Origin of the sequence: Micromonospora sp. NRRL B-16802 (genome assembly GCF_001279555.1) — a bacterium.
GTDB lineage: Bacteria > Actinomycetota > Actinomycetes > Mycobacteriales > Micromonosporaceae > Micromonospora > Micromonospora profundi.
In genome coordinates this window covers 1-56,729 of record NZ_LGEB01000059.1, presented here as the reverse complement: position 1 = coordinate 56,729, position 56,729 = coordinate 1, and the positions used below count along the sequence as shown (strand labels likewise).

The following is a 56,729-nucleotide window of genomic DNA, read 5'->3' as shown; positions in this document are numbered from 1 at the left end:
GCAGCACGTCGGTCACCCCGATGAGTTCGACATCGTCGAACCCGGACAGCACGCGGGCATGGCGCTGTGCCACTCCGCCAGCGCCGATCAGACCCACCCGGCATTTCCGCATTCAACAACCTCTTTCGAGAACGTTTCTCCTTCGATGGGAGCAGTCCCCTGGGGTGTGCGCAATCAAACGTTCATGCACCGGGAACGCGACAATGTCACCACCGTGATCAAGCTGTTGCTCCGGAAACGGTTAGCGCGTGGTGGCGAGTGGGAAGAAGCACTGTCGCTATTCCACGCACGAACAAAGGGGGTGCCCGTGCGGGATACGACCGTGTCACCGGTGGTGGAGGCGTGGGCCACGTACCGGACGACCTCGGCAGCGGACTGGCCGGCGCGCCGGCTGCTGCGCGCCAAGGGGGAGAGCCGGGTCAGCGTGGTGCTGCCGGCGCGCAACGAGGAGGCCACGGTCGGAGCGATCGTGTCCACCATCCGCGAGCACCTGATGGACCGGGTCGCCCTGGTCGACGAACTGATCGTTGTGGATTCGCGGTCGACCGACCGCACCGCTCAGGTGGCCCGGGCCGCCGGCGCGGAGGTGGTCAGCCAGGACGTGATGACCCGCGGGCTGCCCCGGCTCACCGGCAAGGGCGACGCCCTCTGGGCCGGGCTCGCCGCCGCCGAAGGGGACGTGGTGGCGTTCATCGACGCCGACCTACGGGAGTTCCGACCGCACTTCGTGAGCGGGCTGCTCGGCCCGTTGCTCACCGACCCGTCGGTCGATTTCGTGAAGGGCTTCTACCACCGGCCCCTGGTGGGCACGGCAAGCGTGGAGCCCGACGGCGGGGGCCGGGTGACCGAGTTGATGGCCCGCCCGCTGCTCAACCTCTTCTGGCCCGAGCTGGCCGGCTTCGTGCAGCCGCTCGCCGGTGAGTACGCCGGCCGCCGCGACGTGCTGGCCCGGGTGCCGTTCGTCTCCGGGTACGGGGTGGAGACGGCCATGCTGATCGACCTGCTGGACCTTGTCGGCCTGGACGCGTTGGCGCAGGTCGACCTGGGCGAACGCAAGCACCGCCACCAGGACACGGCAGCCCTCGGCCGAATGTCCGCCCAGATCATGCTGACCGCCTGGTCGCGGTTGCAGCGGCGCGGCTGGGCGGCGCCCGACACGGTGCCGGAGGCCCTGTTGACGCAGTTCCGTCGGGGCGGATCGGACACCCTGCCGAACCTGGACCGCGAGATCGTGGTCAGCGACGTGTCCATCGAGGAGCGCCCGCCGCTGGCGGAGCTGCGTCACCGGGTGCCGCGTCGACGGGTGGCCGCCGCGTGAGCGCGAAAAGTGAGCCGATCTTGCGAGCCCCGCAGGCGCGAACCAACGGCACCGTGAGCACGACCGCGCGGCGTGGGAGCGCCGCCTTACCGAAGGGCGGAATCCGATGAGCCTCACCGTGCTGATGAACGCCGGCCCGTGGCTGTCGGTGCCCCCACCGGGCTACGGCGGCATCGAGAACGTGATCGCCACCCTGGTGCCCGAGCTGCGCCGACTCGGCGTACGCGTGGTCCTCGCCTCGGTGCAGAGCAGCACCCTGCCGGTGGACGAGAAGGTGTCGGTCTTCGCCGACGGGCAGTTCGCGTCGTTGCAACGGCCGTACAACCAGGTTTGCGGGATCGCCCAGGCGCACCTTGCCGGGGTGGTCCGGGAGCTGCACGCACGCGACGACATCGACCTGGTGCACGACCACGTGGAGGCGGTGGGGCTGGCCACCCTCGCGGCGATGGGGCCGTCCGGGCCGCCGACCCTGCACACACTGCACTGGGATCTCGCCAAGCACCCCGACCTGTACGGAAGCCTGGACGGCGGCGACCGGGTCCGGGTCAACGGCGTCTCCGCCTCCCAGCTGGCCCGCGCCCCACTGGCGCTGCGCGAGCACTCGGTGGGTCACGTGCACCTGTCCACCCCGCTGGCCGTGGACGCCGACCGCCGGCAGCGACCCGACAAGGGCGAGCACCTGCTCATCCTGGGCCGGATCAATCCGGGCAAGGGGCAGGACGTGGGCGCCCGGCTCGCGCAGCGGGTCGGTTTCCCGCTGGTGCTGGCGGGGCCGGTCGGCCCGTACCATCGCCCGGCCGATCTGGCGGCGGCCGGCGACGAGGCCCGACAGAACCCGGACGTGCGGTTCTTCCTCGACGAGGTGGCCCCGCACGTCGACGGTGATCTGGTCCGCTGGGTCGGCACGGTGGCCGGTCAGGAACGCGACGACCTGCTCGCCAGCGCCCGTGCGTCGCTGTTTCCGCTGCGCTGGGAGGAGCCGGGCGGTACGGCGGTGGTCGAGTCGCTCGCCCTGGGCACACCCGTGGTGGCGACCGCGCGGGGCTGCCTGCCGGAACTGATCGAGCACGGCCGCACCGGGCTGCTCACCGCCGACGAGGAGGAGTTGGCCGATCTCGTCCTGGCCGCCGACCTTCTCGACGCCGACGAGTGCCGCCGGGTTGCCGCGCAGCGGTTCACGCCTGCGGTGATGGCCCAGCGCTACGTCGAGCTGTACGAGCGGGTCCGGGAGCTGGCCAGCGCGCCGCGCCTGCAACCCGTCTGACCTGCCCGCACCAGTCGCTGCCGCCGAGGGCGTGTCCGCCGTCGGCGGCAGCGGCGCGTGGCGGGCCGGTTTGGTGCGGCTCGACGTCGGGTAGTTCGCAGATCCCGACACACCAGCCGAAGCGAGGTTCCATGTCCGACCGGATCGTCTGCGAGGTGCGTGACGCGGCGCCGGTGGCGGTGGTTCGGCTCAGCGGTCCGCTGGATCTGGGCACGATGCGCACCGTTCACCAGGCGCTGGGCGATGCGCTGGCCACCCAGCCGGAGGCGCTGGTGGTCGACCTCACCGACGTCGCCGTACGGGATCGGTTGGCGCTGTCGGTCTTCGCGGCGACGGCCCGGCGGGCCGAGGAGTGGCCTGCCGTGCCTGTGGTGCTCTGCGCTCCGCCGCCGGTCGCCGCCCGCTGGCTGGCGGAGTCGACGACGTGCCGTGTCGTGCCGGTGTCAGCGGACTGCGCGGAGGCCACCCGGATCGCGGGCGCGGCCACGCCGTTCCGGGTCCGGGCCCGGTTCGAGCCGGTGGCCGAGGCCTGCCGGCGGGCCCGGGAGCTGGTGGGCGACGCGTGCACCCGGTGGAACCTGCCGAACGCCGCCGGTCCGGCCGCCCTGGTGCTCAGCGAGCTTGTCGGCAACGTCGTGCGGCACGCGGGCACGCCCATGCAGGTGACGGTGACCCTGCGCCGGCAGTACCTGCATCTGGCAGTGGTGGACGGCAGCGGCGCGCCGGCCCGGCCCGCCGAGGCCAACCTGCGGGCCGAGGGTGGTCGTGGGCTGATGCTGGTCCGGGAGCTGGCGCAGCGGTGGGGCAGCGTGCCGGCGGGCCAGGGCAAGGCCGTCTGGGCGATGCTGCCCGCGACCTGACGGTTCGGGGTGCTTCCACCGGTACCGGCGATCTGACCGAAATTACCGCTCTCGCCTGGTTTTATGGTGGGAGGGTCGGGTAGGTACGCCCGTCCTTTCTGCCGTCACGACGGGGTGAGAATGCCATGCCCAAGCGGGTAACCACGGAACCCGGTCGAGATCGGGGCCCGGCGATCCTTGCACCGGCCCGCTTCGGGGGCTTCCCCGGAGCGGTACGGGCACCGGTCCCCGGCAACTCTCTGATCAGGTTTCTCGGCACCACCGACCACAAGCAGATCGGCATCCTGTACCTGCTGACCTCGTTTGCGTTCTTCCTGGTGGCCGGGCTGGAGGCGATGTTGATCCGGGCCGAGCTGGCCCGCCCGGGGATGCAGATCCTCTCGGCCGAGCAGTACAACCAGCTCTTCACCTCGCACGGCGCGGTGATGCTGCTGCTGTTCGCCACCCCGGCGGCCTTCGGGTTCGCCAACTACATCGTGCCGATCCAGATCGGCGCGCCCGACGTGTCGTTCCCCCGACTCAACGCGCTGGCGTACTGGTTGTACCTGTTCGGCGGCCTCATGGTCATCGGCGGGTTCCTCACGCCGCAGGGTTCGGCGGACTTCGGCTGGACGGCGTACACCCCGCTCAGCGACGCCTCGAACAGCCCCGGCGTGGGCGCGAACATGTGGGTCCTCGGCCTTGTCGTCTCCGGCCTGGGCACCATCCTCGGCGCGGTCAACCTGATCACCACGATCCTGACCCTGCGCGCGCCCGGGATGACGATGTTCCGGATGCCGATCTTCACCTGGAACATGCTGTTCACCAGCCTGCTGGTGATCCTGGTCTTCCCCCTGCTGGCCGCCGCGCTGCTGGGGCTATCGGCCGACCGGCTGCTCAACGCGCACGTCTACGACGCGGCCACCGGCGGCCCGATGCTCTGGCAACACCTGTTCTGGTTCTTCGGCCATCCCGAGGTGTACATCATCGCGTTGCCGTTCTTCGGCATCATCACCGAGATCATCCCGGTGTTCTCGCGCAAGCCGATCTTCGGCTACACCGGGCTGGTGCTGGCGACCGCCGCGATCACCGTGCTGTCCATGACGGTGTGGGCGCACCACATGTTCGCCACCGGCCAGGTGCTGCTGCCGTTCTTCAGCATCCTCAGTTATCTGATCGCGGTGCCCACCGGCGTGAAGTTCTTCAACTGGATCGGCACCATGTGGAAGGGCCAGCTCACCTTCGAGACACCGATGCTGTTCGCAGTCGGCTTCCTTGTCACGTTCCTGCTCGGCGGGCTCACCGGGGTGCTGCTGGCCAGCCCGCCTGCCGACTGGCACACCCACGACAGCTACTTCGTCGTGGCGCACTTCCACTACGTGCTCTTCGGCACCGTGGTGTTCGCCCTGTTCGGCGGCTACTACTTCTGGTGGCCGAAGATGACCGGCCGGCTGCTCGACGAGCGACTCGGCAAGGCGCACTTCTGGACGATGTTCATCGGCTTCCACGGCACCTTCCTGGTGCAACACTGGCTGGGCAACGAGGGGATGCCCCGCCGGTACGCCGACTACCTGCCCACCGACGGCTTCACCACGCTCAACACGATCTCCAGCATCTTCGCCTTCGTCCTCGGCCTGTCCACGCTGTTCTTCATCTACAACGCGTGGAAGTCCTGGCGCTACGGGGCGATGGTGACGGTTGACGACCCGTGGGGGTTCGGCAACTCCCTGGAATGGGCCACCACCTGCCCGCCGCCGCTGCGCAACTTCGACCGGATGCCCCGGATCCGCTCCGAGCGGCCGGCGTTCGACCTGAAGTACGGCCCGTTCGTCTCCGACCTGGGCCGCGACCTGCCCCAGCGCACCACCAAACCGCCGCAGCACCTGGCCGACGAGATGCACCTCGAACACCACGCGCCGGAGTCGCCCGCCTCCGAAGGCGCGCACGGTGCCGCCGAGGCAGCCGCGTACCAGCCGGCGCGGGAGTCGGGCGCCCGGCCGGTGGACGTCCCGGAGCCCGAGGACGTCCGCCGCCCGAGCTTCGAGAACAGCGACGCGCCGGAGGATCCCGACGCGGCGCCGAAGCCGCACGAGCGGTGGCGGCACCCGCACAGCGACGGCGAGACCGGGGAACGCTGACACAGGTACGCGAACGAGGGCCGACACCACGCTGGTGTCGGCCCTCGTCGTGTTGCATACGGTCGCGACCGCCGCCCGGTCAGTCCCGGGCGGGTGCCATACCGGCGGCGGTCAGCGAGCGGCGTACCGCCGGCTGCACCCGGGTCAGCCGCAGCGGCACGCCGGTGCGCTCCGCGGCGTCCCGCCCGGCCATCAGCGCGGCGATCCCGCCGGCGTCGAAGCCACCCGCGCCGACCAGATCGACGACGACCTCGCTCGGCTGGCCGGTGACAGCCTCCAGCATCGCGCGGCGCAACTGGTCGGCGCCGTCCCGATCGATCTCGCCGCCGACCTCCACGACCACCCGGTCGCCGTTCTGTTTCACCGAGATGCGGGTCTTGCCCGGGTCCGGCTCGGCCACGCCGTTCTGCCAGGGCGGCGGCGCGTCGGCGAGCATCGCCTGCCGCAGCCAGGTCAGCGCCCGCGACAGCAGCCGGGAGACGTGCATCTGCGAGATGCCGAACCGGGCGGCGATCTCCGCCTGGGTCTGGTTGCCGTAGAAACGCATGGCCAGGATGCGGCGCTCCCGCCAGGGCAGCCGGTGCAGCAGCCCGCTGACGGTCACCCGGTCGTCGACCGATTCCAGCGCGTTGTCCGACTCGCCGACCAGGTCACCGAATTCAGCGGAGCTCTCCCCGCCCACCGGCGCGTTCAACGACGCCGGGCTGTAGCCGGCCGCCGACTCCAGCGCGGCGAGGATCTCCGCCTCCGGCGTCTCCAGCCGGGCCGACAGCTCGGCCACAGACGGCGCCCGGGACAGTTCGCTTGTCAGCGCCGCCGTCGCCTGCCCCACCTCCAGGATCAGGTCACGCAACCGCCGGGGTACGTGCACACCCCACGTGCGGTCCCGGAAGTGCCGCTTGATCTCCCCGACGATGGTGATCGCCGCGTACGCGGTGAACGAGCCCCGTTCCGGGTCATACCTGTCGACGGCGTTGACAAGCCCCAGGCGAGCCACCTGCTCCAGGTCCTCCAGCGGCTCTCCCCGCCCCCGGTACCGGCGGGCCAGCCGACCGGCGAACGGCAGCGCGAAGCGGACCAGGTCGTCCCGTGCCTCCTGCCGCCGCTCCGGCGGCAGCCCTTCGATCCGGGCCGCGTACGCCAGTGCCGCCGAGTCGAGGTCCTCCAGACCACGCTCGGTAGGCGGTGGTGTGGTCGTGGTGGTAGTGGTGCTGGTCGTGCCCGTGCTCGTCTGTCCGAACATCCGCGCCTCCCTCAGGAAGGTCCCCCGCCCGGATCGGGAAACCGGTCGTGCGCGTGGTCGAGCCACGCACCGGGCCGGAAAGTGGGTCAGTGACTGGGATGCCAGCGGGCGACAACGCCTCTGCGCAGCGCAATCAGGCCGTCGCAGTCAGCGATGTTCCCGCTCCGTAGGTACTCAATCACGGGACCCCGGGTTCGCGAGGAAGTTTCGGCGTGCTCCGCCTCAGGAGACCAGCAACCCCTGGTGGCCGCCGCAGTCGCGGAGCACGGAGAGCGCCTCAGCGGCCCCCAGCGGGGGCGGAACGGGCAGGTCGTACGGCTGGGCGCGCAGCACCTCTGTCGCCCGGCGGGTGGGCACCGAGGTCACCGGGTACCCCCGGGCGGCGGTCCGGTCCAGGGCACGACGCCGCCGGCCGAAGCCCGCCACCGCCAGCCACTGCGGCAGCCCGGCAAGGGCGGGTGAGCGGACCCCGGGCGGCTCGGGCAGCACGTCCACCGAGCTGAACGCCTCGCTGCCGGCCAACCACCACTCCGCCTCGTCCACGCTGCGCCGGGTGGCGTTCTCGCACCAGTACGGCACCAGCCCCGCCCGCACCACCTGCCACGGGTCGAGCAACCGGCCGCACTCCACCACAAGCCGGTCACCGGTCTTGCCGGCGCCGCGCAGCCACCGCCGGTACAGGTCGGCAACCGCCGCGCTCAGCGCCGCCGGTCGTGGCACCAGCACCCGGTGCAGCGGATGCTGGTGGCGGGCGGCCCAGTCCCTGCTGGCCAGCTCAAAACCCGAGTCCGTGCCGTGCTCGGCGTCACCGGACGGCACTGACACCTCCGGCGGCTCCCACCGGGCGGCATCCCCGCCCACGGACCGCAGCACCTGCCGCAGGGCGTGACTGTCCCTGTGGAAGTCCACCGGGTCCAGTCCGCTGGCCGGGCATCCGACCTGGAAGCTGTGGCCGGGACCGCGCTCCAGCACCGGCCAGCTCCGCGCGTCGCGGACCAGCACGACGGGGGCCCCCGCGCTCAACCGGTCGGTGAGGAACTGCGTGTACGCGGCCGGCAGCGTCCGCCAGCGCGCCGCCAGCGACACCGTCACCCCGCTCAACGATCCTCGGCTGGCCGGGCAGTGCACCTGGCGCAGGTGCAGGTCCGGGTTGCCGGCGTGCAGCCGGGCAGCGAGCGCCCCACCGTGCTCCAGTGCCTCGGCCGGGCGGTCCACGGCGCCGCCGGGCCACTGCGCTGTCATCTCGAAGCCCGTCGGCAGCCACGGCACACCGAGGGCCACCGCGAGATGCGCCGCAGCGCCGTGCGGGCCGCCGAGAAGCACGCCCGGGTACTGCCCCCTCGGGTACTGGTCGACGAACCAGCGCGCCACCCGCGCCCCGTCCACCTCGTCGACCTGGCCGTCGGTGAGCACGACCCGGCCGGCGGCCCGGGTGGCCACCGCGCGGCGTACCGGCTCGGGGGCGCCCGGGAAGCGGGACATCGGCCCGGCCTGCCCGAGATCCGCGCAGTCCGCGCCGCGCAGCGCCCGTGCGGTGGCGGCGACCAGGACCCGGGCGGCGCTGCCCACGGCCACCACCCGGTCGCCGGCCAGACCGGCACCATTGGCCGTGAGCCCCTTGCGCACCGTGTGCACCGGCTCCACCTTGCCTCGTTCGCTCACCACGCGGCCCGGCTTCCCGTCCCGATGGGGTTCAAACGGCACATCACCCACCCGGCGGCACGAATCCACAGGTCGGCGGGCTGCGCCGCTCATCGGTGGCGTTGCCCGACGATCACCCCCACGGCGGCAGCGCGGGCTTGCGAGGGCCATCGGGTCCCGGGCCGCCGCACCGGTTTCGACGCGGCCGGGGCGGGCACTTCCGGGCCCATGAGCACCGACGACGCCAGCGAGTTGCCCGCCGCCACGATCACCCCGTACCAGGACGGACCGCTGCTGGTCCGTGGCGACTTCGCGCTCGTCACCCCGGACGGCGAGCGGATCGACGCCCGCCGGGGCACTGTGGCGCTGTGCCGGTGCGGCAAGTCGGCGCTCAAGCCGTTCTGCGACGGCACCCACAAGATGATCAACTTCCGTGCCGGCACCGCCCGCGAGAGCTGACCGTCGAGGGTCGCGTCCCGCCGCCGGAGCGCCGGGAGGAAGGTGATGTCCGCAGGGAGGTGCCGGGACGGCCCGCGACACCGGCTGGGCGCTGTCAGGCGACGACGGGCTCGGCCGGCAGTGCCCGCGCACCGGAGACCGCCCCGGCGAGCGAGATGGACGCCGGCGCGGCCAGGGCGGCAGGCGGCGGGGCGGGTGAGCGCAGCGAACTGCGGCCGGCAGCCCAACTGTCGAGCAGGTGCCCGGCGAACAGCCGGTCCACCGCGAGGGCCGCCGCCGCTCCGAAGAGCACATCGCCGGACAGCGCCGGCTCCGCCCGGACGAGACCGCCGCACAGGTCGTGCGCGGCGATCTGCTCGTGCACCGCGTCGGCCTCCACGTGCTCGTCGTAGAAGCGGGTGGCCACCTCGTCCAGACCGAGGCGGCGCAGCCCGTTGCCGTACCGGCGGTTGGGCAGCGACGACGTCATCTCGAAGGCCGCGAGGTGCCCGAGCAGCGCCCCCCGCAGCCGCCGGTGCAACCCGAACAGCGACATCAGGTTGTTCGTCGCCAGCGTCACGGCGGGCACCGCGTCCAGGTGGGCGCCGTAGTCGGTGTCCATTCCGAGCCGTCCCAGGGTGCGCCGGAACAACTCGGCGTGCATCCGCTCCAGCCGGCCGTTGCCGTACTCGTCGGTCTGGATCTCGACGAGGGCGGCCTTGGCCGGCCCTCCGAGGCGGGGCAGCGCCCAGCTGTGCGGGTCCGCCTCGCGCAGGTGGTACACCGAGCGGTGGGCGACGAACTCACGGAACTGGGCGAGGTCGGCGTGCCGTTGCAAGGTACGGGCCAACGGCGGCCCGTCGTCGGCCTCAACCAGCTCGGTCAGCCCTGCCGCCACCCCGCCGGGCGGCACCGGCGGTGAGCCCACCAGCCGGCGCAGCGCCGCCTCGAAGGGACGCTCGGCGCGGGCCCGCAGGGCCAACAGCGTCGGCTGCCACTCCCAGCCCTCGTCCACACCGCGCCAGCCGCGGTAATGCAGCTCGTAGCAGAGGAACAGCGTCAGTTGCAGGTCCTCGTCGGTGAGCGCGTCGGCCGGGTCCAGGTCGGCGCCCAGGGTGGGCGGCAGGTCGTGCGGCGTACTCCGCAGAGCGCCGGTCACCGCGGCGGACAGCGGGCCGCGCGGCTGCGGCAGAGACGCAGGACCGTAACGGCGGTCGGCGGGCTCCGACATGGGACCTCCAGCATCATCAGGGCCGCTACTGATGCCCTGGCCGGATGCGCCTAAACGACATCCTGCACGGCCACAGCCTGCTCCACCTGCTCGCGTATCCGCCGGGCCGGCTCCCCCTCGGCGTACAGGCCACGCAGGTCGGCGAAGGCCGGCTCCGGCGGGGCCAGCGCCACAGCGGGGTCGACCACCGCTTCGAGTACGCACGGACGGTCCGCGGCCAACGCCTCGTCCCAGGCCGCGCCGACCAACTCCGGTCGGTCCACCCGCACGCCGTGCAACCCCAACAGCCGGGCCCATCCGGCGTACGGCACGTCGGGGCGGCGGGTCGTCGTGTCGGGTGACGCCGGTCGACCACCGCCCATGCCTGACTGGTCACGGTTGTTGAGCACCAGCACCACAAGCCGTGGATCGGCCCACTTCTGCCAGTGGTGTGACACCGTGATCAGCTCGGCGAGGCCGTTGAGCTGCATGGCGCCGTCACCCACAAGCGCGATGACGGGCTTGTCGGGCGTGGCGAGTTTGGCGGCCACCGCGTACGGCAGGGCGCAGCCCATCGAGCCGAGCGTGCCGCACAACTGCGCGTTCACCCCCGGCGGCAGGACGAGGTGCCGGGCGTACCAGAACAGGACCGACCCGACGTCGACAGCGACCGACCCGACGTGCGGGATCCGGTTGGACAGCTCCTGGAGCACCAGTTGCGGATTGATCGGTTCGGCGGGCTGGGCGGCCCGGTCGGCGGCATCGGCCCGCCATCTGTCGACAGCGCTCTGCACCGTCGCTCGCCACTGCTGGTTCGGCTGGCCCTGTACCCGGGCCAGCAGCGCGCGCAACGTCTCGGCGGCGTCGCCGACCAGCGGCACATCCGCCGGATAGCGGCTGCCGATCCGGGTGCCGTCGATGTCGATCTGCACGGCGCGGACCTGGTCGGGCATCGGGAAGTAGTCGGTCCACGGGTCGTTCGTGCCGACGAGCAGCAGCGTGTCGCAGCCACCCATCAGCTCCGCCGCGGCCGGGGTGCCGACCTCACCGAGCACCCCGGCGTGGAAGGGCAGACGCTCGTCGAGGACCGGCTTGCCCAGCAGCGACGTGGCCACACCCGCGCCCAGCCGGTCGGCCAGCTCGATGATCTCCTCTGCCGCGCCCCGGCCACCCTGACCCACAAGGATCGCTGTGCGCTGACCGCTGCCCAGCACCTGCGCGGCGGCGTCCAGGTCCACCTCGTGCGGCAGCACCCGGGCCAGCGGCTCCCCCGGCGTCGCGGTGATCACGCCGGCGCCCAGCGACTGCAGCTTGGGCACCACCGCCTCCTGCAGATGCCGGGGCAGCACCACACAGGTGGGGCTGCGGGTCGCCGCCGCCGTACGGAACGCCTGGTCCAGCAGGGACGCCACAGCCTCCGGGCTGCGGGCGTACCGCACGAACTGGTTGCACACGTCACCGAACAGTCGACTCAACCCGATCTGCTGGTGCGCGCCGCCGAGCGGACCGGTGATGTCCTCACCGACGATCGCCACCACCGGCTTGCTGTCCAGCTTGGCGTCGTACAGGCCGTTGAGCAGCTGCACAGCGCTCGGCCCCTGGGTGGCCAGGCAGACCCCGATGCCGCCGGTGAACTTGGCGTGCCCGGTGGCCATGAACGAGGCCGTCTCCTCGTGCCGGGCCGGGACGAACGCCGGGTCGCCGCCGGAGTTGTCGAGCGCGTCGACGAGCGGGGCTATCGCCGCGCCGGGATAGCCGAACACCCGTGGCACCCGCCAGGCGCGCAGTCGCTCCACAAGGAGGTCGGCGACAAGGCGCTCAGCCATTGCCCCGCCCCGGCGTGCTCGCGTCGACGTACCGCAGGACCGCGCCGACGCCGTCGGTCAGGTCGGGCGCCTCGTCCGGGCCCAGCACGGTCAACGCCGCGTCGGTGCCGACAAGCGCCCGCACCAGCGCCGCGTCGGCGCGTACCCGCTGCGGGTCGTCCACGCTCATGGCGGCGAGCTGGCCCCTGTCGACGGCGATCTCGGTCGGCTCGGAGCCGATCCACAGCTCACCGTTTGCCGACGGGTCGTCCACGATGAGCATCGTGTCGACCTGGTTGCGTTGCAGGGCCGAGACGACGGCGTCGAGGCCGGCGCCGACGTCCTCCTGCACGCCGAACCGGTCCAGCGCGGCGGTGATCCGCTGGTCGGCGACCTCGGCGATGGTCTGCACCGTGAGGTCGTCCAGCAGCGTCTGGTCCGCCCCGCCGGCCCGCGAGCCGGCATCGGTACGCACCATCGCGTCCTGCCAGCGCTCAGGCATCTGGGCGGCGATCATCCCGGTGGCGCGGACGTCACCGGCGACGACCACCACCTCCGCGCCGACCTTCTCGGCGAGTTCGACTGTCGCCGCCGTGACGTCGCCAGCGTTGTGGTGCCACGCCTCCATGGCGGCCCTCTGGTGGTGCGACTGGGACCAGCCGCCAGGCTGCACGCGGCGCAGCGGGAAGCTGTCCCGCCCGGAGACGTGCGCCCGTCGGGGCACCCCTCCGGCGCTGATCGCTATCGCGTCGGCGCCGGTGCGATCGGCCAGGACCCGTACCCAGGCCACCTGCTCGCCGCGCTGCGCGAGCAGCGGCATCACGTGCGGCAACGGCCCGAAGTTCGCCAGGTCGCGCAGCGGCGGCGCGGAGAGGTACTCGGAGAGCACCACCCGGCCGTGGCTGGCGAAGACCGCGAGGCCGTAGTCCCCGACCATCGGGTCGTGACCCCGGATCACCCGGTCCAGCGCGGCGATGCTCGCCTCGTCGGCGCCCTGTTCGGCAAGGCTGCGTTCGAGAGCACGCCAGCGCAGGTCCAGCGCGGGATGGGCGTCCTCCGTGTCGGCGGAGGCGTCCAGGTACACCGAGCACCACGGCCCGGGTCGGTCGTAGAGCGGGCGCAGGAAGGACAGCTGCATGCTCGACCCCTTTCCAGCTCGACCCCCCGCTTACCCGGGTCGCCAGGGATGTCACCTCGCGGCCGTGACCCCGTGACCAGGTTTCATTCACGTCGTTCAACCGGCGAAATCGATACGATCAGTGAACACACGCGGACTCTCGGTGGTGGAAATGGACAGCGGCCTCGATACACGTCGGATCGTTCACCCGACGGAGCGCATCGTCACCGGGCGGCTGGTCCGCCTCCTGGAGGGCTACACCCGCGAGGTACGCATCGGTCAACCGGTGCTCGTCGCGGTGCTCACAGCCGCGGCGTTCGCCCGACTGCCCGCCCTGCTGCTGCGCGCGCTCTTCTCCTTCGGTGGTGGCGGCACCAGGCGCCGCTGGAAGGAGCTGAAGAAGGGCCCGGAATACCTCGTCACGCCGGTACGGCTGCGCAACACCGCAGGCCAGCTCTGCGAGGTGGAGCTACACGGTCATCTGCCGCAGAGCGCTCTGCACCCCGCCGACCACGTCCAGCTCACACTGCGCCCGCAACGCGACCCGGACCTGCCGCCCCGGATCGAGCGGATCGTCAACCTCACCACCGGGCAGTTGCTCACCCCGCGTACCGCCACGCTCTGGTCCCACCTCGGCCCGCCGCTGCTGTTGCAGGCCCTTGTGGGCGTACTCCTGCTCGCCGGTGTGACGGCCTGCTCCGCGCTGACCTGACCAGCCGGGCGGCGCGCTCGTGCCGGGCCCGCCGCCTGGGCCGGGCGCGGCTTGCGTGTGTACGGGCGGGTCAGCCGACCGGGGTGGGCTCGCGGGTGGATCGGTCGGCGCTGCCGAGCATGCCCCGGCGCTGCGCCCAGCGCTCGAAGACGATCGTCGCGAACGGCGGCACGGCGCAGGCAAGTGCCACGACGGTAGCCGGGATGCTCCACCGGTGCAGGCGGGCCATGGCGAGGACAAGCAGGCCGTACGCGACGAAGAGGCCGCCGTGGATCGGGCCGAAGATCTTCACGCCCAGCTCGTTGTCCGGCGGGCCGTACTTGACAGCCATACCGACCAGCAGGGCCAGCCAGGAACAGGCCTCGGCGATCGCCGCCGCGACGAACAGCCGGGTCACCTTTTTGCGCATCCGCACGCCACCACCTCTCGGGCGGCAATGGTAGCGGCGCCGGTAGGCCACATCCGCACGGACCACGCGAGCGCGACAGGGATCACCAGGCCCGTCAGTGGGTAGGAAAGGTGCGTCGGGTCTTCCCCCGCCCGTGCAGCCGTGCAAGGTTAGGGGAACCAGCGGTGACAGGGTGGTGACCATGGGCGAAGATGTCGGCGTACGCACCTTCAGTCGGGAGGACCGGGCCCGCTACCGCGAGAAGGTCCGCAACTGCCTCGACGTCTTCGCCGAGATGCTGCGCGAGTCGCGGTTCGACATCGACCGGCCCATGTCGGGGCTGGAGATCGAGCTGAACCTCGTCGACGAGGCCTCGGACCCGGCGATGCGCAACGCCGACGTGTTGGCGGCCATCGCCGACCCGCACTTCCAGACGGAGCTGGGCCAGTTCAACATCGAGATCAACGTGCCGCCGCGTCGGCTGACCGGCACCGGCACCGCCGGTTTCGAGGAGCACGTGCGGGCCAGCCTCAACGCCGCGGAGGAGAAGGCCCGGGCCATCGGCGCGCACATGGTCATGATCGGCATTCTGCCGACGTTGCGGCCCGAACACCTGACCGCCGACACCCTCTCGGCGAATCCTCGCTACAAGCTGCTCAACGAGCAGATCTTCGCCGCCCGTGGCGAGGACCTGCCCATCTCCATCAGCGGGGTGGAGCGGTTGTCGGTCACCGCCGACACGATCACCCCGGAGGCGGCCTGCACCAGCACACAGTTCCACCTCCAGGTCAGCCCGGCGCAGTTCGCCGACTACTGGAACGCCGCGCAGGCAATCGCCGGCATCCAGGTGGCGTTGGGCGCGAACTCGCCGCTGCTGTTCGGTCGGGAGCTGTGGCGCGAGACCCGCATCCCGCTGTTCCAGCAGGCCACCGACACACGGCCGGAGGAGATCAAAGCCCAGGGGGTACGACCCCGGGTCTGGTTCGGCGAACGCTGGATCACCACTGTCTTCGACCTGTTCGAGGAGAACGTGCGCTACTTCCCGGCGCTGCTGCCGGTCTGCGACGCTCAGGATCCGGCGCAGACCCTCGCGGCCGGCGAGGTGCCCAACCTGGCCGAGCTGCGGCTGCACAACGGCACGATCTACCGCTGGAACCGCCCCGTGTACGACGTGTCGCGTGGCCGCCCGCACCTGCGTGTGGAGAACCGGGTGCTGCCCGCCGGCCCCACAGTGCTGGACACGATCGCCAACGGCGCCTTCTACTTCGGACTGGTCCGCGCCCTGGCTGAATCGGACCGGCCGCTGTGGTCGCAGATGTCGTTCAGCGCCGCCGAGGAGAACTTCAACAGCTGCGCCCGGTACGGCATCGACGCCCAGGTCTTCTGGCCGGGCCTCGGCTACCTTCCGGTCACCGAACTGGTGCTGCGCCGACTGCTGCCGTTGGCGCACCACGGCCTGGACCGCTGGGGCCTCGACCCGGAAGAGCGCGACCGGCTGCTGAACATCATCGAGCAGCGCTGCCTCACCGGCCGCAACGGCGCGAGCTGGCAGGTGGAGACACTGCACCGACTGGAGTCCGCTGACCATCTGGACCGGCCGGAGGCGCTACGCGAGGTGGTCCGGCACTACGTGACGCTGATGCACAGCAACCGCCCGGTCCATGAGTGGCCAATCCCCTAACCCTCCGTCCCACGAACCCACCCACCACTCCCCCAGCCACTCCCCACCGCAGGGGCGGAGCGCGCGGCGCGGACAGCGCACGGCGCGGACAAGCGCACGGCGCGCGGCGCGGCGCGGCGCAGCACGACGAGCGGGCGACACGACACGACGGGCGACACGACGGGCGACGCTTCTCTCGACTGGAGGCGTCCGGGCACTGGTCAGACTTTGAGCAGCACCTTCGTACACTCGTCTTGCTTCTTTTGGAAGATCTTGTAGCCCTTCGGGGCGTCGCGCAGCGGCATGCGGTGGCTGACGACGAAGCTCGGATCGATCTCGCCTCGCTGGATGCGTTCCAGCAGCGGACGGGTGTAGCGCTGGACGTGGCACTGGCCGGTACGCATGGTCAGCGAGCGGTTCATGAACGCGCCCATCGGGAACTTGTCGACGACGCCACCGTAGGCGCCGATGACCGATACCACTCCGCCGGAGCGGCATGCGAGGATCGCCTCGCGCAGTGCGAACGGGCGTTCCGTCTCGGTACGGGTGGCCTGCTTGGCCCTGTCGTACGCGTAGATCGCGGCGTTTCCGTGGTGGCCTTCCAGTCCGACGGCGTCGATGCACGCATCGGGTCCCCGGCCGGCGGTCAGCTCGTTGAGGGTGTCGAGCACGTCGGTGTGCTCGTAGTTGATCGTTTCGGCGCCGGCGTGCTGTTCGGCGAGGCGCAGCCGGTACGGGAAGCGGTCGATGACGATCACTCGTTCGGCGCCGAGGAGGCGGGCGCTGGCCGCGGCGAGGAGTCCCACCGGCCCGGCGCCCCAGACGGCGATGACCTGCCCGGGTTTGATGTCGCACATCTCGGCGCCCATGTAGCCGGTCGGGAACACGTCGGCGAGCGTCACCGCCTGGTCGTCGGGGATCTCGTCGGGCACTTTGAGCGGGCCGATGTCGGCGAACGGCACCCGGGCGTACTCGGCCTGGCCGCCTGCGTACCCGCCGAGCAGGTGGGAATAGCCGAAGATGCCGGCCGGCGAGTGGCCCATGACCTTCTCGGCTATGCCGGCGTTGGGGTTGGAGTTCTCGCAGACCGAGTAGAGGCCACGTTGGCAGGACGAGCAGTGTCCGCAGGCGATGGGGAAGGGCACCACGACGCGGTCGCCCGGTTTGAGGTTGCGCACCTGCGGCCCGACCTCGACGACCTCGCCCATGAACTCGTGTCCGAGGATGTCGCCCTTGCGCATCGCCGGTATGTAGCCGTGGTAGAGGTGCAGGTCGGACCCGCAGATCGCGGTGGTACTGATCTTCACGATCGCGTCGCGGGCGTTCATCAACTTCGGGTCGGGTACGTCGATCACCTTGACGTGGTCGGTGCCCATCCAGGCGGTGGCCTTCATGCGGAATCCTCCGAAGCGTGTCGCGGTCAGCGGCGGGTGTCGGGCAGCGGTTGGGCCGGGCGCTGCATGACCTGTTGGCGCACGGAGATGCCGTTGGGGCTGCCGTCGGAGCGGACCACCTCGCCCGCCTCCAGCATCTGCTTGAACCGGCGTAGGTCGTCGCGGACCTGCTGCTCGGGTTCCTCGCCGAACAGCTTCGCCACGGCCCGACCCAGCGACCCGGCGGGAGGCGCGTAGGCGAGTTGCACGCGTACCTCGGTGCCCCTGTCGCCCGGCGCGGGCAGGAAGCGGACGCGACCGGCGTTGGGCACCTGGGCGCCGGGCAGCGACCGCCAGGCCACGGACCTGTTCGGCTGGTCGTCGATGATTTCGGCGTCCCACTCGATGTGCCGGCCGGCGGGCCCGCGGGCGATCCAGTGCGAGCGGCGCAGGTCGTCGGCCCGCACGGACTCGAGGTGGGCCATGAAGCGGGGCAGGTTCTCCAGGTCGCGCCAGAAGCGGTACGCGTCGGCGGGCGAGCGGTTGACGGTGACGCCGAGACTGATCCGGATCATGCGGTCGCGGGCGCGGCGGGCACGTGTCGCGGCGACGGCGACGGCGAGGTCGACGGCGGTGATGCCGGCGATCACGGCGGTGGTCAGCGCGAGCCGCCTGCGTCGCTCGCCGCGTCGGTGCGCCAGTGCCCGGCCGAGCAGCGTGAGGTCCATGGCGTCGCCGAGCACCCGGGTCCACACCCAGCCGCCGGGGTGGCGGCCGGCGACGAGGGCCGCGCCGTGCGAGAGTTCCCGCGCGCCGACGGCCCGGATGACCGCCACCGCCGCCGGGGAGTCGTCGACCCCGGTGAGGCGGGCAAGCGGCGTGGGTTCGGCCAGCGCGCCGACGCCGAGGGCGAGGCTCAGCCAGCCGAGGGTACGCGGCAGGGCATTCTTCGGTGGGGCCCCGTCCAGCTCCGGTAGGCGTACCCCGTCGACATGGTCCACGTCCGGTCCTCTCCGCTCGGCGTGCCCGCCGTCGGCGCGGCGGCGCGGCGGTGGTTCCGCCACCGTGACGCTATGCCGTAGTCCCACCTTCGGTGTCCGTTTCTGCCCAGAACGTCTCCCGGCATGGGCGTCTTGACGTCACCTTGGCGACACGACACGCACGTATCGGGGCTGGGTCGCTACGGTCGGGCTGCCGCCACGCTCCGGAAGGGACTCCGTCATGAGCCGTGCCTCGGTCCGTCTGATCGCCATCGCCTCCACCCTCGCCCTCCTCGCCGTCGAGGCCATCGCACCGCCCGGCGCCCACGCCGTTCCCCCGCTGCCGGCGGCGTCCGCCACAGCGGCCACGACGTCGAAAACCGCCGCGCTCGGCGGTGTACGGAGCGTGGTCCGGGACGCCCGCACCGGAGCGCCGGTCCCCCGGGCCTGTGCCGCACTCGTTCCCGTCGACCTGGTGGCGCTGACGTCGGTCATGCTCGACGAGGAACAGTCCGGCCGCCACGCCGGCTGCACCGACGAGCAGGGCAATCTGAGCGTCGACGGGGTGACGCCCGGCCGCTACCGCCTCCTGGTGCGGCCGTCCGACACCGCCCGGCACGGCTCGCAGTGGGTGGGGCGACACGGCGGCACCGGCGAGCGGGAGCGCGCCCAGGTGATCCGGGTGCGCGGAGGCGCGGTGACCAGGGCGCCAGAGGTACGCCTCGACCCGCCGGGCACGATCGTCGGCGTGGTGACCGACGCGGCCACCGGCCAGCCGATCCGCGGTGCCAGCGTGCTTGTGGTGCCATTTCTTCCGCACCCCAAGTACGGCGAGAACGGCGTCCTCACCGACGAGCAGGGCCGCTACACAATGACCGGTCTCGGGCCGTACCACTGGCCGTTGCAGTTCGCCGCGACCGGGCGGGCCATCCAGTGGTCCGGCGGCGTGGCCAACCGCCTGCAGGCCCGGCCGGTGCGGGTGCGCAGCGACCGGACGGTGACGGCGGATCAGGCGCTCACCGCCGGGACTGTGGTCAGCGGAGTCGTCCTGGTCGACGAGTTGGCCACCTACGCCCAGGTGGTGGCCTTCAACACGGTCACCGGTGACCTGGTCGGTGTGGCGGACGCCGGTAGCCCGTACATGCTGCGTCTGCTTCCGGGGCAGCGGGTGAAGCTGCGGTGCGACTGCTCGTACCGGCTGCCGGAGTGGCACCGCGACGCCGCCGGCTTCGACGCCGCGACCCCCGTGCGTGTCGGACGGGCACCCGTCGTGGTCGACTTCGACCTGGGCTGATCCGAAAGGTCCCGCGGCCGAGCGCGTCAACGTCGACCTGCCGACCGGCATGGAGATCCGCGTTCAGGTGGCCGTCCGGGCGGGGTGGCGGGACGCCCGAGGTTAGTGGGCGCGCACAGCGGGTAGCCGACGGGTGCTCCTACCAGCGCCCGCGGAGGTCGGATGTCGGCGACCAGTGCCTTCTTCGAACGCTTGGCGGCTACCGACCATGATCCACGGTTCGACAAGGTCCGGGGTAGCGTCCGGTTCGACATCCGCGACGGTGACCAGGTGCAGCGGTGGCTGCTGGCCATCGACCACGGCCGTCTGCGGGTGACGCGGGACGACGGCCCCGCCGGGACTGTCATCCGGGTGTCCGCGCAGGTGGCGGAGTCGATGGCGCTGGGCCAGATGAACGGCTTGGCGGCGATCACCCGTGGCGAGATCCTGGTCGACGGTGATCTGGCTCTGGCGTTGCGGGTCGGTCGGCTGTTTCCGTCGCAGACCGAGGTACGGCGAGGTGCCGCCGCCGAGCCGACGAGCGGAACCGGATGAGGGACATCCCGGGCACCGTGTCATGCCTCGACGGCAGCACCTTCATCGTCTCGGACGCCAGCGGTGACGTGGAGTCGTCGTCGAGCGCGCCGGTGGGGCTGTTCACCGCCGACACGCGCTTCCTGTCCCGCTGGGTGCTGACCGTCAATGGGGAACGCCTGAACGCGTTGTCGGTGGACGACAGCAAGTACTACGAGGCCACGTTCTTCGTGGTGCCGGGTGGGGCTGTCGACTACGTGCAGGCCGACGTGTCGGCGATCCGGCGGCGCTGGATCGGCCCGGACCTGATCGAGTCGCTGACGATCTTCAATTACGGCGATGAGGACCTCGACCTGGACGTACGACTTGAGGTGGCTGCCGACTTCGCCGACATCTTCGAGATCAAGTTCGACACGCACGACAAGGTCGGCAGTCACTACACCGAGATCGAGCCGACCGAGTTGCGGCTGGGCTACCGCCGTGGCACGTTCCGCCGCGAGGTTTCGGTGACGGCCAGTGAGCCGGCCACGTTCGACCCGCAGGGGCTGCGGTTCACGTCGCGGCTGCGGCCCGGGGAGCAGTGGTCGACCCGGTTGCAGGTGGTGATGCGGGCGCTCCGCCCGGACGGTGTCGATCTGCGGGACGCCGTGCGGGCGCTCCGACCTCACGAGTCCACACTGCCCGAGAGCGTGCGGGAGTGGGTTGCGCAGGCCCCGACACTGGACACCGACAACGTCCCGCTCCAACAGGTGTACGAGCGCAGCCTCGTGGACCTGGCGGCGCTGCGCTTCGCGCCGCTCTCGCTCAGCGGCGCCGCCGTACCCGCGGCCGGGTTGCCCTGGTTCATGACCCTGTTCGGGCGCGACAGCCTGCTGACCTGTCTTCAGACACTGGCCGTCACGCCGTCGTTGACCCCGCCGACGCTGCGGATCCTCGCCTCGCTACAGGGCGCCCGCACCGACGACGTCCTGGAGGAGGATCCCGGTCGGATCCTGCACGAGTTGCGCTACGGGGAGTCGGCGGCGTTCGAGGAGCAGCCGCACTCCCCCTACTACGGCACCGTGGACGCCTCACCGCTGTTCGTGGTTCTGCTCGACGAGTACGAGATGTGGAGCGGCGACCGGGCTCTGGTGATCGAGTTGGAGCAGGAGGCCCGCGCGGCTCTGGAGTGGATCGACACGTATGCGGACCTGAACGGGACCGGCTACATCTGGTACGAGCGGCGCAACCGTGCCACCGGTTTGGAGAACCAGTGCTGGAAGGACTCCTGGGACAGCATCTCCTTCGCCGACGGGAGGCTGCCGGGTTTCCCGAGGGCGACATGCGAAACCCAGGGGTACGCCTACGACGCCAAGATCCGCGGCGCGCGGCTGGCGCGTACCGTCTGGGGTGATCCTGACTTCGCCGACCGGTTGGAGCGCGAGGCGGCGGCCCTGTACGACCGCTTCAACAGGGACTTCTGGCTCGACGACCGGGGTTACTACGCGCTGGCGCTCGACGGTGACGGGACGCCGGTGGACAGCCTGTCGTCGAACATCGGGCATCTGCTGTGGAGTGGCATCGTGCCGCCGGAGCGCGCTCCGAAGGTGGTCGAGCACCTGATGGGTCCCGCGCTGTTCTCCGGCTGGGGCGTGCGCACCTTCGCCGAGGGGCAGGGCCGCTACAACCCGTTGGGCTACCACAACGGCACTGTGTGGCCGTTCGACAATTCGTTCATCGCGTGGGGCCTGCGCCGGTACGGGTTCCGCAGCGAGGCGGGGCGCATCGCCGAGGGGATCCTGTCGGCAGCGACCTACTTTCAGGGGCGGCTGCCGGAGGCGTTCAGCGGGTTCGACCGTTGCACCACCCGCTACCCGGTCCGGTACCCGACGGCCGGCAGCCCGCAGGCGTGGTCCAGTGGCGCGTCCATGCTGCTCATCCGAACGATGCTCGGCATCGAACCGCACGAGAACCATCTCGCCGTCGATCCGGCGCTGCCGTCGGCGTTCGGCCGGATCGCGCTGCTGGATATCCCGGGCCGTTGGGGCAGGGTGGACGCCTTCGCCCGCCAGCGTCCCGAACGGTCCAGCTGAGGGCGCGTGGTGCCTCTGGCGACGGGGACGCCGGCCAGCGTGGGCAGGTGCGCCACGCCGGCCGGCGTCAGAGCTGCGACTGGTCAGAGAACGAATGTGACGCCGGCGGCCTTGCACGCGGTGGTGATGTCCGTGCCGGCCTTCTCGAAGGCCGGGTTGTCGGCGGCGGTGGCCGGGTCCGCTGCCGCCGCGGCCTTTGCCGCCTCGGCGCCGAACGTCTTCAGGGCAGTGGCCAGCTTGCTGTCGCCGCCGGCCGTGGCCAGGCTGGTCACCCTCTCCTCCAGCCCCGCGAGGATCTTCTTGTAGTCGGCCGCCGACGGCTCACCGGCCGAGACGATCTTCAGCAGTTCCGCCTTCATCTCGTCGCTGGCCTTCTGCGCCGACTCGCAGATCTCCTTGTCGCTCATGGCGGGTGCGGCGGGCGAGGGGGCGGTGGAGGTAGCTGCCGCGCTCGGGGCTGCGGACGTGGGGGCGGTGGACGCGGCGTTCGTCGCCGCATCTCCGTCACCACAGGCGGCGAGAGCCGTTGCGGCGGCGAGGATCAACACGGCGGAGGCAAATCGAGAGGACTTCACGGACGGGCACGATAACCGATGTTCCGATGATGATCAATTTGGTTGCAGGGGCACCGCCCAATCACGACGGACGTGCCGTTCTCGTACGGCTGAGGATGGCGAGCGGCCCTCCTCTGTCGGTGCGCGGGTCTACGCTCCGGACCGAGGAGACCAACCGAGCGGGGGCAGGGCATGGGCCACATCCACATCGAGCTGTTCGCAACTCTCGACCTCGTCGGGCAGGCGCCCGGCGGCCCAGAGGAGGACCCGGAGGGGTTCCCGTTCGGCGGCTGGCAGGCGCCCCTGCTGGACGACGTCGCCGGTGCGCAGGTCTACGACGCGTACGAGGGCACCGACGCCCTCCTGCTCGGCCGACGCACGTACGACATCTTCGCCGCGTACTGGCCCCACCAGGAGGGTGGGCAGGACAACGCCATCGCCACGCTCTTCAACAGTGTCCCGAAATATGTGGCGTCCCGTGGCGAGCCGGATCTGTCCTGGGCGGGGTCCACGCAGCTGGGCCCGGACCTGGCCGGCGCGGTGCGCGAGATCCGGGACCGGCACGAGCACGTGAAGGTCGTCGGGAGCCTCAACCTGGTACAGACCCTCCTGCGCGAGAAGCTCTTCGACAGGCTCGACCTCTGGGTGCACCCGATCGTGCTGGGCGTCGGCAAGAAGGTGTTCGACGGTGGCGAGGTGCCCACAAACCTCACCCTCCTCGACCCGCCGGTGGCCAGCCCGACGGGCACCGTCTACCTGCGCTACGGGCTCGCCGAAGGCGCTCCCGGCACCGGCGACATGAGCGCACCCGACCGTGGTCGGAGCTGATCGCAGCCAGCGCTGAGCCGCGGTCAGCGCTGACGCCTGGTCAGCGCCGAGCCGCGGTCAGGACTGCAGGGACGGTCAGGACTGCAGGGACCAGTCGGCGTCGCCGTCGGTGACGGTGGCGTCGCTGAAGTGCCCCGGGGCGGCGTCCGGCCAGTTGCCGCCGGGGAAGGCGCTGGCGTCGATCGCTTCCCCGTGCAGCGCCACCATCTGGCTGGCCTGCGCGCCCAGCACCGCCGTCAGAGTGCTGACCGCCGCGATGATCATGCCGGTGTTGACTGCGGCTTCCTCGACGATGAGGGCGGCACCGGCCCAGGAGAAGACCACGCTGCCGAGGGCTGCCAGCGCGGCGATTGTCGCGATGATGAACTTGGTCAGGATTACGGCGAGCGCCACGTAGAAGGCAAGGCCCGCCACCGCGCAGGTGTTCAGGGCGGTGGCGGTCTTGTCGGCGATGACCCCGATCCGGGCTGCGGCGTCCGACTGGGGCTTGATCTGCTTGATGTAGGCGTCGGCGGCCTGGCCGTGCCACACGCGCGCCACGCCGAGTTGTTCCGGCTTGAGTTCGCCGGACACGTCGGTGGCAAGACCGCGCACACCCTGCCACTCCGATGCGGTGAAGAAGAACGTCACCGGGGCGGCAGCGCCCTTGAGCAGTTCAGCGATCTTGTCCAGGATCGCCGAGCCGAGTTCGAGGAGCTTGTTGCCCACCCAGATCAGGCGATCGGCGATGCCCTGGGTGATGAACCACCTATCGACGGCCCGGCGGACCGTCGGATCGACCTTGTCGAGCTTGTCCGAGAGGTCCGTCATCTTGGACGAGAGCTTGTCCATTGTGGCTTCGTACTGGGCAAGGGTGAATGACATCCGGATCGATCCCCAGGTCAGTAAAGGTTGTTGAGCTCGTGGGCGTTGCTGGCGTCTTCGGCGTCGTAGGTGTCGGCGACCTTGCGCAGCGTGGTGGCGATCTCGGTCATCCGCTGCCGGCCCTCCCGGCAACGGGAGGTGATTTGATCGGCCGCCTCGTCATACGGCTTCACGAGGAGCTGGAAGAGGCCCGCCTCCAGTGTGGTCATCCGCAGCCCTTCGGCCCTGCTGGTGATGGCAGCCATCGTGTCGCTGTGCCGCAGCCACATGCCCGCCTCGGTGCGCAGCGTGTCGGTGGCGACCTCGACGTCCTTCTTGCTGGGGGGCGGAGTCATGTCTGGTCCTTCGCGGATTGCGCCGATCGTTGCAGGTCATTGAGGGTTGCCAGGGTTTCGGCGAACAGCTGATCCAGTTCGTTGGCGCCGGCTGCCTGGCGGGTCGCGTCCGCCAGATCGGCGCGAGCAGCTGCGACGGCCTCGGTCAGCGCGGCGGTCAGGTCGGCGCCGCCCTGCGTTTCCAGCCAGTACGGCTCCGCATCGCACGACAGCAGACCGGCCGCTGAGACGGTGACGACTATCTGGCCCGATGCGTCGGTGCCGGTGCCGGTGGCGGCGATCGGCGACAGGGCAGCGTACTCGTCGATGTTGTCGGCAGCACGCAGCACGTCCTCGACAAGTTCGTCGAGCGGGCGGGGCTGCGCGCGGTCCACCTGCGCCCGCATTGCGGCGGGCAGTGGATCGGCGGTCTCGGCAGGACGCTCCCCCGGTTGGTCGGCTCGTGGGTCTGCCGCGTCGTCGGGCAGCGCCTCGGAGACCGCGGCCATCCGCTCGACGGCAGCAGCCTCACAGGCCTCCAGCACCGCCGCCGTCAACTGCTCTGCGGCAAGTCGCCGCCGCCAGCCCGACTCCACGGCGATGGATTCCGGCGATCCGTCGGGGCCCAGCACCACCTGAACGGCGCCGGTGGCATCGGTTGCCACCACCTGCTCCGGCATGCTCGCCTGAGCTTCGCTCAGGATGCCCTGGAGGCCGAGGGCGTAGCTTCGCAGTTCCTGCAAAGACCGGACGATGTCGTCGGTCACGAACGATCCTCCCGTAGCTGCTCGAACCGCTCCCGCAACCGGTCACCGCCGGCGGTGGCGCGGACCCGGACCACCTGCCGGGCCACCGCCGCCATGGCCACCGCACCCACCACCAGCAGTACGCCCAGGAGAACGTCGGTGCTCGCCTCCGACGTTGCCAGGCAGCCGATCCCGAGCACGACGACGAGGAGCGCGAATGCGAGAAGCGGCCCGGCGATGGCCCACCGGCGACCGCGCGACCACTGCCGCGCCCCGTACCAGACGACCACCGACACCACCGCGCCGACCGCCGTCAGCGCCAGCGCGATGAGCAGCACCGTCACTGACGCCGCCCGGCCGAACACCGCCTGGTCCGCCGCGTCGGCCGACCCGAGCCACACGACGAGGGCGGGCGCGACGCAGAACGCGGCGACGATCCCCCACACCGGACCCGTGTCCCGCCCGCGAGGGCCGGTCAGTCCTTCACTCATGGTCAGCGAGCGTATCGGCTCGCGTCGCAACCGTCAGGCCCAGCCAAGGTCACCGATGGACAACAAGTAGCCGCCGCAGGTGAAACACGGCCTTCGACAGCGCGTCCAGCCTGCAGGATCGACGGCGGACAAGCGGGATGCACGTCCTACGAGAGGGCGCCGCCGGCCAGCGCGAAGGTCACCAGGATCGCGGCGGCCAGTGGTATGGCCACCGCGACGGCGAGCGCCCGCTGACGATGGGACCGGCCGGTGAGCACGACGATCAGCACGCCCAGCGCGAGGTCGATGGCGACGTTCCACCAGGCGCCGGAGGAGTAGCCGGGGTCGGTCGCCTTGCCGGCGAACCGGGCCGCCTCCTCGAAGAAGACGGCTGCCGGCAGCGCGACACCGACGATCTGCCGCCAGCCCGTGCCCCGCGCCCAGGTGCCCGCGGTACCGAAGACCACCCCGGCGAGCACGCCGAAGAACATCCAGACCAGCGACGTCGGCGCCCAGAGCACCGCGAGGTCGTCGCCTTGCAGAAGGGCCGCCGCGAGGTAGTAGCTGGGTACGGCGACGACGAGCAGGACGGTGGCGCCGAGGGCGGCGCGGAGCCACCCGGACCGCACCCAGTAACCGAAGAGGAAGGCGGCAACCGCCCAGGTCGCTGTTGAGTTGCCGAGTTCGGCGATGGGGAACGGCAGCCACTTGATCCAGCAGAAGTCCAGGAAGCCGAGCAGCAGTCCGCCCACCACGGAGGCGAGCGCCACCGTCCGATCACCAGGTCGCATAGCGGCAGAGCATACCGAGTATGCCCGGACCGGTTCGGCGCCCCCTCGCCCCGGCCGCCGGATCGTCAGCCGGTCCGGGCGCGGAGGCTCCGCGCCAGGGTGGGGATCATCACCGCCGCAGGGACGAGGTGCAGCGCGAGCAGGGCGGCGACGGTGGCGGCGTCGGCCCCGGAGAGCAGGGGCGGAACCATCGAGATAGCGGTCAGCGCCACCGTCGTCCACACGAACCGGCCGGCTGGGCGGGCGCTCCAGCGGAGAAACGCGACGGCGATGACGACGCCCACGACCGAGAAGACGCCGGTCACGAAGGCGAACCCGCCCAACGGGATCTTCTCGCCACCGTCGGGGATCTCGAAGTCGACACCGGCGGCCCGGGCGAGAGCGGCGGCGAGGGTGGTGGCGACCACCGCGACGAGCGCGGCAAGGAGGCCAACGCCGACCAGGCTGCGATATCGATGGGTACGCCCGGTCCGGCCCGATGTCCGATCCGCGACGATCCCGGTGCCATTGGTGCTGCTCATGTCGTTCCTCCACTCGGTGTCGGGGCGTACGCCGGGACTACTGCGCGCTGCCCGCCGGCAGGCGCTCGGGCAGCCCGAGGCGGGGGAACTGGTCGTCGTGGAAGATGGTGATCTCGGTGATCTCGCCGCCGGTGACGCGCAGAACGTCGATCGTCAGGGGCAGGTACGCGTTCTCCTGCTGCTGCCAGTGGTAGAAGGCGACGGCGGGTTGCCGGTTCACTGTGGTGGGGATGCCGCGCAGGCCCGTCATGCCGTCGAAGCCGTCCTCGATCCAGCTGGCCACGACCGCGTCGCGTCCCACGTACACGCCGGGGGTTGGAGGCATCGAGGAGCGGACGTCGTCGCGCAGCATCGCAGCGAGCGCCGGCACGTCGGTGGCCACGCTGGCGTCGGTGAAGCGGCGTACCAGCTCGCGGGTCCGGGCGTCCTGCTGGTCGCCGGTCCAGTCCTGCCGCTCGGCGGGCAGGTGCTCCCGCATGCCGACGCGGGCGCGCTGCAAGGCGCTGTTGACGGAGTTGACGGAGTCCCCGAGCAGCTCCGCGACGTCCTTCGCCGGCCAGCCGAGGACGTCGCGCAGGATCAGCACGGCGCGCGGGCGCGGCGCGAGGTGCTGGACGGCGACCAGGTACGCCAGCTCGATCGTCTCCCGCGCGACGGCAATGGTTTCCGGCGCGTCCGCGTCGCCTGCGGGCAGCTCGTCGAGCAGCCGGTCCGGGTAGGGCTGCAACCACAGCACCTCACCGCCGATGGCGGGCTTCGGGCGGCACTTGGCGAGCAGGTCCAGGCAGGCGTTGGTGGCGATGCGATACAGCCAGGCCCGGAACGTGGACCGCCCCTGGAAGGTCTCCCGCCGCCGCCAGGCGCGCAGGAACGTCTCCTGCACGGCGTCCTCGGCGTCCTCGAAGGACCCGAGCATCCGGTAGCAGTGCACGTGCAGCTCCCGCCGGTGCCGCTGCGCCAGCCCCGTGAACGTCGACTCGTCGACCTCGCTCAGATCGCCCACGCCCCGCTCCTTCAGCCGCGTGTCCGTACTCATCGCGTCATCCTTCCGCCTCGTCGTGTCCTGACATAGGTATGACGGGTGCGGGCGGGACAACTCATCACCGTGCCGGCCGGCCCGGGGTGGCGGACGCGGTCCTGCCGCGTCCGCTCGGTGGAGCGAGCGGACGCGGCAACCAGGGATCCGTGCTGTCAGGCGGTGAGTTGCCGAAGCATCTCGGCCGAATCGTGCAGGGCCGTCATCTGGACGAACCGTCCGTCGCTGACCTTGTAGATGGCGTACTCGACGATCTCGAACGACTTGCCGGACGGCGGCACACCGAGCCACTCCTTCACCGGGGTGCCGGTGTTGATCGCGCGTACGGCGATGCGGTCGCGGTCGAACAGCAGTTCCTTGACCTCCCAGCGCAGGTCCGGAACGGCGTCGACGTCGTGCTTCTGTACGGCGAGGACGTCGTCCCGGGTGCCGGGCTCGCCGTTGAGCATCACCGTGTCGTTGATGAACTCGTCCATGCCGTCGAACTTGTGGGCGTTGAGGTCGGCGACGTAGCGCAGGTACCAGTCACGCAGGTTGTTGTCAGTCATCAGATTTTCTCCTGTTTCTCCGTGTCACCAGTTCAAGGGGCCGAACTCGTCGGTGAAGGTTCCGCTCGGGCCGTCGGGGCCGAGGGTGGCCAGGCGTACGACGGTCCTGGCGCTCTCCGCTGGCGGGCGTCCGATTCCGAGGGCGGCGGTCATGTCGGTGGCGGTGGGGCCGGGCTCGATCGCGTTGAACGTGATGCCCGGGTTGGCCTTGGCGTACTGGATCGTCAGCATGGTGGCCGCCGACTTGGACGCCGCGTAGAGCGCCGCCGGAAGGTTGTACTCGGGCCGTTCGGGGTTGGTGACCGCCCAGAAGGACCCCATGCTGCTGGAAACGGTGACCACCGTCGGGTTGGACGACTGTCGCAGCAGGGGCAGCGCCGCCTCGGTGACGCGGACGATCCCCACCGCGTTGGTGTCGAACACCCGCAGGGCTTTCGGACCGTCGATGGGACCGTCGCCGAGGATGCCCGCGTTGTTCACGAGGACGTCGAGCCGACCCTCCGCCGAGCCGATGGTCGCCAACGCGCTGTTCACCGACTCGTCGTCGGTGACGTCGAGTTGCACGAACCGTGCGCCCAACTCGGCTGCGGCCTTCTCGCCCCGCTCGACGTCCCGTGCGCCGATGTAGACGGTGTGGCCCAGGTCGAGAAGCTGTCTGGCGGTCTCGAACCCGATGCCCTTGTTGCCACCGGTGATGAGCGTGACGGTCATTCGAATCTCCTACGTGTCGTTGCCCCGGTTTTGTACCGCTCGGTTGCTGAGAACCATAACAGGGTTTTGTACTGATCGGTTGGTGACCCCGGTCACGATCTGTACCGAGCGGTAGACTGGTGCCATGACCACTGCGACACCGACGGGCGGACGTCCCCGGGGCTTCGACGAGGAGACCGTCCTCGACCGGGCGACCGAGGTCTTCTGGCGGCACGGCTACGAGGGCGCGTCGCTGAGCGACCTCACCAAGGCCATGGGCATCAACCGACCCAGCCTGTACGCCACGTTCGGCAACAAGGAGCAACTGTTCGAGCGCGCCTTCACCCGCTACCGCGACACCCAGGCGGCAAACGCCCGCGCCGCGCTCGACGAGCCCACCGCGTACGCCTCGATCGAAGCGTTCCTGCGCGCCAGCGCCGACGGCCTCACCGACCGTGACCACCCGGCGGGCTGCCTCTCCATCCAGGGCGGCCTGGCCTGCTCGCCGGAGAACGCCCGCATCTCCGAGCTCCTGGCCGCCGGCCGCGCCGCCACCGAAGCCGCGCTGCACGAGCGATTGGCTCGCGCCGCGAAGGAGGGAGACCTCCCCGACGGCGTGGACCCCCGCGCCCTGGCCCGGTTCGTGATGGCCCTCAGCGAAGGGCACGCCGTCCACGCCGCGGCCGGCGCGACCCGCGAGGACCTCCAGGCCTCGGTCGACATCGCCCTACGGGCCCTGGCGTTGCACCCCTGAGCCCCGCCCCGGCACGGTCTGCGCCTGAGCCCCGGCACGCTCCGCCCCCGGCACCAGCGCCGCGTATGCACGCCCGGTCACCCTCGGTCGACGCGCGCGTCGTTCGCCTAGCCGGGCGGCGGGCCGGTCCTCGGCTGGGCCAGGGCGCTCCGCTACTCGCCAAGATCCGAGCAAGTTCCCGGATGCTGCTGTCTCCGACGGGACGACCATCCGGCCGATGGATCAGATCGGCGGGCGCTGCGCGCCGTCCAGCCGCGCCCTGAACCACCTGGCCGACCGGCGCGCCGAACGCGCCCGGCACGAAGGTCGGTGATGGCGCCTCGACGCCGGCCGACAGGCCCTGCTCGCCCTGGCCCAGCTTTGCAACGGTGACACCATCGCCCGTCTGGCCTGCGGCCTCGCCGTCAGCGACACGACGGCCTGGCAGGACGTCCTCCGGGAAGCGGTCGACCTGCTCGCGGCACACGCCGAGGACCTGAACGCGGCGATGCGGCGCATCGGCCGGCTTGCCTCGGCCAGCGGCTCCGGCCAGACGCCCAACCGGCCTCGGCGCGGACTCCGGAGCACTGTCACCCGTACGCCCCGTTCGGCGAGCACCGCCACCGCCTCGACCTCACAAGGCACCCGGGACGAGTCGCCGCCCCGGCCGGGAGACGAGCGTTTACCGCTTGTCGCGCCCCGGCCGGGACGGCGGGAGAGCTGATGTTCCGCGTCGGCGGCGAAGCCCTGCCGCGGTGCGCTAGCCGACTACGCGGGTCGGTCCGGCCGAGGGCACTCCCTCCCCGGCCACGTTCACCGAGCACACGGCCACGGTGTAGGAATGGCCGCTGACCAGGCCGGTCAGCCGGATCGAGCGGCCGGTGGTGGAGATCGACGAGACGACGGAGCCCGGCTGGGAGTTGTCCAGGTAGTACACGGTGTACGCGCGCACGGTGTCGCTGTACGGCCCGGTCGCGGCGTCCCAGCTCACGTCGATGTAGCCCGGCCCGGCCGTGGTGTTGACGTTCGGCGGGCCGGCCGCGGTCTGCAGGTTGGCGACCGTCACGGAGGCGATCGGTGATTCCGTGGGTGCGGTCGTGTTGCCGCGGATGGCCACGACCCGGAACTCGTAGCGGTGGCCCGGCACCACCCAGTTGACCTTCCACGAGTCGGCGGGGATCGGCAACGGCAGTCGTTGGAAGCCTTCACCGGCGGTCGCGTCACGTTGATAGAGCCAGTAGCCACTGGCGCCGAAGGAGTGCTGCCATTGCAGTTCGATGCCGTTGGCGGTGGCGGTGGCCCGCATCGAGGTGGGCGAGTAGGGCACCATCTGCGGGATGCTTTCGGAGGGGATGGTGTAAGCGGCACCGAGCTGGAACTGGTTCCACAGCACGTTGGCGAACCCCTTGGCGATCTTGTGTTCGCCCTGCGGGTTCGGGTGCAGACCGTCGTAGGCATCGGTGTACGCGTCGTAGCCGGCGGCGATGTCCACCAACCGCACCGGAGAGGTCGCCGTGTTCAACGCCTGCAGAGCGGGGCCCAGCTTGGCGTTGTACGCGCTGATCTTGCTGCCCAGATCCGGTTGCGCGTCCAGCGGTGTGCGTTGCGGGACTGTGGCGACCAGGATGCGGACGTCGGGCCTGCCGGCTCGGGCTTTGGCGATCAGGCTACGCATGTCGGCGATCAGCCCATCCGGGTTGGACACACCCCAGCCCAGGTCGTTGAAGCCCAGCTCGACGAGGAGGTATTTCGGCTGGTACTGGCTTACCCGAGCCTGGATGTCGTTTTTGGTTTGGTGGGCCTGGCGTCCCCATTGGGCGAAGTGGTCGCTATCGAAGGTGAGCCCGTTGCGGTAGACGCCGTTGAAGTAGGGCGGTGCCGACTCGTCCGGGAAGTTCGCCGGGAGGGTCGACGGCAGCCGGGTGGTCCCGCGGTAGGGCCCGACGAAGATGACGTCACGCCCGGCCGCCTTCAGGTGTTCGGCCAGCCGGTACCGCCAGGTGTAGTCGCCCTCAAGGCCCTGGCTGATTGAGTCGCCGACCACCATGATCGAATCGAGGACCGGTCCGAAACCCGTCGGTATGCTCACCGTGGTCCACAACTGAGCGTGATCGGAGTGCGACGACCAGATTCGTTGAACGCTGTGGACCGTCACCGACGGCGGCACGAACACGTAGTCGAGTTTGTCGCTGAAGACGGTGCCCAGCCGTTTATGGGTGGTATCGCCGCCCCGACAATAGGTGACCGGGTCGTCATCCGTTTCCGTTGTTTGCTTAATTTCGTTGCGACAGGGACTGAACGCCTCCTTGAACGTACCGTGTGCCGCATCGCTCCCCGCGGACCGGTAGTTCCGGTGGTAGAAGTTGCTGAGCACGGCGGAGCCCGGGACGTCGTTGAGGTCGCCGGCGAGAAACACGGTGGAGCCGGCGTAGTGGGCTGCGAGCACCCGCTTGACCTCTGCCGCCTCCCGCTTGCGCTGCTCGACGTTCTCCCCAGAATGGACGAGGTGCGCGGTGCAGACCACCAATACCTTGGCGAAGGATCGCAGGCACAGCATTTCGCGCTTCTCGAGGCCCTCCACCGCGGGCAGCTCGTGCGCCACCGGCTGCGGATCAGGCAGAACGCTCTGCTTGTAGATGATGGCGTTGCCGAACGGCGAGTCGTGCTTGCAGGTCGCGACGGCGCCGTCGCCGCCGCGGACCGCGTCGAAGTGCATCCGGTACGTGTCCGGCAGGAGCGCTTCCACCCGATCCAGCCAGTCCAGGCAGCCTTCGTTGATGGTCAGGAACGCGAGCCTGGGCATCCGGCTGTTGATGTCCACGGCCAACGCGTCGGCGACCTCAAGGCCCTTGCGCCCGTGGGCGTCACTCCCACCGGCCATGTTGAATTGTCCGATGATGGGCTCGTCGGAGTCGGCCACCTGGACGGGCTGCCGCGTTATGGAAGACGGCGCCGGGGCGGAGGACGCTGCCGGGGCGGACGGCGGCGCCGCGGCTGCCGCCGAAGGGCCGACCAGGCATCCGGCCGCTGTGAGTATCGCGACGACCAACCGACTGAGTCTCATCGTTTCCCCCAAAGGTGCAGGGGCGCACCTTACGACGTTTGCGCCCCCGTGCACGTCGTGTGGCTGATCATCTTCACCGAAGCGGAATTGGATGGCAATGGGCTGCCCGAATGTTCCGTCCTATGTGGTCGCCAGGCGGGGAACGGCCGGTGCGGCGCGCGGTCGGGACGACCATCCGGCCGATGGATCAGATCGGCGGGCGCTGCGCGCCGTCCAGCCGCGCCCTGAACCACCTGGCCGACCGGCGCGCCGAACGCGCCCGGCGCGAAGGTCGGTGATGGCGCCTCGACGCCGGCCGAAAGGCCCTGCTCGCGGCGCACGCCGAGGACCTGAACGCGGCGATGCGTCGCATCGGCCGGCTTGCCTACGCGATTCTCGACGCCGCCCTGGTCCCGATCGACCGGGCCCGACGGCAGAAGACCGTCAACCGCCATCACGCCAAGATCCGAGCCGTCGGCGAACGTGCCGTCGCCACCCTCAAGGGCCGGAAAGTCCCAGTCAAGCTTTCCTACTGCCCGCGACGCGTCACCGCGATCGTCCGGGCCATCCTCGTCCTACTTCACGTCCAGGCGCACGATGAATGGGCTCGTTGTTACGCGGACGGGTCCCAGGCGATGAGCTGGTCGAAGACGCGACGGTCCCCGTCCAGCTCCAGCTTCGGCGAATCCAGCTGTATGCGCCCGTAGAAGAACAGGACCAGGTCACTGGCCGTGCCCCGGGCGGAGGTGTGGGCCGTGTCCGGGTCCAGGTCCTCGCTGGCAGCCGGCGCGCCGAGGCGGGCGGCCCGTGCGCCGTCGCGGGACAGCCGAAGGCGCCAAGAGCGGCCCTCGGTGGCGTAGTAATCGACGACCGCGGGTTCGTGCGGCCAGGCGACATCCGTCGAGCAGAGGGTGAACTGGCAGTCGTCGAAACCGTCGAGGGCGACCTCGTCCGGCAGCGGCCCCGGGTCCCCCACGGCGAGCTGGGCATCGTAGGTGTGCACCGCGATCTCGGGCACCTGCCGCCGAGCCCACGCACCGGAGGTTTCCGGTGACTGCGAGTCACCCCACCACGTCCAACAGCCGCGGTCTAGGCCCGCCTCACTCAGCCCGCTCGTCAGGCGCTCGACGGACTCGGTCCACCAGGCCAGGAGAGCGTCGCGTTCCCGAGGCGCACCCGCGCCGTCGTCCCAAGCGGACTTCTCCGGTGGAGCGTCGGCCGGCCCTGCGGCGACGATGGCGGCCGACCTGCGGCGACCCATGCCCAGGTGCTGCACAAGATCGAACAGCGTCCACCCCGGACAGCTCGGCACCGGCACGTCGAGACTGGGCGCCGCAGCGACCGCGGCACGGAAGGCTGTCGACCGTTCGTCGATCAGCCGCAGATGATCAGTGAACGTCAAAGTCTTGTGCACCCCGGCTTTCTACCAGTGCGCTCCGGCAACCGGATAGCGATTTTCGCCAGTCGCGCCACGCCGGGTGACAACGGGCAACCTCGGCGGCGGCGTGCGCCCCACCCTTGGTGCCGGTCTTCTCAGCAGTCGGTCCAGCTCGCTGGGCGCAGTCGAGAGTCGTTCGTGGAGCCCACGACGAGGCCGTTGTCGGCGATTGACCAGCCGAGGACGAGGCGGACATCGGGAACAGCGCCGTCCAGGGTCACGATGCGGTCGCCGTGGACGACGGTTTGGCCAGTGAGCACTGCGCCCCGGGCGTTGACGTCCTGCGGCGTTCTCCCCTCCAGGTTCACGGCGTTCGCCACGCCGGTCCGCAGGTCCCAGCGCACCCAGGTGCCGTCCTCGCGGTCGTCGCTGATGCCGATGCGGCCCACCGCCCACGTTCCCTGAGCCGCCCAGACCCCTGACCAGCGGGCGCCCGGAGCGGTGAGCCGGTCGGTCGTTCCGTCGGGATGGCGTACCCAGCCAAAGCCGCCCGCGGTGCCGACGATGGTGCCGTCGTCGAGGATCTCCTCCGCGCCGGTGACGGGCGGGCTGTCGATCACCTCGACGGTGCCCGGTCGATCGGCAGGCCAGAGCAGCGGGATGGTCGTCTCGGTCTCCTCGACAGCTCCATAGCCGACGACGTCGCCGCGCGAGTTGATTGCCACCGCCCAGGTGCCGGAGACCGTCGTCGGGGCCGGCAACCACTCGAAGTGGCCGTTGCTGTAGCGCCAGGGGCGGTAAACGTTGTCGACGGAGGCGCTGCCCACGACTACTCCGTACCTGTTGATGCTACTGGGAATGTGGTCCACTGCCGTGGGGACGACGGTGAGTCGGGGTTCGTTCCACACTCCTGGCCTGGGGTGGAGCGGCGGCACGGTCCAGAGCAGCATCAGCGGCTGCCAGACGTCGCCGGTGATCCGGTAGCCGAGGCCGGCGACGAACCGGCCGGTCGGGTCGACCTCCACGGCTCGACCGACCATATCCGCCGGTAGAGGCAGCGGGTGCAGCGCGCAGACCGAGGCGGTCCGGTGCGTCGTCGCGGCCGCGGCGACGCCGGGCAGGCCCAGCGTCGCGGCAAGCGCCCCGACGGCGATACCAGCCAGAACTCTGCTCCGAACAGTCCGGGTCATCGCTGCTCCCAGTGGTGTGCGGTGGTGGTGAAACCGAAGCGTGCTGACGTTCCCATCGGAAGTGCCCTGCCGGTAGCTGCGCAGTGACGTTTTCCGTTATCGCACGACCGCCGTGTTGCGAGCCCGTTGCGCTGCAGCCGTTGAGCCGGCCAGTCGGCGAGAGGTTCGGCAGATGGACTTCAGTCTATGCACACTTGCCGGGTTCGGGTGGTACACCGTGGACTTCGCGACGTCGAGATGCTGGTCAAGGGGCTCGGGTTCAGCTGAGCGCGACGGTGAGCGAGCACGCCGCCAGGACCACGCATGTTGGTGTCATCACCAGGCGTTCGGCGCGGCTTCGCGAGATTGCGTTGAGCGCGATCCCGATTGCGAAGTACCCGAAGAGCACCCACGTCGTGATGCCGACGAACGGCCTGAAAGGCCCGAAGGTTTCGGCGCGCGCGAGCAGCACCCAGGCTATGACGGCGTAGACGACGACCGACACTGCGCTGCCGACTCGCAGTCGACGCGGCAGTGTTTCGTGCTGCCCACCCCATACCAGCCGCCCGTACGGCCGGCCGGCCGCGACGAGCACTTGGAGCACAGCGAGTGCGGTGAGTACAACAGTGGCCACGATGGCGGCGACGCTCATGCCGTCACCTCCTGCCCGGCGAGATAGCGTGCGGCGTTGGCGACAAGCGTGTCCAGCGCGCTCTGCAGCGCTTCGAGATCGATACCGTCCTCGATGCCGTCGTCGATCTCCGCGAGCCCTTTCCATGCCGCGTCGAGGAGTTCCCGACCCTTTCTCGTGACGGCGACGCGATTCGCGCGCTGGTCGGTGGCATCCGGAGCGACCTCGACGAGCCCGCGCGCGACGAGTTCGACCAGGCGCTGCGTCACCGCCGCTCTGGACACGTCGAGGGCTTGGGCGATCTTGCTCTGTCGCGCAGGGCCGATCGCGTGGATCGTCACCAGCGCGGCGAACATCGAAAGGGTCACGTCGTGCATGTTCCGCAGGTGCGTGTCAGCGACGCGGTCGACGAGCGCGGTGGCGCGGTGAAGGGTGAGTACGAGGCGTTGTGCCGAGAGCGTGGCGACATCCACAATGTTAAGGTCTTACCAAAAGCGAGGTGGGGCGTCAACAGGCTTCTCGATGTGATTCAGAGGGCTGCTCGTGGATTCTGCTGACCGCGAAGCGACTCCCACGAGGTCCGCTCCACCAACGATGCTGGATCGATGAATTCGCCGGAATCCGCCACGTCGGAGACTCTGCTCACGAACCTCTACGCGGCCTTCAACGCGCGTGACATCCCCACACTGCTGGCCGCCATGACGCCGGACGTGTCGTGGCCAAATGGCTGGGAGGGAGGCGTCATTCAGGGCCGCGACGAGGTGGGTGCGTACTGGCGCAGGCAATGGGACCAGCTCGAACCGACCGTCACGCCGACCGCGTACGCCGCAGAGGCCGACGGACGCGTCGCCGCCACCGTCCACCAGGTCGTCCGCGACAAAACCGGAGCGACACTTGCGGATCACACAATCACGCATGTCTACCGGTTCAACGATGGACTGGTGGCAGAAATGGAAATCCGAGAGTAACGACATCCGCAGGTGCCGAGCGGCGCTCGCCATGCCACGTCCGAGCGGGCGAGTCGCGCAGGCAGTTCATGGACGGCACGGACGCGCCGGAGCTGGCGCGGTCGTAACGGCCCCCGGCGCCAGCGGGTGGTCAGCAGGTGAGGCCGACAAGCGTCGCCAGTCGCGCCACGCCGGCCTGCGCCGGGTGACCCTGGGCGACCTCGGCGATGAGGGTACGCGCCAGAGGCCGCAGTACGTGTCGTCGTACCCCCTCAGGCCGGCAGCGATCCCCGCGGCCCGGATGCCTGCGGACGAGGCTTACCGTTGTGCCTCCTCATCCAGTGTGTTCACGCCGAGGTGCTCGGATGGCGTGGCCGACCGCTACAGGATCAGCTAGTCCGCGATGCTTTAGGCTGGGCGATTTGGTGATCGTCAGCTACTGGGCCTGGCTCGACCGGCGGGTGAATCCGCGGAGGCCAGGGCCACTGGAGGAGGATCGATACAGGCGCTCCAGACGGGGACCGGAAATGACCGCTGAACGGAAATTCGCCGACGCCGAAACCCTGACCCCAGTGATGCGGGAGGTCTTCGGCACTGACCGCCACATCGCCGCCGTCGACCGCCTACTGAATGGCACCAAGAAGGGTGTCTACCGCATCATGCTGGACGATGCCACGAGCGTGATCGTCTACGTCTGGAACGCCGACGAGGACTACTGGGACGGGCTTCTCCCGGATGGCCACGACGACCCGTCGAACCCGTTCGCTCACGCTTCGGGTATCGACTTCTTCGAGGGTGCCACCCGTCGACTGGAATCGGTCGGAGTGCGTTCGCCGCGGCTGTTGCTCGCCGACCGCAGCAAGGACTTCTACCCGGCCGACATCGCCGTCGCTGAGGACGTCCGCGGCGGAACGCTGGAGGCGCTGCTGGAACGCGACCCGGACGCGGGCCGGCAAACGCTCGCGCAGCTCTCGGACATGCTTCGGCGCATTCATGCCTACCGCGCGCCGGCGTTCGGGCGGGTCGCGTGGATCGACAGCGGAGGAGCACCGCCGGACAAGACCTGCGAGCAGGCCTACCTGGAGCGCGCGCTGGTGAACATTGCCACCGCCGTGTCCCGCGATGCCCGCGCGGCCGAAGGTGAGGCAATGCTGGAGGGGAAACTCCGCACACTGCACGCCGCACTCGGCCCGCGCGCAGAACACGGCGTGGTCCACGGCGAACTCTGCGCGGAACACACGCTCGTCGGGCCGGACGGGGAGCCCGTCCTCATCGACATCGAGGGCCTGATGTACACCGACATCGAAGTAGAGCACTGCTGGATGCGGATGCGCTTCGGCCCGCACTACGAGGCGCTCCGCAACCCAGACCTCGACCCGCAGCGTGTCAAGTACTACCAGTACGTCATGCATCTAGACCTGGTCGGCGGCCCGCTCCGTATCGCCGAGGGCGACTTCCCGAACCGAGAGTGGATGCTCGACGTTGCGGACTTCCACCTCCAGAAGGCGCTCGCCTACGAGACATGAGTCGGCCGTGGGTCTTCCAGCGTGGTGCGGGGGCCGCCATCAGGCCCGACGGCATCCTCATTTGCCGCCGATCGGGCGCGCTGGCGAGCCGAGCGGCCGTCAGTGTGCCGGCTGTTGCTCGGTGGCTTCTTCGGCGGTGCCGTCCGGGCTGGCGTCGAGGCCAGCGCCAATCTGAGCCGGCAGCGAGTAGGCATGTTCGACAGGCAGGTGAGCTGCCGCCGCCTGTTCATCGCCGCTACGCAGAAGGTCCTGGACGCGGTGAACTGTGGGGGTGATGTCCGTGATGGCCACCGTCCAGTCGGCAACATATCGATCGACAGCCTCGCCGGACAGCCCGACCTGCAGCGACCGGTACGCAGCGGCTTCAGTCGCAGTGATCGTTCCGGATCCCACTGCACCCGTACCGGGCTGGTCTTCAGTTGCCGGGCCCAGGTCGCCCTGTCGCCGTGCAGGTTTCGGTCGTAGTGGCTCAGGCTGGCTCGTGCCAGGGCCCACTCGAATCCCTCGCGCGTGATGTCGATGGACAGCACGCGCTCTTGCCCTGGCTTGGTGGCCCAGCCGCAGCGGTACATCATCCACAGGAACGACGGCTTGATCCACGTCATCCGATCCCGCTTGAAGGGGGCCACGAAACGGCCGGCTGCCACCGCCGGCAGCGCAATCTGCGCAGGGTACGCCTGGTACACGGTGATGGTGTCGGCCGAGTAGCGGGCGCGGACTTGACGGGTGGGTATGGACACAGCCTGATCGTCACCGATCGGGACTCGACTGCTCAACCGAGATTCGGCGCCGACGCCAGCGCCAACCTCCCACAATTGGGCATGCTGCCGACGGAGATGCCGTGCCTCGACGAGCCGCCAGCGCGCTTGCGGCCGTTCCGCTTGGACGACGCCCCGCTCGTCGCCTCGGTCGCGTCGGACCCTCTCATTCCCCTCATCACGTCGGTGCCGCGCTCCGATACCCGAGAGGACGTCGCTGCCTACATTGAACGGCAGCACCAGCGGCTCGCTGAGGGGTCTGGCTACTCCTTTGCGATCGCAGACGCCGAAACCGACGTAGCTGTTGGGAACATCGGCCTCTGGACCACCCACATCTCCACGGGACGCGCATCGACGGGCTACTGGGTCGGGCCGCAGCACCGGCGCTGCGGATACGTCCGGGCCGCCCTGAGCGCCCTTACCACTTGGGCTCGTTCGCTGGACGACATCAAGCGGCTTGAGCTGTTCGTCGAACCATGGAACGAGGGCTCGTGGCGCGCCGCAGAAGCCTGCGGCTACCAACGCGAAGGGCTCCTGCGCAGCTGGCAGCAGGTCGGGACCGAGCGCAAAGACATGTACGTCTACAGCCTCATCCCTGACCGCGACTGAACGCACGGATCCGCCGCCGATCGCGCGTCACTCCTCAGCGATGTGCGACGAACGGGCCAACTGTGCCGAGCGGTACGCGCGTCCGACCGTTGACGACGTGGCGGCCAGCTGCGGACGGGCTGGCACCCAGACGGTCTGAAGGCCGAGTTGCTCGTTCATCGCAGCGAGCTGGTACTCGTAGCGAAGGTCCGCGGCCGTGCGCACGCCGCGGACGATGACCGTGGCGCCGCGGCGCAGGCAGTAGGCAGCCGTCAGGCCGGTCCAGGTGTCCACCTCGACATTGCCCCAGGCCGCCGGCATGGCATCACGCACGCGCACGGCCCTGGCCGTGGCCTCCACGGTTGGTTGCTTGTCGGCGTTCACCGCCAGCAACACGATGAGCTGGTCGAACATCACCCGGGCCCGGGCCACCAGGTCGCGGTGCCCAGGGGTGAACGGATCGAATGTTCCGGGGTAGACCGCCAACGAACCGTGCACCGACGCCACTTTACGAGCCGACGTAGCTGTCACCGCGTCACGACCAGCACATCGGGAGGGCAGCCGACTGGCGCGTGGCGACGCGCGCACGCGCCGACGAGCGTGCGCAACGGGACCGGAGAGTCTTCAAGCCGGATTGTCATTGCGGGACTCGTCGAAGACTGATGGCGGTAGCCCGTAGATGCCGGTTGCAGTGACGGCGTCGTCGTCGATCGCGCTCGGGTCGACGCTCCAGCGACCGGCCATCGCCATCACATCGGACTCCGACGGCGTCGTGTCGTACCAGGCTGTCCACTCAGCGTCGGACCAGTGTTCCCACCCGGGCTCCATACCGCGGAGACCGACGCCCAACTCGATTTCGTCGGCAGTCGGGGCACCGATGAACAGAGGCACCTCGCCTCGCTCGCCGTTGAAGCAGTAGGCGCGCAGCAGCTCACCGTTCAGGGCCCGAGCCCAGGCGTGATAATCCGGGACCCGTTCGTTGGCGAAGAACTGCGCTTCACCCAGTTGCTGACTCAGCACCCTGAGCCAATCGGGAAAGGGCGGCTCGGTCGCGTCGAAATCCGGCGGCATATGCCGCCGGCCGTGGGCGAAGGTCCAGCCTGGCACCGGCGCAGCCACGTACACACCGTGCCGGTAGGCCCGGTCGGTGCCGGTGGCCCAGTCGAGAACTTCCCGGTCGCATAGACCAAGGGCATCGGCTACCTCGTCTGGGGTCCGGTCTCGGACAGCCAACCACGACGTCTTGTAACTGAACCCGGCCACGCCTCCCATGCTCCCAGGTGCCCGTTCGTAGCCGCCAGAGGCATCCTGATCCCTAGCCCGTCGCGACGCCGGTCAGCGGGTGACGCCGACCAGCGTCGCCAGTCGCGCCATGCCGGCAGGCGCCGGCTGCGCGCGGGCAACATCGGCGATCACGGTACGCGCCAACGGCCGGCACCGAACCTCACCCGGCGCGACACTGTCCGCGTCGACGAGGGCACGTGCGGCCCCGCGCAGGTCACCCACCTGGAGGTACGCCCGTGCGACGTCGACCAGGTACGCACCCCGATATTCGGCCGGCAACCGCCGCCACCCCTCCCGCCGAACCACTATCGCGTGCCGCCGCACCGCCTCGGCGGCATCACCCCGCGAGGCCGCCACCAACACCCGCGCCAACTCGACGGCGACCGGCCCGAAGCTGGTGCGGTGCGTGTCGTCGTACCCCCGAAGGCCGGCGGCGATCCCCGCAGCCCGGCCCATCAGCTCGTCAGCGCGACGGTGCTCCCCACACCCGCCAGCGGCAAGGGCAGCCTGAAGTAGGAGCGTCCCACCAACGGCCCACTCCCCCGCCGGCCGCCGCCACCCGGCCACACCCCCGCTCCCGCCCTGGTGACCATGAGGCTGGCGGGCGCTTTGATCTCCACGAAGCCCGTCAACCTCATGATCACCGGAGCAGGGCGAGGGTGGGATGAGGCGGTCGGCTGCACTTTGGGTCGCCGTCAGGGCCAAGGGGTCCCGGTTAGCGGCGCGTAGCGCCTGGGCTACCGAGATCGTCGCTGTCGCCGCTAACACCGGGTCGTCGCTGGCGGCGGCCATCGCGCGGTCGGCGGCCAGCCAGGCGAGGTCGGCCTCGCCGAGCTTGACCAGCAGCAACGAGGTGATCCGGTACGCCTGCACCAGCAGCTCCGCCGACCGCGCACCCTGGGCGGCGTCGAGCAGACCCGGCAGCACCTGCACCAACTGCCCGTAGTGCGCGTGCTGGTAGGTCAACCAGGCGTGCCCGACCTGCCGCCGCAGCTCGTCCGTCTGTGGTGGAGGCTGCGGAGCGTCGTAGCGGGCGAGAGCAGCCCGGATGCCGTCCACCCCGTCCGGCGTGCCGGCAGGTGTCGGCCGCTGCTGGCCGAGCAGCACCTCCGGTTCGACCCGCAGGACGTCGGCCAACTCCTGGATCACCGAGTACCGGTCCAGGGCGCGGGCGCCCCGCTCGATCTTGTCCACCCATTCGGACGAGCATCAGCCCTTGCCTCGCGGGCGGCCCAATGTTCGAGCTCTCGAATTGCCAGCGCGTCGATCTCATCAAAAGAACCAGCCCTTCGCGCTTTCAAATATTGGGCAACCGGCCCCACCAACCCATCTCGAGAACCGTCCACAGCCCGAATCGCAGACATTAGATCAGAAGGTCTGACCTGCTCCCAGACAATGGTCTGAAAATCCGCTAGCGTACTGAGAATCTCTGGCAGAAGGTGCGAGTGATCGAGCAGGGTCGAAAGCATACTAGGCGCGACCGTAGCACGACCGATGACCGGATTATTAAGCAATATATCCTTGAGCCGGCTTGCAAGATGCGTCTGCACCTCGGCATCGACACGGCGAGCGAGGTCGAGCGTTCTGGCCGGCGACCAAACGCTAGGAACCCAGTTAAGCTCGGTCAGGGGGAGCAAGTATCGCTGTTGCTGGAATAAGACCAACAACTGGTCTATTTCAACACTACTGGTCTCGAGCAGACGCCGCACCAAGCGCTCTACAAGCGAGCTTGGAAGTTGCTGCGCATCGGAAATCAGGATCGAGAGAAGCAGTTGGGCGCTCGTGGGCATGACGGGCTCCTCGCTCCTCTCTAGCAATTCCAGAAGCAGCCCGTAAGCTCGCTCATCGAATGGCGACATTCGCTCGAACTGCGGCATAGGATCCCGATGCAGAACCGAGTAGACCAACTCCGAATGGAATGACCTTTGGAAATCCGTAGCCGTGAACGTCGTTGACTCCCGCGCGAGATTCCATGCGGCCATTCCTGCCTCCACGACCGCAGCAGTCGTGCCGTCCCCCACCAGTTCGGCCTCACGCCAGCTGATTAACACGGGACGGGTATCTGCGAATCGTATAGCATCGCCGAACGATTCGAGTCGCGCGAAGAGACCCTTCTGCGCTTCACTGTCCAGACCTGCACGCCATAGCGAAACCGTCGACGACCACGACGGAATGTCGCTGGTCTTCACTCCATTGAGAGGGTCACTCAACAATGCCACGAGCAGGACGTTGGCAGTATAGGCAGCGAGTCGATTGACGGCGTCGAATGGAACCGGACTGTACCGATCACCCACGACATCCTGCTGGCGCACAGACCGAAGAAGATCGAGGGCGGTGCGCCGGATTTCCGCCCGAACCCGATCATCAAGGGCGCCGAGCAGTTGAACACAAAAATCGGTTATCGACTCGCCCTTAGTGAGTGGTTGGCAAGAGGCCAACCTGCGCAATGTTGGATCGTCGACCACCGCCGATGAGTTGACCTCGCGTATCACTTTGCGAACTTTAGCCAGGCTGGCAAGAAGGTCCACTATCCGCTCGGCGATAAGGTACTCGCCGAATGTCGCGTGCAGGAACTCGTAAGTGCGTCTTCCCCCAGTATCGTCATAGCCATCGGCTTGCGCAACATGAACAAAGAAGAAGGCGGCGATTGTGCGTTTCCCCCGGGTTATTGGCTCGCCGTGCCCTGCACCGATGGTGCCTTCCTGATCCGGCTGGAGAACGTCGAGATCGACGTTAAGTTCGTTTTCGCTGATGTGCTGCTGACCACGGTTAAACATACCAAAGGCGGCGATTGCCAAATCATGTCGCTGCCGCGCTTGCAGCACCTCGAATGCCGGGTCTCCGATGTCTTCTTTTGCCTTGTCTCGAACCTGCCTATAAATAAAAGTATCCAGCAGGCGACGGTATAGCTCGGCACGCGAAAGATTATCGTCGCTTAGGCTACCGTGCTCATGAACATATACTGCCAGCATCAGAAGCAGCAACGGCTGCCTAGCAAGCGTGTCATGCCGGAGAAGTTCATCCGCAGACAATGGCCGCGCACTGGGGTTCGCCCAATTCCAGGTCTCGGCCCACCGATTCACCTGTCCGTCGTCCAGGGGCTCGAGCCGGACCAAGAGCGTTCCGTCTGGGATTCTGGTGCGATCCATGACGAGGGTGCGCGATGTGACAATCACGAGGACTGGCTGGCCGCTGTTCCACTCCTGCTCCTGAAGCTCGGCGACTTGGCGGAGGTAGTCGGACTGGGCGACTCCCGTAGCTTGGACCAATTCGTCGAAACCATCAAGCAGCAATACAACAGTGTTACGGGTAGCGCGGCAGAGATCCCTCCAGGTGATTTCCTCTCGAAGGGCTAGTTCGATCGCTGCCGCGACTTGACGGTGAACGGGAGCGTCCGCTTGGACGTTGCGTAAAGGAACTCGGACGGTCGTGAACAATTGGGCGGGCAGTCGGGCGGCCAGAACCTCAGTCAGCAGAGATTTGCCGGCACCGGGATGGCCCAGAAGAACGAGCGGTTGGCGGACGCTATCTGGGTCTGTGAGGTAGCCGGCGAGGAAGCCAGAAAGATCGCGCTGCACGGCATGGGAATTCCACCAGGTGTCATCTGCTGCCCTTACAACTCCCTCGGCGATAGCGAGGCGGAAACGTGGGCTGATGAAGCCCTGCTCTACATTGGGAAAGACGATACCCGAAGGCTCTTTCTGACCAATTCGCCAAAGCGGCTTTTTCAAGGCCGCCGTGGCCATTTTGCTAAGTCGATGAGCGATGTCGTCCTCTTGCCCCTTGGGGTCGATAATGCGCTCTAGCATTGCCGTAAGGCGAGTCAGAGAATCCGTCTGCGAGGCCACAAGTGTTTGCGTCTTTAGATGTTCTTCCAATTGCGCCTGGAATCCGATTTCAGGGATATCAACAGCGAGCCGCGCGTAGCGTTCTCTGTAAATAGCGACCGCATCGTCGACAACCTTCCGGGAAGAAGGAATTGGTACCTGCTCGATAGCGGCGAAGCCCTGGATAAACCTACAGGCGTGCTGGTAAAGCGCTCGAATATGGCCAACGACGGCCTCCTCGGTCGCTGCACGTCCGCCCACAATTCCAGGTGTGGCTGCGACCTGTTGGTCGAGGCCACCCATGCGAAGTTTGTCAGCATCGGTGACGCCGATCCGATCGTAGGCAGGTCCGACCGCAGCGGCGAAGGCGTCGAAGAAGGACGACAAAATCAGGACAGTGTGGGCGGCTTCGACAAGTTCGTAGTGGCGCTTTCCTGTGCTGGCCTTGATCCGTCCGGCTGCGCACCCTGTTAGGTCGCGCAGTAGCTTGATCGCCTCGTTCTTTGGATCCACGAATGCCAGCGAAGCTCCGCCCGTGACCGGGGCGGAGACGAATATCGCCCCGCCAAGCAACCGGTCGAGTGTTGCGATCCGGGCGTCACCCTCGGCCAAAATCCTGATCGCGGCGGCATACGTGAGGTTCGATCGAGCCATCCATCGATTTTAGACCTTCCAAGCGACCCTCGGAATCCCCCATTGCGGAGATCATCTGCCGTAGCCTGGACTTGCTCTGTCAATCAGCCCGACCACTGCCATCAAGTGGACTGCAGTTCAGTCGAGCGTAAGGGATGTCTCGTAACCCTGGTGTCTGTCCGGTGAGGACGGTCGGGCAGGATGCCGGGGTGCAGGTGATTTCGGCAGCTCGCTCGGAGTGGATCTTCCCGTTCACTGGGTTGCAGCCCGCCCAGTTCCGAACGGTGGTCCGGCTGGTTGCCGAGCGTGGTGGGGACGGCGTCGCTGATGGCCGGCCGGGCCGTCAGTGGGCTCTGGACCTCGCCGATCGGGTGTTGCTGGTCGCCGCGTACTGGCGGACGAATCTGACGATGCGCCAGATCGGGCCGCTGTTCGGGGTGTCGCACTCGGCCGCGCACCGGGTCATCGACACCCTCGCGCCGCTGTTGGCTTTGGCGCCGGTGCGTAAGCGGCCGGTCGAGCAGATCGCGATCGTCGACGGGACGCTGGTCCCGACCCGCGATCACCGCCTGGCGGCCCGGAGTAAGAACTACCGGTACTCGATGAATCTGCAGGTCGCTATCGACGCTTCCACCCGTCTGGTCATCGCCGTGGGAGACCCGCAGCCGGGCAACCGCAACGACACGATCGTCTACCGCACCTCAGGCATCGCTGAGACGTTGGACGGGCGGCCGGTGATGGCCGACGGCGGCTACCGCGGCAACCCGGAGGTGATCATGCCGTACCGCAAACCCACCGACGGCAGTTCGCTGCCGGAGTGGAAGGAAGCCCTCAACGTCGAACACCGCACCGTCCGAGCAGGGGTAGAACACGCCCTGGCCAGGATGAAGAACTTCAAGATCCTGCGCGACTACCGCCGAGCCGGCCACACATTGGCCGACGCCGCTTCCAGCATCGCCAACCTCCACAACATCATCCTCGCCGGCTGACCGCCGGCCCGATGCCCGGCAACGCCATCACCCAGTTACGAGACATCCCTTAGACCGACAGCCGCTCTAGAACGATCTGGCTGGAGATATCCGATAGTTTGGGAGATTGACGATCTGGATCAGGGCAAACTTTCCGCCGCATGTCGCGTTAACCTGCGTGGCGCGAAGTTGAACCACTCCTCAAGCTCCAGCGCTCGATATAGTCCAGATAGTGGAGTTGATCCCATCGAACCGCCCTCACAGCGCCACGATCGCCGCAGTCTCCGCCGGCAACTCGATCCGGTCCCGCATCACCGTGACCCCCTCCCCGGTCGCCAGCAGCACCCGCCGCGCCACCCCCGGCAGCGACACCCCCTGCCCCCGCCCAGCGAAGTTGGCGACAACCAGCGTCTCCCCCCGCCGCATCAGCAGGAACTGATCCCCGTGCTGCACCGAAACCGCGTGCATCCGAGGGTCCGACAGGTCCGGCACAGACCGCCGCAGCCCAATCAACCGCTTGTAGAACGCCAACATCTCCCGATGCTCAGGCTTGTCCAGCTCCGCCCAGTCCAACCGCGACCGTACGAACGTCTCCGGGTCCTGCGGGTCGGGCACGTCCCCCTCAGGCCACCCGTGCGAAGCAAACTCCCGCCGCCGACCGGTCCGCACCGCAGAGGCCAACTCCGGCTCCGGATGCGAGGTGAAGAACTGCCACGGCGTGGAAGCCGCCCACTCCTCCCCCATGAACAGCATCGGAGTAAAGGGCGCGGTCAGCAGCAAGACAGCGCCAACCCGCAGCAGCGAAGGCGACAGAGAAGCCGAGATCCGATCCCCGGTAGCCCGGTTGCCGATCTGATCGTGGTTCTGCAGGTAGGCGACCAGCCGATGACCAGGGACGCGGGAATCCAGAGGCCGCCCATGGTGCCGGTTCCGGAAGCTGGACCAGGTCCCCGCGTGGAAGAACCCACCCGTCAGCACGTCCGACAACGTCTCCAGCGACCCGAAGTCCCCGTAATACCCCTGCCGCTCCCCCGTCAGCAGCGTGTGCAGGGCGTGGTGGGCGTCGTCGTTCCACTGGGCGTGCAGCCCGAACCCACCCGCCTCCCGGGGCGTGATCAGCCGAGGGTCGTTGAGGTCCGATTCGGCGATCAGCGACAGCGGCCGACCCAGGTGCGTCGACAGCGACTCGACCGAAACCGCCAGCTCTTCGAGCAGCGGCACCGCCCGCGAGTCCGGCAGCGCGTGCACAGCGTCCAGGCGTAGCCCGTCGACGTGGTAGTCGCGCAGCCACATGAGGACACTGTCGATGATGTAGCGGCGTACCTCGTCGGAGTGCGGGCCGTCCAGGTTGATCGAGCGACCCCAACTGTTGCTCTGCTCGGCGAGGTAGGGCCCGAACCGTGGCGCGTAGGCCCCGGAGGGCCCGAAATGGTTGTAGACGACGTCGAGGATCACCCCCAACCCGCGAGAGTGGGCGGCGTCGACGAACCGTTTCAGGCCGTCGGGGCCACCGTAGGGCTCATGGGGTGCAAACCAGCAGACGCCGTCGTACCCCCAGTTGTGTTCGCCGTTGAAGGCGTTGACCGGGAGCAGCTCGATCAGGTCGACGCCGAGGTTCACCAGGTGGTCGAGGCGGCCGATGGCCGCGTCGAAGGTGCCCTCCGGGGTGAACGTGCCGATGTGCAGCTCGTAGAGGATGCTGCCGGGCAGTTGCCGGCCCGTCCAGGAGGAATCACTCCACTGGAACGCATGATGGTCGTAGCGGCGGCTCGGCCCGTGCACACCAGCAGGCTGCCACTGCGACCGGGGGTCGGGCAGCGGGGTTTCGTCGTCGTTCAGCAGAAAGGAGTAGTCGCGGCCGGCATCCGGCACCTCGACCCGCCACCAGCCGTCGGCGGCGGCGCGCATCTCGTGGTCGGCGTCGCCGGCCAGGCGCAGCCGGACCCGGCTGGCGTCCGGCGCCCACACGGAGAATTCGGTCATGAAGCAGCCTCCACGGAATCAGTGGGAGCCAGCAGAGCGACGGGATAGTCGGACAGAAGGTTGTCCAGCGGGGTCTCCCCGCCACTGTAGACCCGGCCGGTGAACAGGTCCTTCACCTCGTTAACGCCAAGCGACAGAACTGTGTCACACCACCCACCGGCACGCGCCAACCCGAGCGGCAGGCGGGTCGCCACGGCGATCGCGCCACCCCTGTCGAACGCCACCACGTGCCGCCCCTGCGGCCCGTGCGCCGGCACCGGCCGGTAGGAGGTGAACAGCTCCGGGTGCGCCCGCCGCAGGCGCAGGGTCCGCGACACGACGAACAGCTTCGCCGCTCCGTCGGTGTCGACAGGGGGACGCCAGCCGCCGTCGAGGCGCGCCAGCATCTCCCGGCGTACGTCGAAGTCGACAGGCCGCCGATTGTCCGGGTCGACGAGGGAGTTGTCCCACAGCTCGGTGCCCTGGTAGGTGTCCGGCACGCCGGGCATGGTGAGCTGGACGAGCTTCTGCCCGAGCGAGTTGCACCAGCCGGCGGGGGTGATAGCGGCGGCGAGTTCGGTCAGCTCGTCGTGCAGGCTCGGGTCGTCGTACATCATGTCGACCACCGCGTGCATTGCCTGCTCGAAGCCCGGGTCCGGGTCCGTCCAACTGGTCGAGGCCGCGGCCTCCCGAGCTGCCTTCTCGGCGTACGCGTGCAGCCGCTCCCGCTCGATCGGCCACGCGCCGACGGCGGTCTGCCACAGCAGGTGGGCGAACGCCGGGTCGGGCAGCGGCGCGTACTCCATCCAGCGTGTGACCTGCTCGGCCCAGCGCTCCGGCAGTTCGCTGAGCACGGCGAGCCGGGCGCGGACGTCCTCGCCGCGTTTCGTGTCGTGGGTGGAGACGGTGGTCATGCTCGCCGGCCAGCAGACCTGCCGGGCGGCGGCGAAGCGGTGGAATTCCGCCGGCGGCACCCCGAAGTGGGCGGGGCTGCCGCCGACCTCGTTGAGCGCCACGAACCGGGTCCAGCGGTAGAACGCGGTGTCCTCCACGCCCTTGGCCATCACCGCGCCGGTGAACTGCGGAAACCGGCGGGCCAACTCGTCGTCGCTGTCGCGCAGCCGGCGGGTGACCGCGTCCAGGGCGCCGGCCAGGTCGGGGCGACGGCGGCCGGCCTCGGAGCGGGCGATGGCGAGATAGCGGGCGCCGTGCGGCGGGTAGCCCCGGTAGACCGGGAACGCGGCGGCCAGCTCGGCGAGCGCCGACCGTGCCTGCTCGGCCGGCACGTCGGGTGCCAGCGCGGCCAGCCGGGTCAGCTCGGCGGCGAGCAGCCGGGTGGCGGCGGCAAGCTTGGTCTCGTGGGTCAGGTCCTCCCACGAGGTGTGCCGCCCGGTCAGTCGGGTGTCCAGCGCCGTGAAGTCGCCCTCGGTGTCGGTGTCCACGAAGAGCCCGTTGACGGCGGCGAGAGCGTCGTACCCCGTGGTGCCGTCGACCGGCCAGTCCGGCAGCTCCTCGCCGTACTCAAGGATCTTCTCCACCACGAGCCACGCCGCCGGCGCGGCCTCGCGCAGCCGGGCCAGGTAGCCGGCGGGGTCGCGCAGGCCGTCGGGGTGGTCGACGCGGATGCCGTCGACCTCCCCCGCCGCCGCCCAGCGCAGGATCAGCTCGTGGGTGGCGTCGAACACCGCCGGGTCCTCCACGCGCAGACCGGCCAGGCCCGAAACGGCGAAGAACCGGCGGTACGTCAGCTCCGCGTCACCACGCCGCCAGGAAATCAGCTCGTAATGCTGCCTGTCGTGCACCTCCCGGGCACTGCCGTCGCCGGTGCCGTCGGCGATCGGGAAGCGGTGCTCGTGGTAGCGCAACTCCCCGTCGACAAGCTTGAGATCGTCCAGGGCGGCCGGGTCGTCGGCCAGCACCGGCAGCAGCAGCCGGCCCCGGTCCCAGTCGATGTCGAACCAGTCGGCGTACGTCGAGTCGCGCCCCCGGCGCAGCACGTCCCACCAGGCCGGGTTGGCCGGCGGCACGGCCACCCCTGCGTGGTTGGGCACGATGTCGACGACCAGGCCGAGGCTAGCCTCGCGCAGGGCGCGCAGCAGCCGCTGCCGGCCCGCCTCGCCGCCCACCTCCGGGTTGACGGCCCTGTGGTCGACCACGTCGTAGCCGTGCGCCGACCCGGGAGTGGCTGCCAGCAGGGGCGCGCTGTAGAGGTGAGTGACGCCCAGGTCGGCGAGGTAGTCGACGATGCCTGCGGTGGCGTCCAGGTCGAAGCCGGGACGGACCTGGACGCGGTAGGTGGCTTGTACGGTGGCCTTTGCAGGGGTGGCCGCCATGTCAGATCGTCCTCTCCAGCACCACGAGGGAACGGTCCGGCACCCGGATGGTGCCGCCCGCGCTGATCACCGTGGCGTCGCCGGGGTCGGGCTCGGCGGTGCTGATCACCCGTTCCCACTTCTGCCCGTACTCGCTGCCCGGCAGTGTGAAGTCCAACGCCGCGTCGTGGGCGTTGAAGCACAGCAGGAACGAGGCGTCGTGGTGGCGCTGGCCGTACTGGCCGCGCTCCCGGATGCCCTCACCGTTGACGAACAACGCCACCGCGCGGCCGAAGTCGTTGCCCCAGTCCTCGCCTGTCATCTCCCGCCCGTCCGGGGTGTACCAGGCCAGATCCGGCAGCGGCTCGTCGATGCCACGCCCACCCACCGGCAGGCCCGTGAAGAAGCGGCGGCGGCGGAACACCTGATGCCGTTTACGGAAGTCGGTGAGCGTACGGACGAAGTCCAACAACTGCTCGTCGGCGTTGTCCCAGTCGATCCAGGCCAGCTCGCTGTCCTGGCAGTACACGTTGTTGTTGCCCCGCTGGGTGCGACCCAACTCGTCACCGTGGCCGATCATCGGCACGCCCTGCGACAGCATCAGCGTGGCCAGGAAGTTGCGCCGCTGCTTGGCCCGCAGCGCGAGCACCGCCTCGTCGTCGGTGTCACCCTCGACACCGCAGTTCCACGACCGGTTGTGGCTCTCGCCGTCCCGGTTGTCCTCGCCGTTCGCCTCGTTGTGCTTGTCGTTGTACGACACCAGGTCGTTGAGAGTGAACCCGTCGTGGACGGTCACGAAGTTGATGCTGTGGAACGGGCGTCGACCGTCGTCCTGGTAAAGGTCGGCCGAGCCGGAGATCCGCGACGCGAACTCCGCGAGGGTGGCCGGCTCGCCGCGCCAGAAGTCCCGCACCGTGTCGCGGTACTTGCCGTTCCACTCCGTCCACAGCGGCGGGAAGTTGCCCACCTGGTAGCCGCCCGGGCCGACGTCCCACGGCTCGGCGATCAGCTTGACCTGGCTGACCACCGGGTCCTGCTGCACCACCTCGAAGAACGTCGACAGCCTGTCCACCTCGTAGAACTCCCGGGCCAGCGTGGCCGCCAGGTCGAACCGGAAGCCGTCGACGTGCATCTCGGTCACCCAGTACCGCAACGAATCCATGATCAGTTGCAGCGAGTGCGGGCTGCGTACGTTGAGGCTGTTGCCGGTGCCCGTGTAGTCGACGAAGTAGCGGCGGTCCTCCTCGCTCAGCCGGTAGTAGCTGGGCGCGTCCACACCCTTGAAACTCAGCGTCGGCCCCAGGTGGTTGCCCTCGGCCGTGTGGTTGTAGACCACGTCGAGGATGACCTCGATGCCGGCCGCGTGCAACGCCTTGACCATGCCCCGGAACTCCTGCACCTGCTGGCCGGTCCGGCCCAGCGCCGAATAGCCGTGGTGCGGGGCGAAGAAGCCGATCGTGTTGTAACCCCAGTAGTTGCGCAGCCCCAGATCCACCAGCCGGTGGTCGTGGATGAACTGGTGCACGGGCATCAACTCGATCGCCGTGACACCCAGCCGGGTCAGATAGTCGATCATCGGCGGGGAGGCGATCCCCGCGTACGTGCCGCGCAGCTCCTCCGGGATGTCCGGGTGGCGCATCGTCAGCCCGCGCACGTGCGCCTCGTAGATCACCGAATGGTGGTACGGGGTGCGCGGCGGCTTGTCGTTGCCCCAGTCGAAGTACGGGTTGACCACCACCGACTTCGGCATGAACGGCGCCGAGTCCGTCTCGTTCATCCGCTCCGGCTCGGCCATGTCGTAGTCGTAGACCGCCGGGTCCCACTCCACGTCACCGTCGATAGCCTTGGCGTACGGGTCGAGCAGCAGCTTGTGCGGGTTGCAGCGCAGCCCGTTCGCCGGGTCGTACGGGCCGTACACCCGGTAGCCGTAACGCTGCCCCGGCTCGATGCCCGGCAGGTACGCGTGCCACACGTAGGCGTCCACCTCGCGCAGCTCGACCCGGCGCTCCGCGCCGGTGTCCCACTCGTCGAAGAGGCACAACTCGATCCGCTCGGCCACCTCGGAGAAGATGGCGAAGTTGGTGCCCATCCCGTCGTAGGTGGCGCCCAGGGGATACCGCTCGCCCGGCCAGACCTGCATGTCGCTCCTTCAGACCCGTGGTCATGTGCGCACCGCGCCACGGCGCGCCGGCAGAGGTCGCCCGCGCGCACGCGGGTATTGCCCCCCACCCCGGCGCGCCAATCCATCCTTTCAGGCGGTGACCGGAATCGGTCTGTCTGATGCGCGCAACGCCCCTCAGGTGTCCTCCGTCACGAAGGTGCCTTTCGAGATGCGGTATCGCTCTCGATGCCCTTTGCTTGTCGGGGGACATGCGCTCGCGCGTGGCCTCACTCGGCCCTGCGCCAACCTTCCACCTCTCGCTCCGCCGCCACCGACGTCGGCGCGTACCACCATGCATGGACGGAGATAGATGTGACGACCCTGCGGGTCGACCAACAGCTCGCCGCTACCGTGGACCGGGCACACCGGCCCACAGTGACCTCCCGGCCCCAGATCCCGGCCCAGACCGGCCTTCCCGCGCAGGCTGACATGTCCGCGCAGGCCGTCCTCTCCCCGCAGCCCGGCGCGATCGTGCCGGCGCAGCCCGGCCCGGGAGTCCCCCCGCAGACCCGCCGCATCCTCATGCTGTCCTGGGAGTACCCGCCGGTGCTCGTCGGCGGCCTCGGCCGACACGTCCACGCGCTGTCGGTGGCGCTGGCCGCCGCCGGCCACGAGGTCACAGTCGTCACCCGCCACAGCGAGGGCGCACCCCTTGAGGAGTACGCCGACGGCGTGCGCATCCTGCGCGCCCCCGAGGACCCGGTGACGTTCCCCCTCGCCACCGGTAGCCTGCTCGCCTGGACCATGGCCTTCAACCACACCCTCACCCGCACCGCGCTGCGCGCCACCGAAGCCGGCACCTACGACGTCATCCACGCCCACGACTGGCTCGTCGCCCACACCGCGATGACGTTGCGGGACCACCTGGACATCCCTCTGGTGAGCACCATCCACGCCACCGAAGCCGGACGGCACCAGGGCTGGCTGCCCGAGGAGATGAACCGCACCATCCACGGCGTCGAGCACTGGCTCAGCAGCGAATCCGGCCGGGTCATCGTCTGCTCCGGCTACATGCGCGACGAGGTGAGCGCCCTGTTCGGCGTACCGACCGGCCGGGTCGACGTCGTCGCCAACGGCGTGGAGCCGCACCGCTGGAAGGTGCCCGCACGCGCCGTCGCCGCCGCCCGTACCCGCTTCGCCGGAGACGGCCCGCTCGTCACCTTCGCCGGCCGCCTCGTCTACGAGAAGGGCGTCCAGCACCTGATCGCCGGGCTGCCCCGACTGCGGCAACGGCACCCCGGGCTGCGTGCCGTGATCGCCGGCGACGGCCCGTACCGTGCCGAACTGGAGGCCGAGGTGCACCGCCGCGGCCTCGGCGGCATGGTCACCATGCCGGGCTTCCTCGGCGGCACCGACCTGCCGGCCCTGATGGCCGCCTCCGACTGCTTCGCGGTGCCCAGCATCTACGAGCCGTTCGGCATGGTGGCCCTGGAGGGCGCCGCCGCCGGGGCACCCCTGGCCGTCGCCGCCACCGGCGGCCTCGCCGAGATCGTCGAAACCGGCGTGACCGGAATGACCTTCCGCCCCCACGACCCTGACGGGCTCGCCGACGCCGTGGACGCGCTGCTGTCCGACCGCGACCGCTCCCGCGCCATGGCCCGCCGCGCCCGCCGGATGGTGAACGACCAGTACGGCTGGTCCGCCATCGCCCAGCGCACCGCCGCCAGCTACGCCGCAGCCATCACCACCGACGCCAAGTGCACCGCCGAACGCGCCGAGCAGCGCATGTCCCAGGGACGGGCGCTGCCGGCGCTACCCGAAGGCAACCTGCTCGCCGCCGCCGGACTGCGCTGACCGGCTCGACCCTCCCGGGCCGGCCTCGCGGGCCGGCCCGCCGGTGATCGGCCCGCCGGTGATCGGCCCGCCGGTGATCGGCCCGCCGGTGATCGGCCCGCCGGTGATCGGCCCGCCGGTGATCGGCCCGCTGGCGATCGATCGGCCCGGCGGAGACTGGCCCGGCGATGATCGGCCCGGCGGTTGATCCACTCGCTTTCCTTGAAACCGAGGTGTCCCAGTCTTGCGGACACCCCGGTTTCCTTGAAGCCGAGTGGATCAATGCCGCGCGCTTCGCAAGCGGTTGTTTGCGCAAGCGGTTGTTTGCGTTAGGGTCGGTGGCATGTCCACCTCACTCGCGGCGCCTGAGCCTGGCCTCGACCTAGCCTTCGCCGCCCTCGGCGACCCCGTCCGTCGCGCGCTTGTGACTCGCCTCGCCCAGAGCGACGCCACCGTGGGCGAGCTCGCCGAGCCGTTCGCCCTGACGCCGCAGGCCATCTCCCATCACATCGGCGTGCTGCGGCGGTGTGGTCTCGTCGAGCAGCGACGCGAGGGCACCAGACGTCCCTGTCGGCTGCGGGCCGACCAGTTGTCGGTACTCAGCGGGTGGATCGACGAGCAGCGCCGCGCCTGGGACGACAGGCTCGACGCGCTCGAGCGACACCTCGCCGACGGAGCGGACCGTTGACCGCCCGCGCGACACTGCGCGGCGACGAACTGATCGCCCGGCGCCACCTGTCGGCAAGCCCCGAACGTGTGTGGGCCGCCTTCACCTCCCCGGCGAGCATCGCGGCGTTCTGGGGCGGTTCACACGCCACCGTGCCCGGCGAGTCCGTGACCGTCGACCTCCGTCCCGGAGGAGAGTTCGCGCTCGACGCCCGCGCACCGGACGGCGCGACCCGCCGACTTCGGTTCGTCTACGTGAGCATCACCGCTCCGCACGAGCTCGTGTTCGACGAACCCGTCACCGGCCTGCGCACGACCGTCACCGTCCAGGCCGCTGACGGCGGCACGGACCTCACCGTGCACCAGCGTCGGCTTCCCCCCGAGTTGCGCAGCACCCAGGCCGTCGACGGGCTCGCCTCGATCCTCGATGCCCTCGCCGCACACCTACAGCAGGACCAGACGACACCGCCACGGAGGACTGCATGAACCAGAGCACCCAGCGCGACCTCGTCGCGGAATACTTCGCCGGCTTCCGGACCAGCGACCACCAGCGCATTCTCGCGACCCTCACCGATGACGTGGAGTGGGTCATCCACGGTCACCGGACGACCCGCGGCAAGGCGGAGTTCGACGGCGAGATCGAGAACCCGTCGTTCACCGGCAGCCCTCAACTCGACGTCCAGCGCGTCCACGAGGACGGCTCGGTCGTCGTCACCACCGGCGAAGGCAGCGGCGTCAGCGTCGAGCACGGGCCGTTCCGGTTCGCCTTCAACGACCTGTTCACGTTCCGCGACGGGCTGATCGCCCGCGTCGACTCCTACGTCGTACCCCTGCCCTAGAAACAACATGTTGGCTTCTGTCGCGTCGGCGGGCGCCCGCATAGCGCCGTGATCGCGTATCCGGAACACGGTCGCCCGCAACCCGCCGCCGTGGATCCGCCTGAGCGCCGATGTCGACTGCTCCTCGCGCCGACCCACCGCAAGTTGGCCGCCCATACCCATGC

Annotated in this window: 52 protein-coding genes and 3 pseudogenes (1 of these 55 running past the window's edge); 22 read left to right on the top strand and 33 right to left on the bottom strand. The window is 69.5% G+C overall.

The genetic code is table 11. The features are described 5' to 3' along the window. Positions 1-112 carry the 5' portion of a Gfo/Idh/MocA family protein gene (locus ADK66_RS15290; protein WP_053655757.1) on the bottom strand. Its footprint begins 899 nt before the window's first position, so only the first 112 of its 1,011 coding nucleotides appear in the window; the start codon lies at positions 110-112; the stop codon falls past the left edge of the window. Positions 113-334: 222 nt separating this feature from the next. Between ADK66_RS15290 and ADK66_RS15285 the strand changes: the two genes are divergently transcribed. The 4 genes from ADK66_RS15285 (at position 335) to ctaD (ending at position 5,559) form a co-directional block, all read left to right on the top strand. Then, positions 335-1,318: a glucosyl-3-phosphoglycerate synthase gene (locus ADK66_RS15285; protein WP_231640044.1), complete on the top strand. Its 984-nt coding sequence runs from the start codon at positions 335-337 to the stop codon at positions 1,316-1,318. Positions 1,319-1,424: 106 nt separating this feature from the next. Beyond that, positions 1,425-2,582 carry a glycosyltransferase gene (locus tag ADK66_RS15280; RefSeq protein ID WP_053655754.1) on the top strand — a complete coding sequence of 386 codons (1,158 nt, stop codon included), beginning with the start codon at positions 1,425-1,427 and terminating at the stop codon, positions 2,580-2,582. A 131-nt stretch (positions 2,583-2,713) separates the two neighbouring features. Next, positions 2,714-3,442: an ATP-binding protein gene (locus ADK66_RS15275; RefSeq protein WP_053655753.1), complete on the top strand. Its 729-nt coding sequence runs from the start codon at positions 2,714-2,716 to the stop codon at positions 3,440-3,442. Between the two features lie 125 nt (positions 3,443-3,567). Beyond that, a complete protein-coding gene (gene ctaD / locus ADK66_RS15270; RefSeq protein ID WP_053655752.1) occupies positions 3,568-5,559 on the top strand; it encodes a cytochrome c oxidase subunit I in 1,992 nt (663 codons plus the stop codon). 79 nt (positions 5,560-5,638) lie between these two features. Here the strand turns inward: ctaD and ADK66_RS15265 are convergent, their stop codons facing one another. Beyond that, on the bottom strand, positions 5,639-6,802 hold the full coding sequence (locus ADK66_RS15265) for a SigB/SigF/SigG family RNA polymerase sigma factor (RefSeq protein WP_053655750.1): 1,164 nt from the start codon (positions 6,800-6,802) through the stop codon (positions 5,639-5,641). A gap of 222 nt (positions 6,803-7,024) precedes the next feature. Next, positions 7,025-8,428, bottom strand: a complete 1,404-nt coding sequence (locus ADK66_RS15260; protein WP_053655856.1) for a hypothetical protein — start codon at positions 8,426-8,428, stop codon at positions 7,025-7,027. A 243-nt stretch (positions 8,429-8,671) separates the two neighbouring features. On the opposite strand from ADK66_RS15260, the gene ADK66_RS15255 reads away from it, so the two are divergent. Beyond that, positions 8,672-8,902, top strand: a complete 231-nt coding sequence (locus tag ADK66_RS15255; RefSeq protein ID WP_053655748.1) for a CDGSH iron-sulfur domain-containing protein — start codon at positions 8,672-8,674, stop codon at positions 8,900-8,902. Positions 8,903-8,996: 94 nt separating this feature from the next. On the opposite strand, the gene ADK66_RS15250 is transcribed toward ADK66_RS15255, so the two are convergent. Genes ADK66_RS15250 through ADK66_RS15240 form a run of 3 tightly spaced genes read right to left on the bottom strand, consistent with a single transcriptional unit; the run spans position 8,997 to position 13,034 of the window. After that, entirely contained in the window at positions 8,997-10,112 is a 1,116-nt protein-coding gene (locus ADK66_RS15250; protein ID WP_053655745.1) for an iron-containing redox enzyme family protein, read from the bottom strand. A gap of 50 nt (positions 10,113-10,162) precedes the next feature. Next, positions 10,163-11,917 carry a thiamine pyrophosphate-binding protein gene (locus ADK66_RS15245; protein ID WP_053655743.1) on the bottom strand — a complete coding sequence of 585 codons (1,755 nt, stop codon included), beginning with the start codon at positions 11,915-11,917 and terminating at the stop codon, positions 10,163-10,165. Further along, positions 11,910-13,034: a Vms1/Ankzf1 family peptidyl-tRNA hydrolase gene (locus ADK66_RS15240; protein ID WP_053655741.1), complete on the bottom strand. Its 1,125-nt coding sequence runs from the start codon at positions 13,032-13,034 to the stop codon at positions 11,910-11,912. The genes ADK66_RS15245 and ADK66_RS15240 overlap by 8 nt, the downstream gene beginning before the upstream one ends. 142 nt (positions 13,035-13,176) lie before the next feature. Between ADK66_RS15240 and ADK66_RS15235 the strand changes: the two genes are divergently transcribed. After that, a complete protein-coding gene (locus ADK66_RS15235; protein WP_197281529.1) occupies positions 13,177-13,725 on the top strand; it encodes a hypothetical protein in 549 nt (182 codons plus the stop codon). A 70-nt stretch (positions 13,726-13,795) separates the two neighbouring features. Here the strand turns inward: ADK66_RS15235 and ADK66_RS15230 are convergent, their stop codons facing one another. Further along, entirely contained in the window at positions 13,796-14,134 is a 339-nt protein-coding gene (locus ADK66_RS15230; RefSeq protein ID WP_053655739.1) for a DUF3817 domain-containing protein, read from the bottom strand. 181 nt (positions 14,135-14,315) lie between these two features. Between ADK66_RS15230 and ADK66_RS15225 the strand changes: the two genes are divergently transcribed. After that, entirely contained in the window at positions 14,316-15,794 is a 1,479-nt protein-coding gene (locus ADK66_RS15225; RefSeq protein ID WP_053655852.1) for a glutamate--cysteine ligase, read from the top strand. A 200-nt stretch (positions 15,795-15,994) separates the two neighbouring features. Here ADK66_RS15225 and ADK66_RS15220 read toward each other — a convergent pair whose 3' ends face one another. Then, the gene (locus tag ADK66_RS15220; protein WP_053655737.1) at positions 15,995-17,167 is read right to left on the bottom strand and encodes a zinc-dependent alcohol dehydrogenase; all 1,173 of its coding nucleotides are present in this window, start codon (positions 17,165-17,167) and stop codon (positions 15,995-15,997) included. A gap of 26 nt (positions 17,168-17,193) precedes the next feature. Further along, positions 17,194-18,210, bottom strand: a complete 1,017-nt coding sequence (locus ADK66_RS15215; RefSeq protein WP_231640041.1) for an SRPBCC family protein — start codon at positions 18,208-18,210, stop codon at positions 17,194-17,196. 157 nt (positions 18,211-18,367) lie between these two features. Between ADK66_RS15215 and ADK66_RS15210 the strand changes: the two genes are divergently transcribed. The 3 genes from ADK66_RS15210 to ADK66_RS15200 all read left to right on the top strand — a co-directional run bounded on the left by ADK66_RS15210 (position 18,368) and on the right by ADK66_RS15200 (position 22,005). Next, entirely contained in the window at positions 18,368-19,420 is a 1,053-nt protein-coding gene (locus tag ADK66_RS15210) for a collagen binding domain-containing protein (protein ID WP_053655735.1), read from the top strand. 162 nt (positions 19,421-19,582) lie between these two features. Next, complete coding sequence (locus ADK66_RS15205; protein ID WP_053655734.1) at positions 19,583-19,954, top strand: SCP2 sterol-binding domain-containing protein; 372 nt, start codon at positions 19,583-19,585, stop codon at positions 19,952-19,954. 5 nt (positions 19,955-19,959) lie between these two features. After that, positions 19,960-22,005, top strand: coding sequence for a glycogen debranching N-terminal domain-containing protein (locus ADK66_RS15200; RefSeq protein ID WP_053655847.1), 2,046 nt, complete (start codon positions 19,960-19,962; stop codon positions 22,003-22,005). An 83-nt stretch (positions 22,006-22,088) separates the two neighbouring features. On the opposite strand, the gene ADK66_RS15195 is transcribed toward ADK66_RS15200, so the two are convergent. Next, positions 22,089-22,580 (bottom strand): hypothetical protein, encoded by a 492-nt coding sequence (locus ADK66_RS15195; protein ID WP_053655732.1) that lies wholly within the window; start codon positions 22,578-22,580, stop codon positions 22,089-22,091. Between the two features lie 171 nt (positions 22,581-22,751). Here ADK66_RS15195 and ADK66_RS15190 point away from each other — a divergent pair, with 171 nt between their 5' ends. Beyond that, on the top strand, positions 22,752-23,387 hold the full coding sequence (locus ADK66_RS15190) for a dihydrofolate reductase family protein (RefSeq protein ID WP_053655730.1): 636 nt from the start codon (positions 22,752-22,754) through the stop codon (positions 23,385-23,387). 75 nt (positions 23,388-23,462) lie between these two features. Here the strand turns inward: ADK66_RS15190 and ADK66_RS15185 are convergent, their stop codons facing one another. The 9 genes from ADK66_RS15185 to ADK66_RS15145 all read right to left on the bottom strand — a co-directional run bounded on the left by ADK66_RS15185 (position 23,463) and on the right by ADK66_RS15145 (position 29,388). Then, on the bottom strand, positions 23,463-24,251 hold the full coding sequence (locus ADK66_RS15185; protein WP_053655728.1) for a hypothetical protein: 789 nt from the start codon (positions 24,249-24,251) through the stop codon (positions 23,463-23,465). Positions 24,252-24,268: 17 nt separating this feature from the next. Continuing rightward, entirely contained in the window at positions 24,269-24,586 is a 318-nt protein-coding gene (locus ADK66_RS31445; RefSeq protein WP_157552519.1) for a type VII secretion target, read from the bottom strand. Beyond that, on the bottom strand, positions 24,583-25,332 hold the full coding sequence (locus tag ADK66_RS15175) for a hypothetical protein (protein WP_053655726.1): 750 nt from the start codon (positions 25,330-25,332) through the stop codon (positions 24,583-24,585). Before ADK66_RS15175 ends, ADK66_RS31445 begins: the two co-directional genes overlap by 4 nt. After that, complete coding sequence (locus ADK66_RS31440; protein ID WP_157552516.1) at positions 25,329-25,802, bottom strand: hypothetical protein; 474 nt, start codon at positions 25,800-25,802, stop codon at positions 25,329-25,331. Before ADK66_RS31440 ends, ADK66_RS15175 begins: the two co-directional genes overlap by 4 nt. 146 nt (positions 25,803-25,948) lie before the next feature. Beyond that, entirely contained in the window at positions 25,949-26,572 is a 624-nt protein-coding gene (locus ADK66_RS15165) for a DUF6518 family protein (RefSeq protein ID WP_053655722.1), read from the bottom strand. 65 nt (positions 26,573-26,637) lie between these two features. Beyond that, positions 26,638-27,093 (bottom strand): DUF6069 family protein, encoded by a 456-nt coding sequence (locus tag ADK66_RS15160; protein ID WP_053655720.1) that lies wholly within the window; start codon positions 27,091-27,093, stop codon positions 26,638-26,640. A 37-nt stretch (positions 27,094-27,130) separates the two neighbouring features. Continuing rightward, positions 27,131-28,129, bottom strand: a complete 999-nt coding sequence (locus tag ADK66_RS15155; protein ID WP_053655718.1) for an RNA polymerase subunit sigma-70 — start codon at positions 28,127-28,129, stop codon at positions 27,131-27,133. 155 nt (positions 28,130-28,284) lie between these two features. Beyond that, positions 28,285-28,677, bottom strand: coding sequence for an ester cyclase (locus ADK66_RS15150; protein WP_053655716.1), 393 nt, complete (start codon positions 28,675-28,677; stop codon positions 28,285-28,287). Positions 28,678-28,701: 24 nt separating this feature from the next. Further along, positions 28,702-29,388 (bottom strand): SDR family NAD(P)-dependent oxidoreductase, encoded by a 687-nt coding sequence (locus ADK66_RS15145; RefSeq protein ID WP_053655715.1) that lies wholly within the window; start codon positions 29,386-29,388, stop codon positions 28,702-28,704. A 124-nt stretch (positions 29,389-29,512) separates the two neighbouring features. Between ADK66_RS15145 and ADK66_RS15140 the strand changes: the two genes are divergently transcribed. Continuing rightward, on the top strand, positions 29,513-30,121 hold the full coding sequence (locus ADK66_RS15140) for a TetR/AcrR family transcriptional regulator (RefSeq protein ID WP_053655714.1): 609 nt from the start codon (positions 29,513-29,515) through the stop codon (positions 30,119-30,121). Positions 30,122-30,434: 313 nt separating this feature from the next. Further along, a pseudogene (locus tag ADK66_RS32295) lies at positions 30,435-30,632 on the top strand (IS5/IS1182 family transposase); the annotation flags it as partial. Positions 30,633-30,860: 228 nt separating this feature from the next. On the opposite strand, the gene ADK66_RS15135 reads toward ADK66_RS32295, so the two are convergent. Next, entirely contained in the window at positions 30,861-33,020 is a 2,160-nt protein-coding gene (locus tag ADK66_RS15135) for a GDSL-type esterase/lipase family protein (RefSeq protein WP_053655713.1), read from the bottom strand. Between the two features lie 326 nt (positions 33,021-33,346). Here ADK66_RS15135 and ADK66_RS30760 point away from each other — a divergent pair. Continuing rightward, positions 33,347-33,736: pseudogene (locus ADK66_RS30760) on the top strand (hypothetical protein); the annotation flags it as partial. A gap of 20 nt (positions 33,737-33,756) precedes the next feature. Here ADK66_RS30760 and ADK66_RS15130 read toward each other — a convergent pair. The 4 genes from ADK66_RS15130 to ADK66_RS15115 form a co-directional block, all read right to left on the bottom strand. Then, positions 33,757-34,557, bottom strand: coding sequence for a maleylpyruvate isomerase N-terminal domain-containing protein (locus tag ADK66_RS15130; protein ID WP_053655712.1), 801 nt, complete (start codon positions 34,555-34,557; stop codon positions 33,757-33,759). A gap of 119 nt (positions 34,558-34,676) precedes the next feature. Further along, positions 34,677-35,711, bottom strand: coding sequence for a hypothetical protein (locus ADK66_RS15125; RefSeq protein WP_157552512.1), 1,035 nt, complete (start codon positions 35,709-35,711; stop codon positions 34,677-34,679). Between the two features lie 259 nt (positions 35,712-35,970). Beyond that, positions 35,971-36,342, bottom strand: a complete 372-nt coding sequence (locus ADK66_RS15120; protein WP_053655709.1) for a hypothetical protein — start codon at positions 36,340-36,342, stop codon at positions 35,971-35,973. Beyond that, positions 36,339-36,794, bottom strand: a complete 456-nt coding sequence (locus ADK66_RS15115) for a MarR family winged helix-turn-helix transcriptional regulator (RefSeq protein WP_053655708.1) — start codon at positions 36,792-36,794, stop codon at positions 36,339-36,341. The genes ADK66_RS15120 and ADK66_RS15115 overlap by 4 nt, the downstream gene beginning before the upstream one ends. A gap of 132 nt (positions 36,795-36,926) precedes the next feature. Here ADK66_RS15115 and ADK66_RS15110 point away from each other — a divergent pair, with 132 nt between their 5' ends. Then, entirely contained in the window at positions 36,927-37,289 is a 363-nt protein-coding gene (locus ADK66_RS15110) for a nuclear transport factor 2 family protein (protein WP_053655707.1), read from the top strand. Positions 37,290-37,795: 506 nt separating this feature from the next. Beyond that, complete coding sequence (locus ADK66_RS15100; protein ID WP_053655704.1) at positions 37,796-38,794, top strand: phosphotransferase; 999 nt, start codon at positions 37,796-37,798, stop codon at positions 38,792-38,794. 99 nt (positions 38,795-38,893) lie between these two features. On the opposite strand, the pseudogene ADK66_RS30755 reads toward ADK66_RS15100, so the two are convergent. After that, positions 38,894-39,534: pseudogene (locus tag ADK66_RS30755) on the bottom strand (DUF4291 domain-containing protein). A gap of 81 nt (positions 39,535-39,615) precedes the next feature. On the opposite strand from ADK66_RS30755, the gene ADK66_RS15085 reads away from it, so the two are divergent. Further along, positions 39,616-40,161, top strand: coding sequence for a GNAT family N-acetyltransferase (locus ADK66_RS15085; protein WP_053655700.1), 546 nt, complete (start codon positions 39,616-39,618; stop codon positions 40,159-40,161). 27 nt (positions 40,162-40,188) lie between these two features. Here the strand turns inward: ADK66_RS15085 and coaD are convergent, their stop codons facing one another. From coaD to ADK66_RS31435, 4 genes are all read right to left on the bottom strand, one after another. After that, entirely contained in the window at positions 40,189-40,638 is a 450-nt protein-coding gene (gene coaD, locus ADK66_RS15080) for a pantetheine-phosphate adenylyltransferase (protein ID WP_231640040.1), read from the bottom strand. 126 nt (positions 40,639-40,764) lie between these two features. Next, entirely contained in the window at positions 40,765-41,403 is a 639-nt protein-coding gene (locus ADK66_RS15075) for a hypothetical protein (RefSeq protein ID WP_197281526.1), read from the bottom strand. Between the two features lie 72 nt (positions 41,404-41,475). Next, entirely contained in the window at positions 41,476-42,618 is a 1,143-nt protein-coding gene (locus ADK66_RS15070; RefSeq protein ID WP_231640039.1) for an XRE family transcriptional regulator, read from the bottom strand. Beyond that, the gene (locus ADK66_RS31435; RefSeq protein WP_157552506.1) at positions 42,570-45,905 is read right to left on the bottom strand and encodes an NACHT domain-containing NTPase; all 3,336 of its coding nucleotides are present in this window, start codon (positions 45,903-45,905) and stop codon (positions 42,570-42,572) included. The genes ADK66_RS15070 and ADK66_RS31435 overlap by 49 nt, the downstream gene beginning before the upstream one ends. A gap of 188 nt (positions 45,906-46,093) precedes the next feature. Between ADK66_RS31435 and ADK66_RS15060 the strand changes: the two genes are divergently transcribed. Then, a complete protein-coding gene (locus ADK66_RS15060; RefSeq protein WP_082377459.1) occupies positions 46,094-46,873 on the top strand; it encodes a transposase family protein in 780 nt (259 codons plus the stop codon). 237 nt (positions 46,874-47,110) lie between these two features. On the opposite strand, the gene treZ is transcribed toward ADK66_RS15060, so the two are convergent. Genes treZ through glgX form a run of 3 tightly spaced genes read right to left on the bottom strand, consistent with a single transcriptional unit; the run spans position 47,111 to position 53,266 of the window. Beyond that, on the bottom strand, positions 47,111-48,835 hold the full coding sequence (treZ, locus tag ADK66_RS15055) for a malto-oligosyltrehalose trehalohydrolase (protein WP_053655692.1): 1,725 nt from the start codon (positions 48,833-48,835) through the stop codon (positions 47,111-47,113). Next, positions 48,832-51,147 (bottom strand): malto-oligosyltrehalose synthase, encoded by a 2,316-nt coding sequence (gene treY, locus ADK66_RS15050; protein ID WP_053655690.1) that lies wholly within the window; start codon positions 51,145-51,147, stop codon positions 48,832-48,834. The genes treZ and treY overlap by 4 nt, the downstream gene beginning before the upstream one ends. Before the next feature lies 1 nt (position 51,148). Next, positions 51,149-53,266 carry a glycogen debranching protein GlgX gene (gene glgX / locus ADK66_RS15045; protein ID WP_053655688.1) on the bottom strand — a complete coding sequence of 706 codons (2,118 nt, stop codon included), beginning with the start codon at positions 53,264-53,266 and terminating at the stop codon, positions 51,149-51,151. Positions 53,267-53,599: 333 nt separating this feature from the next. Here glgX and ADK66_RS15040 point away from each other — a divergent pair, with 333 nt between their 5' ends. Then, entirely contained in the window at positions 53,600-55,081 is a 1,482-nt protein-coding gene (locus ADK66_RS15040; RefSeq protein ID WP_053655686.1) for a glycosyltransferase family 4 protein, read from the top strand. Here the strand turns inward: ADK66_RS15040 and ADK66_RS31430 are convergent. After that, on the bottom strand, positions 55,040-55,273 hold the full coding sequence (locus tag ADK66_RS31430; protein WP_157552503.1) for a hypothetical protein: 234 nt from the start codon (positions 55,271-55,273) through the stop codon (positions 55,040-55,042). The two genes, ADK66_RS15040 and ADK66_RS31430, sit on opposite strands and share 42 nt — an antisense overlap. Before the next feature lie 130 nt (positions 55,274-55,403). Between ADK66_RS31430 and ADK66_RS15035 the strand changes: the two genes are divergently transcribed. Genes ADK66_RS15035 through ADK66_RS15025 form a run of 3 tightly spaced genes read left to right on the top strand, consistent with a single transcriptional unit; the run spans position 55,404 to position 56,565 of the window. After that, positions 55,404-55,748, top strand: coding sequence for a helix-turn-helix transcriptional regulator (locus ADK66_RS15035; protein ID WP_053655684.1), 345 nt, complete (start codon positions 55,404-55,406; stop codon positions 55,746-55,748). Continuing rightward, positions 55,745-56,212 (top strand): SRPBCC domain-containing protein, encoded by a 468-nt coding sequence (locus ADK66_RS15030; protein WP_157552501.1) that lies wholly within the window; start codon positions 55,745-55,747, stop codon positions 56,210-56,212. The genes ADK66_RS15035 and ADK66_RS15030 overlap by 4 nt, the downstream gene beginning before the upstream one ends. After that, positions 56,209-56,565, top strand: a complete 357-nt coding sequence (locus ADK66_RS15025; RefSeq protein ID WP_053655682.1) for a nuclear transport factor 2 family protein — start codon at positions 56,209-56,211, stop codon at positions 56,563-56,565. Before ADK66_RS15030 ends, ADK66_RS15025 begins: the two co-directional genes overlap by 4 nt. Positions 56,566-56,729 lie beyond the last annotated feature (164 nt).

Excerpts from the sequence above, each read along its gene's own strand:
- ADK66_RS15035 (WP_053655684.1), top strand. The coding sequence starts at position 55,404 with ATGTCCACCTCACTCGCGGCGCCTGAGCCTGGCCTCGACCTAGCCTTC.
- ADK66_RS15245 (WP_053655743.1), bottom strand. The coding sequence starts at position 11,917 with ATGGCTGAGCGCCTTGTCGCCGACCTCCTTGTGGAGCGACTGCGCGCC.
- ADK66_RS15265 (WP_053655750.1), bottom strand. The coding sequence starts at position 6,802 with ATGTTCGGACAGACGAGCACGGGCACGACCAGCACCACTACCACCACG.
- ADK66_RS15275 (WP_053655753.1), top strand. The coding sequence starts at position 2,714 with ATGTCCGACCGGATCGTCTGCGAGGTGCGTGACGCGGCGCCGGTGGCG.
- ADK66_RS15155 (WP_053655718.1), bottom strand. The coding sequence starts at position 28,129 with ATGAGTACGGACACGCGGCTGAAGGAGCGGGGCGTGGGCGATCTGAGC.
- ADK66_RS15255 (WP_053655748.1), top strand. The coding sequence starts at position 8,672 with ATGAGCACCGACGACGCCAGCGAGTTGCCCGCCGCCACGATCACCCCG.
- ctaD (WP_053655752.1), top strand. The coding sequence starts at position 3,568 with ATGCCCAAGCGGGTAACCACGGAACCCGGTCGAGATCGGGGCCCGGCG.
- ADK66_RS15085 (WP_053655700.1), top strand. The coding sequence starts at position 39,616 with ATGCTGCCGACGGAGATGCCGTGCCTCGACGAGCCGCCAGCGCGCTTG.
- ADK66_RS15185 (WP_053655728.1), bottom strand. The coding sequence starts at position 24,251 with ATGTCATTCACCCTTGCCCAGTACGAAGCCACAATGGACAAGCTCTCG.
- ADK66_RS15140 (WP_053655714.1), top strand. The coding sequence starts at position 29,513 with ATGACCACTGCGACACCGACGGGCGGACGTCCCCGGGGCTTCGACGAG.
- ADK66_RS15205 (WP_053655734.1), top strand. The coding sequence starts at position 19,583 with ATGTCGGCGACCAGTGCCTTCTTCGAACGCTTGGCGGCTACCGACCAT.
- treY (WP_053655690.1), bottom strand. The coding sequence starts at position 51,147 with ATGGCGGCCACCCCTGCAAAGGCCACCGTACAAGCCACCTACCGCGTC.
- ADK66_RS15145 (WP_053655715.1), bottom strand. The coding sequence starts at position 29,388 with ATGACCGTCACGCTCATCACCGGTGGCAACAAGGGCATCGGGTTCGAG.
- ADK66_RS15220 (WP_053655737.1), bottom strand. The coding sequence starts at position 17,167 with ATGAAGGCCACCGCCTGGATGGGCACCGACCACGTCAAGGTGATCGAC.
- ADK66_RS15190 (WP_053655730.1), top strand. The coding sequence starts at position 22,752 with ATGGGCCACATCCACATCGAGCTGTTCGCAACTCTCGACCTCGTCGGG.
- ADK66_RS15210 (WP_053655735.1), top strand. The coding sequence starts at position 18,368 with ATGAGCCGTGCCTCGGTCCGTCTGATCGCCATCGCCTCCACCCTCGCC.
- ADK66_RS15225 (WP_053655852.1), top strand. The coding sequence starts at position 14,316 with ATGGGCGAAGATGTCGGCGTACGCACCTTCAGTCGGGAGGACCGGGCC.
- ADK66_RS15100 (WP_053655704.1), top strand. The coding sequence starts at position 37,796 with ATGACCGCTGAACGGAAATTCGCCGACGCCGAAACCCTGACCCCAGTG.
- ADK66_RS15150 (WP_053655716.1), bottom strand. The coding sequence starts at position 28,677 with ATGACTGACAACAACCTGCGTGACTGGTACCTGCGCTACGTCGCCGAC.
- glgX (WP_053655688.1), bottom strand. The coding sequence starts at position 53,266 with ATGCAGGTCTGGCCGGGCGAGCGGTATCCCCTGGGCGCCACCTACGAC.
- ADK66_RS15110 (WP_053655707.1), top strand. The coding sequence starts at position 36,927 with ATGAATTCGCCGGAATCCGCCACGTCGGAGACTCTGCTCACGAACCTC.
- ADK66_RS31440 (WP_157552516.1), bottom strand. The coding sequence starts at position 25,802 with ATGAGTGAAGGACTGACCGGCCCTCGCGGGCGGGACACGGGTCCGGTG.
- ADK66_RS15165 (WP_053655722.1), bottom strand. The coding sequence starts at position 26,572 with ATGCGACCTGGTGATCGGACGGTGGCGCTCGCCTCCGTGGTGGGCGGA.
- ADK66_RS15025 (WP_053655682.1), top strand. The coding sequence starts at position 56,209 with ATGAACCAGAGCACCCAGCGCGACCTCGTCGCGGAATACTTCGCCGGC.
- ADK66_RS15120 (WP_053655709.1), bottom strand. The coding sequence starts at position 36,342 with ATGAGCGTCGCCGCCATCGTGGCCACTGTTGTACTCACCGCACTCGCT.
- ADK66_RS15240 (WP_053655741.1), bottom strand. The coding sequence starts at position 13,034 with ATGCAGCTGTCCTTCCTGCGCCCGCTCTACGACCGACCCGGGCCGTGG.
- ADK66_RS15125 (WP_157552512.1), bottom strand. The coding sequence starts at position 35,711 with ATGACCCGGACTGTTCGGAGCAGAGTTCTGGCTGGTATCGCCGTCGGG.
- ADK66_RS31435 (WP_157552506.1), bottom strand. The coding sequence starts at position 45,905 with ATGGCTCGATCGAACCTCACGTATGCCGCCGCGATCAGGATTTTGGCC.
- ADK66_RS15160 (WP_053655720.1), bottom strand. The coding sequence starts at position 27,093 with ATGAGCAGCACCAATGGCACCGGGATCGTCGCGGATCGGACATCGGGC.
- treZ (WP_053655692.1), bottom strand. The coding sequence starts at position 48,835 with ATGACCGAATTCTCCGTGTGGGCGCCGGACGCCAGCCGGGTCCGGCTG.
- ADK66_RS15250 (WP_053655745.1), bottom strand. The coding sequence starts at position 10,112 with ATGTCGGAGCCCGCCGACCGCCGTTACGGTCCTGCGTCTCTGCCGCAG.
- ADK66_RS31445 (WP_157552519.1), bottom strand. The coding sequence starts at position 24,586 with ATGACTCCGCCCCCCAGCAAGAAGGACGTCGAGGTCGCCACCGACACG.
- ADK66_RS15280 (WP_053655754.1), top strand. The coding sequence starts at position 1,425 with ATGAGCCTCACCGTGCTGATGAACGCCGGCCCGTGGCTGTCGGTGCCC.
- ADK66_RS15230 (WP_053655739.1), bottom strand. The coding sequence starts at position 14,134 with ATGCGCAAAAAGGTGACCCGGCTGTTCGTCGCGGCGGCGATCGCCGAG.